This is a genomic window from Danxiaibacter flavus, from assembly GCF_041060425.1.
In the GTDB taxonomy this organism is placed as follows: domain Bacteria; phylum Bacteroidota; class Bacteroidia; order Chitinophagales; family Chitinophagaceae; genus Danxiaibacter; species Danxiaibacter flavus.
Map to the genome: position 1 here is coordinate 115,344 of NZ_JAULBC010000003.1, position 57,671 is coordinate 173,014.

At 41.0% G+C, this 57,671-nt stretch carries 50 protein-coding genes and 1 other RNA gene (2 of these 51 cut by a window edge); 18 read left to right on the plus strand and 33 right to left on the minus strand.

The genetic code is table 11. The annotated features are described in order from the left end of the window. Positions 1-752, minus strand: partial view of a class II fructose-bisphosphate aldolase gene (gene fbaA, locus QTN47_RS11055; RefSeq protein ID WP_369329430.1) — the 5' portion only. Its footprint begins 319 nt before the window's first position; only the first 752 of its 1,071 coding nucleotides appear in the window; it begins with the start codon at positions 750-752; its stop codon lies off the left edge, out of view. Between the two features lie 224 nt (positions 753-976). Here fbaA and QTN47_RS11060 point away from each other — a divergent pair, with 224 nt between their 5' ends. The 5 genes from QTN47_RS11060 to QTN47_RS11080 all read left to right on the plus strand — a co-directional run bounded on the left by QTN47_RS11060 (position 977) and on the right by QTN47_RS11080 (position 6,231). Further along, entirely contained in the window at positions 977-1,216 is a 240-nt protein-coding gene (locus QTN47_RS11060; RefSeq protein WP_369329431.1) for a hypothetical protein, read from the plus strand. 401 nt (positions 1,217-1,617) lie between these two features. Beyond that, a complete protein-coding gene (locus QTN47_RS11065) occupies positions 1,618-4,230 on the plus strand; it encodes a valine--tRNA ligase (protein ID WP_369329432.1) in 2,613 nt (870 codons plus the stop codon). 213 nt (positions 4,231-4,443) lie between these two features. Further along, positions 4,444-5,040, plus strand: coding sequence for a phosphatase PAP2 family protein (locus QTN47_RS11070; RefSeq protein ID WP_369329433.1), 597 nt, complete (start codon positions 4,444-4,446; stop codon positions 5,038-5,040). A gap of 8 nt (positions 5,041-5,048) precedes the next feature. Continuing rightward, entirely contained in the window at positions 5,049-5,543 is a 495-nt protein-coding gene (locus QTN47_RS11075) for a GNAT family N-acetyltransferase (protein ID WP_369329434.1), read from the plus strand. Between the two features lie 28 nt (positions 5,544-5,571). After that, positions 5,572-6,231 carry a SanA/YdcF family protein gene (locus QTN47_RS11080; protein WP_369329435.1) on the plus strand — a complete coding sequence of 220 codons (660 nt, stop codon included), beginning with the start codon at positions 5,572-5,574 and terminating at the stop codon, positions 6,229-6,231. Between the two features lie 9 nt (positions 6,232-6,240). On the opposite strand, the gene QTN47_RS11085 is transcribed toward QTN47_RS11080, so the two are convergent. Further along, the gene (locus QTN47_RS11085) at positions 6,241-6,762 is read right to left on the minus strand and encodes a DinB family protein (RefSeq protein WP_369329436.1); all 522 of its coding nucleotides are present in this window, start codon (positions 6,760-6,762) and stop codon (positions 6,241-6,243) included. Positions 6,763-7,004: 242 nt separating this feature from the next. Here QTN47_RS11085 and QTN47_RS11090 point away from each other — a divergent pair, with 242 nt between their 5' ends. Both QTN47_RS11090 and QTN47_RS11095 read left to right on the plus strand, forming a co-directional pair. Continuing rightward, complete coding sequence (locus tag QTN47_RS11090) at positions 7,005-7,496, plus strand: Crp/Fnr family transcriptional regulator (protein WP_369329437.1); 492 nt, start codon at positions 7,005-7,007, stop codon at positions 7,494-7,496. 656 nt (positions 7,497-8,152) lie between these two features. Further along, positions 8,153-8,479: a DMT family transporter gene (locus QTN47_RS11095; RefSeq protein ID WP_369329438.1), complete on the plus strand. Its 327-nt coding sequence runs from the start codon at positions 8,153-8,155 to the stop codon at positions 8,477-8,479. A gap of 141 nt (positions 8,480-8,620) precedes the next feature. Here QTN47_RS11095 and QTN47_RS11100 read toward each other — a convergent pair whose 3' ends face one another. The 3 genes from QTN47_RS11100 to QTN47_RS11110 form a co-directional block, all read right to left on the minus strand. Beyond that, positions 8,621-9,691, minus strand: coding sequence for a fatty acid desaturase family protein (locus tag QTN47_RS11100; protein WP_369329439.1), 1,071 nt, complete (start codon positions 9,689-9,691; stop codon positions 8,621-8,623). Positions 9,692-9,728: 37 nt separating this feature from the next. Next, positions 9,729-10,457 (minus strand): bacillithiol biosynthesis deacetylase BshB1, encoded by a 729-nt coding sequence (bshB1, locus tag QTN47_RS11105; RefSeq protein WP_369329440.1) that lies wholly within the window; start codon positions 10,455-10,457, stop codon positions 9,729-9,731. 526 nt (positions 10,458-10,983) lie between these two features. Further along, complete coding sequence (locus QTN47_RS11110; RefSeq protein ID WP_369329441.1) at positions 10,984-11,622, minus strand: DUF4294 domain-containing protein; 639 nt, start codon at positions 11,620-11,622, stop codon at positions 10,984-10,986. A 275-nt stretch (positions 11,623-11,897) separates the two neighbouring features. Here QTN47_RS11110 and QTN47_RS11115 point away from each other — a divergent pair, with 275 nt between their 5' ends. Next, positions 11,898-12,140, plus strand: a complete 243-nt coding sequence (locus QTN47_RS11115; RefSeq protein ID WP_369329442.1) for a hypothetical protein — start codon at positions 11,898-11,900, stop codon at positions 12,138-12,140. Between the two features lies 1 nt (position 12,141). Here QTN47_RS11115 and QTN47_RS11120 read toward each other — a convergent pair whose 3' ends face one another. The 7 genes from QTN47_RS11120 to hisG form a co-directional block, all read right to left on the minus strand. Further along, positions 12,142-16,299, minus strand: a complete 4,158-nt coding sequence (locus QTN47_RS11120) for a hybrid sensor histidine kinase/response regulator transcription factor (protein WP_369329443.1) — start codon at positions 16,297-16,299, stop codon at positions 12,142-12,144. 202 nt (positions 16,300-16,501) lie between these two features. Then, on the minus strand, positions 16,502-17,674 hold the full coding sequence (hisB, locus tag QTN47_RS11125) for a bifunctional histidinol-phosphatase/imidazoleglycerol-phosphate dehydratase HisB (RefSeq protein WP_369329444.1): 1,173 nt from the start codon (positions 17,672-17,674) through the stop codon (positions 16,502-16,504). Between the two features lie 33 nt (positions 17,675-17,707). Beyond that, the gene (locus QTN47_RS11130; protein ID WP_369329445.1) at positions 17,708-18,118 is read right to left on the minus strand and encodes a c-type cytochrome; all 411 of its coding nucleotides are present in this window, start codon (positions 18,116-18,118) and stop codon (positions 17,708-17,710) included. Positions 18,119-18,309: 191 nt separating this feature from the next. Continuing rightward, positions 18,310-19,602, minus strand: a complete 1,293-nt coding sequence (locus QTN47_RS11135) for a PQQ-dependent sugar dehydrogenase (protein ID WP_369329446.1) — start codon at positions 19,600-19,602, stop codon at positions 18,310-18,312. Positions 19,603-20,043: 441 nt separating this feature from the next. After that, on the minus strand, positions 20,044-21,120 hold the full coding sequence (gene hisC / locus QTN47_RS11140; RefSeq protein ID WP_369329447.1) for a histidinol-phosphate transaminase: 1,077 nt from the start codon (positions 21,118-21,120) through the stop codon (positions 20,044-20,046). A 105-nt stretch (positions 21,121-21,225) separates the two neighbouring features. Beyond that, positions 21,226-22,500 (minus strand): histidinol dehydrogenase, encoded by a 1,275-nt coding sequence (gene hisD, locus QTN47_RS11145; protein ID WP_369329448.1) that lies wholly within the window; start codon positions 22,498-22,500, stop codon positions 21,226-21,228. Between the two features lie 21 nt (positions 22,501-22,521). Beyond that, positions 22,522-23,415 carry an ATP phosphoribosyltransferase gene (gene hisG / locus QTN47_RS11150; protein WP_369329449.1) on the minus strand — a complete coding sequence of 298 codons (894 nt, stop codon included), beginning with the start codon at positions 23,413-23,415 and terminating at the stop codon, positions 22,522-22,524. Positions 23,416-23,682: 267 nt separating this feature from the next. Between hisG and QTN47_RS11155 the strand changes: the two genes are divergently transcribed. Then, a complete protein-coding gene (locus QTN47_RS11155) occupies positions 23,683-24,429 on the plus strand; it encodes a hypothetical protein (RefSeq protein ID WP_369329450.1) in 747 nt (248 codons plus the stop codon). An 81-nt stretch (positions 24,430-24,510) separates the two neighbouring features. Here QTN47_RS11155 and QTN47_RS11160 read toward each other — a convergent pair whose 3' ends face one another. From QTN47_RS11160 to pta, 10 genes are all read right to left on the minus strand, one after another. Then, entirely contained in the window at positions 24,511-25,440 is a 930-nt protein-coding gene (locus QTN47_RS11160; protein WP_369329451.1) for a HipA domain-containing protein, read from the minus strand. A gap of 2 nt (positions 25,441-25,442) precedes the next feature. Further along, entirely contained in the window at positions 25,443-25,766 is a 324-nt protein-coding gene (locus tag QTN47_RS11165; RefSeq protein WP_369329452.1) for a HipA N-terminal domain-containing protein, read from the minus strand. Between the two features lie 8 nt (positions 25,767-25,774). Beyond that, positions 25,775-25,993 carry a helix-turn-helix transcriptional regulator gene (locus tag QTN47_RS11170; protein WP_369329453.1) on the minus strand — a complete coding sequence of 73 codons (219 nt, stop codon included), beginning with the start codon at positions 25,991-25,993 and terminating at the stop codon, positions 25,775-25,777. A gap of 148 nt (positions 25,994-26,141) precedes the next feature. Further along, positions 26,142-26,485: RNase P RNA component class A (gene rnpB, locus QTN47_RS11175), an RNA gene on the minus strand. A gap of 156 nt (positions 26,486-26,641) precedes the next feature. After that, entirely contained in the window at positions 26,642-27,256 is a 615-nt protein-coding gene (locus QTN47_RS11180) for a PH domain-containing protein (RefSeq protein WP_369329454.1), read from the minus strand. Between the two features lie 81 nt (positions 27,257-27,337). Further along, positions 27,338-28,969 carry an L-glutamate gamma-semialdehyde dehydrogenase gene (pruA, locus tag QTN47_RS11185; RefSeq protein ID WP_369329455.1) on the minus strand — a complete coding sequence of 544 codons (1,632 nt, stop codon included), beginning with the start codon at positions 28,967-28,969 and terminating at the stop codon, positions 27,338-27,340. A gap of 455 nt (positions 28,970-29,424) precedes the next feature. Next, positions 29,425-30,726 (minus strand): hypothetical protein, encoded by a 1,302-nt coding sequence (locus tag QTN47_RS11190; protein ID WP_369329456.1) that lies wholly within the window; start codon positions 30,724-30,726, stop codon positions 29,425-29,427. Between the two features lie 15 nt (positions 30,727-30,741). Continuing rightward, on the minus strand, positions 30,742-33,357 hold the full coding sequence (gyrA, locus tag QTN47_RS11195) for a DNA gyrase subunit A (RefSeq protein ID WP_369329457.1): 2,616 nt from the start codon (positions 33,355-33,357) through the stop codon (positions 30,742-30,744). A gap of 253 nt (positions 33,358-33,610) precedes the next feature. Beyond that, on the minus strand, positions 33,611-34,819 hold the full coding sequence (locus QTN47_RS11200) for an acetate/propionate family kinase (RefSeq protein ID WP_369329458.1): 1,209 nt from the start codon (positions 34,817-34,819) through the stop codon (positions 33,611-33,613). A gap of 58 nt (positions 34,820-34,877) precedes the next feature. Then, a complete protein-coding gene (gene pta, locus QTN47_RS11205) occupies positions 34,878-36,965 on the minus strand; it encodes a phosphate acetyltransferase (protein WP_369329459.1) in 2,088 nt (695 codons plus the stop codon). A 322-nt stretch (positions 36,966-37,287) separates the two neighbouring features. Between pta and QTN47_RS11210 the strand changes: the two genes are divergently transcribed. From QTN47_RS11210 to QTN47_RS11230, 5 genes are all read left to right on the plus strand, one after another. Then, positions 37,288-37,824, plus strand: a complete 537-nt coding sequence (locus QTN47_RS11210; RefSeq protein ID WP_369329460.1) for a DUF2911 domain-containing protein — start codon at positions 37,288-37,290, stop codon at positions 37,822-37,824. A 192-nt stretch (positions 37,825-38,016) separates the two neighbouring features. Then, complete coding sequence (gene queD, locus QTN47_RS11215) at positions 38,017-38,370, plus strand: 6-carboxytetrahydropterin synthase QueD (protein WP_369329461.1); 354 nt, start codon at positions 38,017-38,019, stop codon at positions 38,368-38,370. Positions 38,371-38,494: 124 nt separating this feature from the next. Then, positions 38,495-38,803, plus strand: coding sequence for a hypothetical protein (locus QTN47_RS11220; protein ID WP_369329462.1), 309 nt, complete (start codon positions 38,495-38,497; stop codon positions 38,801-38,803). 147 nt (positions 38,804-38,950) lie between these two features. Next, entirely contained in the window at positions 38,951-39,655 is a 705-nt protein-coding gene (locus QTN47_RS11225) for a class I SAM-dependent methyltransferase (RefSeq protein ID WP_369329463.1), read from the plus strand. Positions 39,656-39,870: 215 nt separating this feature from the next. Beyond that, positions 39,871-40,821 (plus strand): MBL fold metallo-hydrolase, encoded by a 951-nt coding sequence (locus QTN47_RS11230; protein ID WP_369329464.1) that lies wholly within the window; start codon positions 39,871-39,873, stop codon positions 40,819-40,821. Positions 40,822-40,969: 148 nt separating this feature from the next. Here the strand turns inward: QTN47_RS11230 and QTN47_RS11235 are convergent, their stop codons facing one another. Beyond that, positions 40,970-41,593: a C40 family peptidase gene (locus QTN47_RS11235; protein WP_369329465.1), complete on the minus strand. Its 624-nt coding sequence runs from the start codon at positions 41,591-41,593 to the stop codon at positions 40,970-40,972. 395 nt (positions 41,594-41,988) lie between these two features. Here QTN47_RS11235 and QTN47_RS11240 point away from each other — a divergent pair, with 395 nt between their 5' ends. Both QTN47_RS11240 and QTN47_RS11245 read left to right on the plus strand, forming a co-directional pair. After that, a complete protein-coding gene (locus QTN47_RS11240) occupies positions 41,989-42,315 on the plus strand; it encodes a hypothetical protein (RefSeq protein WP_369329466.1) in 327 nt (108 codons plus the stop codon). 49 nt (positions 42,316-42,364) lie between these two features. After that, positions 42,365-42,550 (plus strand): hypothetical protein, encoded by a 186-nt coding sequence (locus QTN47_RS11245; RefSeq protein WP_369329467.1) that lies wholly within the window; start codon positions 42,365-42,367, stop codon positions 42,548-42,550. Here QTN47_RS11245 and QTN47_RS11250 read toward each other — a convergent pair. From QTN47_RS11250 to QTN47_RS11285, 8 genes are all read right to left on the minus strand, one after another. Then, a complete protein-coding gene (locus QTN47_RS11250) occupies positions 42,547-45,345 on the minus strand; it encodes a CHAT domain-containing protein (RefSeq protein WP_369329468.1) in 2,799 nt (932 codons plus the stop codon). The two genes, QTN47_RS11245 and QTN47_RS11250, sit on opposite strands and share 4 nt — an antisense overlap. A 122-nt stretch (positions 45,346-45,467) precedes the next feature. After that, positions 45,468-45,617 carry a hypothetical protein gene (locus tag QTN47_RS11255; RefSeq protein ID WP_369329469.1) on the minus strand — a complete coding sequence of 50 codons (150 nt, stop codon included), beginning with the start codon at positions 45,615-45,617 and terminating at the stop codon, positions 45,468-45,470. Between the two features lie 171 nt (positions 45,618-45,788). Next, on the minus strand, positions 45,789-46,574 hold the full coding sequence (locus tag QTN47_RS11260) for a tetratricopeptide repeat protein (protein WP_369329470.1): 786 nt from the start codon (positions 46,572-46,574) through the stop codon (positions 45,789-45,791). Positions 46,575-46,577: 3 nt separating this feature from the next. Continuing rightward, a complete protein-coding gene (locus QTN47_RS11265; RefSeq protein ID WP_369329471.1) occupies positions 46,578-47,150 on the minus strand; it encodes an RNA polymerase sigma factor in 573 nt (190 codons plus the stop codon). 91 nt (positions 47,151-47,241) lie between these two features. Next, positions 47,242-48,570, minus strand: coding sequence for a DEAD/DEAH box helicase (locus QTN47_RS11270; RefSeq protein ID WP_369329472.1), 1,329 nt, complete (start codon positions 48,568-48,570; stop codon positions 47,242-47,244). 224 nt (positions 48,571-48,794) lie between these two features. After that, a complete protein-coding gene (gene dprA / locus QTN47_RS11275) occupies positions 48,795-49,889 on the minus strand; it encodes a DNA-processing protein DprA (protein ID WP_369329473.1) in 1,095 nt (364 codons plus the stop codon). 169 nt (positions 49,890-50,058) lie between these two features. After that, positions 50,059-50,718: a hexitol phosphatase HxpB gene (hxpB, locus tag QTN47_RS11280; RefSeq protein ID WP_369329474.1), complete on the minus strand. Its 660-nt coding sequence runs from the start codon at positions 50,716-50,718 to the stop codon at positions 50,059-50,061. A 170-nt stretch (positions 50,719-50,888) separates the two neighbouring features. Continuing rightward, on the minus strand, positions 50,889-51,692 hold the full coding sequence (locus tag QTN47_RS11285; protein ID WP_369329475.1) for a lysophospholipid acyltransferase family protein: 804 nt from the start codon (positions 51,690-51,692) through the stop codon (positions 50,889-50,891). Positions 51,693-51,822: 130 nt separating this feature from the next. Here QTN47_RS11285 and QTN47_RS11290 point away from each other — a divergent pair, with 130 nt between their 5' ends. Beyond that, positions 51,823-52,542, plus strand: a complete 720-nt coding sequence (locus tag QTN47_RS11290) for an SIMPL domain-containing protein (RefSeq protein ID WP_369329476.1) — start codon at positions 51,823-51,825, stop codon at positions 52,540-52,542. 168 nt (positions 52,543-52,710) lie between these two features. On the opposite strand, the gene QTN47_RS11295 is transcribed toward QTN47_RS11290, so the two are convergent. Continuing rightward, on the minus strand, positions 52,711-53,865 hold the full coding sequence (locus QTN47_RS11295) for an acyl-CoA dehydrogenase (protein ID WP_369329477.1): 1,155 nt from the start codon (positions 53,863-53,865) through the stop codon (positions 52,711-52,713). A gap of 534 nt (positions 53,866-54,399) precedes the next feature. Then, positions 54,400-55,263 (minus strand): glycoside hydrolase family 16 protein, encoded by an 864-nt coding sequence (locus QTN47_RS11300; protein ID WP_369329478.1) that lies wholly within the window; start codon positions 55,261-55,263, stop codon positions 54,400-54,402. A gap of 1,055 nt (positions 55,264-56,318) precedes the next feature. On the opposite strand from QTN47_RS11300, the gene QTN47_RS11305 reads away from it, so the two are divergent. Next, positions 56,319-57,671, plus strand: partial view of a SusC/RagA family TonB-linked outer membrane protein gene (locus QTN47_RS11305; RefSeq protein ID WP_369329479.1) — the 5' portion only. It continues 2,019 nt past the right edge of the window; 1,353 of the gene's 3,372 nt are visible here — the first part of the coding sequence; its start codon is at positions 56,319-56,321; its stop codon lies beyond the right edge, outside the window.

The window sequence follows — 57,671 nt, forward strand, 5'->3', positions numbered from 1 at the left end:
GCTAATCCCAATTTCTCAGCAAGATAGATCTGGCTGTTTTTCAAAATTTCTGGTCTTAGCTGAACATTACCCGGGCTGTATACACCGTGTACGTTACCGAAAGAGGCCGCGATGGTGAAACGTGAACCGATTGCAGATAAAGCATCGTACGCTTCAGCTACATCCTGTGGCTGAGTATATAATTTAGAATTTTCTACGTCTGAGTTGTCAACACCATCTTCTTCACCACCTGTAACACCCAGTTCGATTTCAATGCTCATGCCTAAAGCGTTGATGCGTTTGAAATAGTTAGCTGAGATCTCGATGTTTTCATGCAGAGGTTCTTCACTAAGATCAAGCATGTGAGAACTGAATAAAGGCTGTCCGTTTTTCGCCTTAAATTCTTCACCTGCAGTCAACAGACCATCGATCCATGGCAACCATTTTTTTGCCGCGTGATCCGTATGAAGAACAACGGGAACACCATAATATTTTGCAACATTATGAACGTGCTGAGCGCCGCTTACCGCACCAATGATATTTGCCTGAAGATTGTCGTTCGGCATGCCCTTTCCTGCAAAGAATTGTGCACCACCGTTACTAAACTGAATAATTACCGGTGAGTTAACCTTTGCTGCTGTTTCTAAAACCGCGTTAACAGAGTCAGTACCTGTTACGTTTACCGCGGGCATTGCGAATTTGTTCTCTTTTGCATCGTTGTACAGTGCTTCCAGCTCGTCGCCAAATAGGACACCGGCTTTATATTTTGCCATTTTCTACTGTTTTTAGGAAGGTTATAAATTTTTGGGTCGCTAAGATAAGCTATCTGTATGAATAGGCAAATTGAGAACATCCGTTAGTTAAAATATAAATATGAATTGAATGCCAAAAAAATATACAGCACCGCCATAATTCTGGGTGTTTCAACTATAATTTTTATTTAACAATCACATTTTCGGATTAACACTACCTTTACACCTTCCAATTTTTCTGCTGTATGACCAAACTATTACCTTTAATCGCATTAATTTTCCTTTTTGCAAGTTGCACAAGAGGATATGGCTTGCTTAGTAAAGCACGCGAGAAAGTGAAGAAGTCGGTTTGCATTTTTTCCGAAAAAAGCGCTGAAGAAATGAAATGTCAAAAAAGCATGGATGAGGATAACGGACAACCAGCTTCTGCTGCCGGTAAACTGTCTGGCATAAGCAACTGGGATGCAAGGATGCTTCTTCAATAGAATTAAACCAGGGTTATAATATTTAATGCCTTTCCTTTGGAAAGGTTTTTTTTGTGCCTTGATTTCTCGCGGCGACCGCAACGGGGCAACGGCGCCGTGTGAAATTCCCGTTGCGTCGCTGCTTCTTTGCGCCCGCTGCGTGAAATAAGATTTTTTTCTCGCGGCGACCGCTACGGAGCAACGGCGCTGCGTAAGTTCCGCTGCTTCGCCGCTTCTCTGCGTCCGCTGCGAGAAATAAGATTTTTTTCTCGCGGCGATCGCTACGGAGCAACGGCGCTGCTTCTTTGCGCCCGCCGCGTGAAATATATCCCGCCTGAAATGCTTACGCGAAAATCTCCATACGTGCGCCGGAATTCGTACCTTTGCAGCCCTAATAAAAAGGCTTTTTTAGAAATTACTATATGGAACTGAGTAAAAATTTTGAACCTGCGTTAATTGAACAAAAGTGGACGCGCCATTGGTCGGATAAAAAATACTTCAACAGCAAACCGGACGGCCGTAAAGCCTTCACGGTCGTTATCCCTCCGCCTAACGTCACCGGCGTTTTGCACCTTGGTCACACTTTGAACGAAACAGTGCAGGATATTCTTGTTAGAAAGGCACGCATGAGTGGCTTTAACGCTTGCTGGGTTCCCGGTAGTGACCACGCTTCTATTGCAACAGAGGCGAAAGTGGTGCATATGCTGGAAAAGGAAAAAGGAATTAAGAAAGCTGACCTTACACGCGAAGAATTTCTTGGATACGCATTTGAATGGAAAGAAAAATATGGCAATATCATCTACAACCAGATCGAACGCCTTGGCTGTAGTGTGGATTGGGACAGAGTAAGCTTTACAATGGATGATCATTACTATAAAGCTGTAATGAAAGTCTTTACTGAACTATATAATAAAGGTTTGATCTATCGCGGTGCGAGAATGATCAACTGGGATCCTGCTGCCAAAACAGCTTTAAGTGATGAAGAAGTTGAGTATAAAGAATTGCAGGGGAAATTATATCATGTAAAATACCGGGTAGAAGGTTCAGACGAATTTATTGTTATTGCAACGCAGCGCCCTGAAACAATTATGGGTGATACAGCGATTTGCGTTAACCCGACAGACGAAAGATATGCTCACCTCGCTGGTAAAAGAGTGATCGTTCCTTTAGTGAACAGATCTGTGCCTGTTATTTTTGATGAGTATGTAGATAAAGAATTCGGTACAGGTGCTTTGAAAGTTACGCCTGCACACGACATAAATGACTACAATCTTGGTCTTAAGCACAACCTTGAAGTAATTGATACATTGAATGAGGATGGTACACTAAGTGAAGCTGCGCAAGTTTTTGTTGGACTTGACAGATTTGTTGCGCGTAAAAAAGCCATCGCTCAGCTGAAAGAAGAAGGTCTTTTAGTTAAAGAAGAAGAATACAGTACACGTTTAGGGTACAGCCAGCGCAATCCGGATACCGTAGTAGAACCCCGCATTTCTACACAATGGTTTTTGAAAATGAAAGAGCTTGCTGAGCCCGCGCTTAGAGCTGTGGTAGATGGAGATATCAGAATTCACCCGGGCGATAAGTTTTTGGCTACTTATAAATACTGGCTGGAAAATGTAAAAGACTGGTGTATCAGCCGTCAGCTGTGGTGGGGACAGCGTATTCCCGCGTGGTATGATGAACAAGGTAATTGTTATGTTGCCGAAACTGCAGAAGAAGCGCAGAAATTAAATAAAAACGGCGGAACACTCAGGCAGGACGAAGACGTATTGGATACCTGGTTTTCCTCCTGGTTGTGGCCAATGGAAGTTTTCAACGGAATTACAGAGCCGGATAATGAAGACTTCAACTACTACTACCCTACTTCTGTATTGGTAACAGGACAGGATATTATTTTCTTCTGGGTCGCACGCATGATTATGGCGGGCTTTGAATTCAAGAAAGAAAAGCCTTTTAGTGATGTGTACTTCACCGGAATGGTGCGTGATAAACTGGGCAGAAAAATGAGTAAGCAGCTGGGTAACTCTCCCGACCTGCTTATGCTGATTGATAAATATGGTGCAGATGCTGTTCGTTTCGGCATTATGATCTCTTCCCCTGCCGGAAATGATCTGTTGTTTGATGAAGCTTCTCTGGAACAGGGACGCAATTTCAATAACAAGCTGTGGAATGCATTGAAGCTGGTTAAAATGTGGGGGGCAAGAGTTGCAGACGGTTCACAAGAGGTAGCATCAACTTCCAACTTTGCGATCAATTGGTTCGACAATCGCCTTCAGGAGGCGCGCGCGCAGGTTGACAGCCTGATGAGCCAGTTCCGCTTGAGTGAGGCATTGAAAACAATTTACTCACTGATCTGGGATGATTTCTGCAGTTGGTACCTTGAGTGGGTTAAGCCTGGTTTTGAGCAACCGGTTGAAGCTGCAGTTTTTCAGAAAACGATTTACTTCTTTGAACAATTGATGCAATTGCTCCACCCTTATATGCCGTTTATTACAGAAGAGATCTATCACCTGTTGCAGGAAAGAGCAGACGACATCTGTATAAAACAATTTGATACAATCGGATCTTCTGACAAAACTGTACTAACGGAGGGGGAATTACTGAAGAATGTAATTTCTGCCATTCGTGATGCAAGAAACAAAAATCAGATCAAACCTAAAGAAAGTATCGAGCTGCATATTCAGTCTGAAGCAACAGATATGTATAAGGCCATTAGCGATATCCTGGCTAAACAGGTAAATGCAGATAATATCTCTTATACACAGGAAGCAGTTGCGAATACAATCGTGGTTACGCTTGAAAAAGATAAATTCTTTATCAAGACTGAAAAAGAAGTTGATACAGTTGCATTAAAAGAGGAGTTGACGAAAGAACTGGAATATCAACAGAAATTCCTTGACAGTGTACTGAAAAAATTAAGCAACGACAGATTTGTTCAGAACGCTAAACCTGAAATTGTTGAGCTGGAGAAAAAGAAACAAGCGGATGCTCAGGCGAGGATCAGGACGATAGAAGAAAGCCTTAGTACATTGTAGAGAAGTAATAAGTTGTAAGTTATACGTGATACGTTTATTGAAGCGAGGGAGGAGTTGTAAGTTATACGTGTTACGTTATACGTTTTTCTTTATTAAAGGAAATGGTATTTTCTCCGAATAGTAAAACACTACAACACAATCTACAATTCGATCAACGTATAACGTATAACTTATAACTTATAACGTCAACGTAAAACTTATAACGTATAACTAATGATAGGAACAACCTTGAAAAGCATCCTTCTAACGGGATGCTTTTTGTTTAGCTTCGGATTTTTACGCGCGCAGAACTGGGATGTAGACTTGTTGAAAAGTATCAATCCTCAAAACCCAAATTCATTTGTATGGAAGGGCGCATCAGCCTCGGCATATCCTGTAAGTGTGGGCGTTCCTGTGGGTTTGTGGATAGCGGGTACGATAAAAAAGGACAAAGAAACGCAGTTTAAGGCATATGAAATGGTTGGCAGCCTGGCGATAGCTGCCGTGGTGACAGAAGGATTAAAGGTTGCAATTAACAGGCCCCGCCCCTATCAGAAGTATCCGGACATCTACCCGTATCAATATGAGGATGGAAAGTCCTTTCCTTCAGGACACACTACAATGGCTTTTGCAACAGCTACCAGTTTATCACTTCAATATAAAAAATGGTACATAGTAGTGCCTGCTTATGTGTGGGCAGCAGGTGTAGGATATTCCCGTTTATATCTCGGTGCACATTACCCGACAGATGTTTTAGGTGGAGCAGCCATAGGAGCAGGAAGTGCATTTTTAAGTCATTGGCTTACAAAAAAAATACTACATCATAAATAGCAAGTAATATGAAGATCAGAAAAGCAACAACAGATGATATACCGGCTATTCAACAGATAGCAAAAGATACATGGCCGGATACTTATAGCGGAATTATTTCGCAGGAGCAGATCGATTATATGCTGAATTTGATGTATAACACACAAACGTTGACTGAGCAAATGTCTGGCGACCATCACTTTTTTATTGCGGAACAAGAGGACAAACCGATTGGATTTGCCGGATGCAGCCCTTATTCATCATTGTCGCCTCAACGCTGGAAGCTGCATAAATTATATGTTTTGCCAACTATTCAACGTTCCGGCGCGGGAAAAGCATTGTCCGAAGCTGTTGTAGATGTGGCTAAAACAAACGGCGCAACTGAGCTTGTATTAAATGTAAATAAGAACAATCCCGCGTACACCTATTACCTGAAGCATGGATTTACGGTGTTGGAAAATATGATCCTGGATATTGGTAACGGTTATGTTATGGATGATTATGTCTTAATCAAGCAAATCTGATCGCTATAACATCCTTAAAAACTTACTTATGAAAGTCTTCCAACCCCTATTAACTTTTAAAGCTGGATGGAAAATTATTTTGTCTCTTGCGATCATGATTTTCACTGCAATCTTCATCTGCGATAGAAAAATCAAACGCAACGCTGAAGGAAAAATATATACAGATGTCAACAAGATCCCTTTTCACAAAACAGGAATATTACTGGGGACTGCCAAGTTTCTTTCTAACGGAAACCTGAATCCATATTACATTTACCGCATAAATGCAGCGGTCGATTTACTTAGACATCAAAAAATAAAGTACATTATTGTTAGTGGTGATAACGGCCGCAATGATTATAATGAGCCGGACTTAATGCGAACGGATCTGATCCAGGCGGGAATTGATTCTACGTTGATATACGAAGACTTTGCTGGATTTAGAACATTTGATTCAATAGTCAGGTTGAGGGAGATTTTTGGCCAACATGATGTAACGATTATTTCCCAGCCATTTCACAACGAACGCGCTTTGTATATTGCCTCAAAAGAAAACATCAATGCTATTGCATTTAATGCGAAAGATGTTGCGGGAACATGGGGACTAAAAACACAAATACGCGAAAAACTAGCACGAGTTAAGGTATTCTCAGATTACATATTCGGAAAATCGCCAAAATACCTTGGTAAACCGGTAACGATAGAATAGCTGGTGAACTCACTGGTGATTAATAATCTTCGCAAGCTCAGTCATACGTGAAAGATGGTGATCATCGTGTTCAGCCACAAACAGGAACAGATCCATAGTTCTCATTGGTGTCTTTAGCCGCGGATGAAGTGCAGATTTGAAAATGGCTTTTTCATCGAGATTATTGAGGAGCTGAATTGTTTTCATCCTGGCATTTCTGAAATTACTGAGCAGAACTTCAATTGCAACCGCATCGTGATTGGCTTCTGATGTTGCCGTATTTTGGAGATCGGTTGGTCTCAACTCAGTCTCTCCATTCAAAATGTCTTCAAGTCTTCCCTGCCAGAGCGGTTCAAGATCTGTAAGATGCCCTATATTTTCTTTAATAGTCCAGGTGCCATCTATCCTTACAGATAAAATATCTGCAGGGGTTGATTTCAATTTTTCTTCCAGCCTGGCTGGTGTTCCGGCTAAACGTTCAATAATTGAAGGGAAAATATTCTGTGTAGTCGTAAAATCAAAAGTCCTGCTAAACCATTTTGTTTGTTGCATAACAGCATTTTAATCATTCCTGGAAATTCATGTTAAGCTAAAGGTAGAACATCTGGCATTAATAAGCGTCTAAAGGCAATTCGCGAATTGACGTCCTGAAAGCACTCAATTCTTTGACATTATTTACTTTATCTATTTCATTTTTTATTTTTGATAATAAATCAAGCCCGTTGGATATCGTTTTAAAGAAAATATCAAGCCTGCATCATCTGCCTGTCAAGTCCTTGTCGAAGTTGACACATATGCTTGAACGTGTTCAAATGGAAAAGGGGCGCATTCTTTTTAAAGAGGGAAAGATAGAAACAGACATTTACTTTATCGAGCAAGGCGCGGCACGGGCTTACTGCAACACCGAAGAATCTGAACTGACTTTCTGGTTTGGGTTTGAAGGTGATATCGTACTTTCTTACAACGGATACGTTTATAATAAACCCGGTTACGAAAGCGTCGAATTGCTTGAAAATGCTATTTTGTATAAGCTGAAAGGAGAAGACTTGCAGGAACTTTTTAATCACGATATCGCCCTCGCAAACTGGGGCCGTAAACTAGCCGAACAGGAATTGATCAAAACCGAAGAACGGTTTATAACGCGCCAGTCAAAATCAGCTACAGAGCGTTACCAGGAATTGTTGGATACAACTCCGCATCTTATTCAGCGCGTGCAACTTGGCTATGTGGCATCCTATCTCGGAATAACACAGGTTTCGCTGAGTAGGATCAGGCAGCAGAAATAGCTGTTAGCTGTGAGCTATTAGCTATCAGCTCAAGCATGATATTCCTTAATAAAGTAGTTAATTCAAACGTCATAAAATATCGCATCCAAATAGATATCCGGGAGATTTCTCCTATAGAGCCAATCGCAGATTTTATAAAAGTTGCAATTTTTCCGGTAGGGAATTAAGTTCAATAGAAATGATCGAATCGAGAACCTAATAGCCCGTTAGGGCTTTAACCAAATAAATCGGTTTATGTCCTACGGACAATAAGGACCTTGCATGTTAGGACTTCTATTGAACTTTAAGCCCTACGGGCTACCGAAAAAAAGCGTACTGCCCCTCTTTATGATTGTACTTAACCAAATTACCCGTCGAGGTAACGATGCCGCAAAAACTCGGTGCAACTCCTTGTCTCCTCCTGTATTTCTCCGTGTAATAGTAACTGCTATTAAGTACTATCAACAATTAGTTACTCAGAGCTACCAATGACGGATTTGTTAAACGCCATCCAAGTATCAATACCAGACTAGCAACTTCCGCCTGCCTGCTATTACGAATCTATCCCCACACAGGCTAATTGCTGATAGCTAATAGCTGACAGCCAACCGCTTTTTTATCCTATGTAAAAAAATAAGTGCTTGCTATATACCAACTTTGCAAGCTCAATTTAAGATATGAACTGGATCATTTTAATTATTGCAGGTTTATTTGAAGTAGGATTTACTACATGTCTCGGCAAAGCAAAAGAAACTAACGGAACCGCATCTATGTTATGGATCATTGGCTTTTTTGTAAGCCTTTCTGTAAGTATGCTTCTTCTTTATAAAGCAACACAAACGTTACCCATGGGTACAGCTTATGCAGTATGGACAGGTATCGGCGCCGTCGGAACCGTTATCATAGGCATTATTTTCTTTAAAGAGCCGGTCGACTTCTGGCGCATATTCTTTATTGCAGCGTTGATAGGATCTATTGTCGGATTAAAGTTTGTTTCACATTAATGTTGTAGATACTTTTTAGAATGAGTCCTACACTTTTAAAGTGTAGGACTCATTCTAAAAAAAAACCGGCTGACCTTTTAATCAACCGGCTTTTCTTTTATGCCATTTGCATATCTGCACATCAATTCATTCGCACATTCCCTACGCTTTTCCCATTTCTTTCAGGAATGCAATATGAGACGCAACTGCAGTGGTCATGTATTTGTATTCGATATAAGTCACATTGTATTCCTCACAAGCTTTCTTGATGATCTTGCTGATTGCAGGATAATGTATGTGAGAAATTTTTGGGAACAGGTGGTGCTCAACCTGGAAGTTCAAACCGCCAACATACCAGGAGATCGCTTTATTTTTTGTTGCGAAGTTCGCCGTTGTTTTTAACTGGTGAACAGCCCACTCGTCTTCCAGCTTTCCGGTAACAACATCCGGCATTGGGAAAGAGGTGTGTTCAACAGTGTGTGCCAGCTGAAACACGATGCTCAGGATAAAACCACCGGCAAGTGTTGCCGTCATGAAGCCAACAATTGCAGGCACTACACCAACAGTAATTGAAGGAACAACCAGGAACATACAATAGCTAAGCACTTTGTGGAACCAGAAGTAAAAATGATCTTTAAAGCTCATTTTCTTCAAAGGAATATCACCGATTTTCTTGGTAAAGTATTTTTTGTAATCAGAAAAGAAGATCCAGAAGGCATGCAGCCAGCAATAGAAGAACCAGAAATACAGGTGCTGGTATTTATGCATTTTATATCTCTTCTGAGTTGAAGCCATTCTTAGAAAAGGCTTTGCATCAATATCGTCGTCAACGCCATCTACGTTAGTGTATGCGTGGTGAATTACGTTATGCTTCATGTTCCACATAAAATGGCTACCACCTAAAACTCCAAGTGTTACCGCTGCAGCCTTATTAAGTACCGGGCTATTACTAAAGCTTCCGTGCGCGCCATCGTGCATAATGTTAAAACCGATACCTGCAATCAGGCAACCCAGGATGATACACTCACCCCATGCCAGCCACATTGATGCCGGCGTGAAGAAAGTAACGTGAACATACAATGCGATAAATCCAACAACGAGAATGAGCCCTTTTGTCCAAAGTTTATAGTTGCCCGCAGGAGAAATACCTTTTTCTGTAAAGTAATCGTTGATCCTCTTTTTCAACTCAGCGTGAAACGAAGGTGTGTGTGTTGTGAACTTTGGCGTTTGCATTAAAAATCTAATTTGAAAAGTGAAAATTTAAAGGGTGTCAGGTGGTGTGTTGAATAAATGCGTCGAAAGACGTAACACCGATCATTTTAGTAGTGATGTATCCTTCGGCATATTTAACGCCAATACGTTTGCCAAACATAAGCGCCCTTGATTTTATTACGTCAACAAAATCGGGATTCGATATATAAGTTGCCGGTTCGCTTGCATCTGTCGTGTTAAACTGTGTGGTATAACTCAAAATGGCTTCCATCTTCTTCTCCATCCAGTTTGAAATGTCATACACAAAATCAGGTTTCAAATAGCGATCCTGGATATAGTGAAACACAAACTTCGGACGCCATGCTTCCTGGCTTGTGCCATCAAGCTCCGTTTCAATTTTTCTTAATCCGGCAAGAAACGATGCATCAGAAACCAGTTTAGAACTTCTTCCGTGATCAGGATGTCTGTCATCAGGAGCGTTGCATAAAACGATCTCCGGTTGATATTTTCTTATAACAGCAATGATCTTGCGGACATTTGCCTCATTGTGCTCAAAAAATCCATCGGCCATTCCAAGGTTTTCGCGTGCATCAACCCCCATCACTTCAGCAGCCTTTGCCGCTTCAGTTTTACGGGTTTCTGCCGTTCCTCTTGTACCCAGCTCCCCTCTTGTCAAATCCACAACCGCAACCTTTTTTCCTTCGTTTACTGCAGCGATCAATGTACCAGAACAACCAAGCTCCACATCATCCGGATGAACCCCAAAAGCCAGTATATCTACTTTCATTAAGAATTAATTTAAAACCACTCAATTAGGTATATCGACAATTTTTCATCCGGGCAAAGAAAATGAACTTAAGACCCAGCTATTTAAATTGGCTGCAAAGGTAAATTAAGATGAAGGAAGGAACAAATAAAAGACCGTAAGACAGTAAGATCGTAAGACGCGTAAGAGGTAAGATAGTAAGACATGTAAGACGTGTAAGACATGTAAGACCGTAAGATAGTAAGAGGTTGGGGGCGACGGCAATGGTGCGCATATAAAACTATCACACGTAAGCTGAAGATATTATTTAACTTTTGGTTAGATGTTTTGAAGGTTGCAAAATCCCGACCGAAAGCATGTTAATGAGACAGCGTAAACCGCCTGAGGAAAAATTGCTTCAACAACCACTTTATTGTTTTTCCTGGCATGCGTGAAGCCGGCCCCAAAAATAAAATCACTGTACCACCCGCAACAACCCCTCTTACGATCTTACGTGTCTTACGGTCTTACGGTCTTACAGTCTTACGGTCTTACGGTCTTACGCGTCTTACCTCGAGGTGTATCCGTACATTCGCTCCACATCCTTTACAATCATTTCCATGGCCTTATCGGCATTTTGGGGATCGTAGTTCTGGCGGAGGTTGGAGCCGAAGACAAGTGCGACGGTCTGCCAGAAAGCGGCATTGAAACTGCCTTTGTATTCATCAATTATTTCGTAGCAATTATTACCTGTTTCGCGGTAGATGAGTTTCATGAGGACTTTTCCCTGGTAAACCGACAATTGGGTTAGCTTGTCGGCAAATTGTTTTTTCAGGTCTTTCTCCCGTGAACGGATGATTTCCTTTCGCTTCTTTTTGTCCGTTACATTCACCAGTTGCCGGTTGATTTCATTCATCACCCTTGATGCCGCTTTGGCATAGGGATAAGTAACATAAACTGCATTTCTCAACCTCGTCCATTCTGCTGCCTGGCGCTTGTATTTACCGTACAACCGGGCATAAACATATACCGGATCAAGCCATGAACAGGGGATTGTATCGCCGTTAGATTCAATGCAGGCATTTACACGGATAGTATCGTAAGGGCCGGTTCCATTTTGTGCCTGGACATTATTTGAAAAAAATAGTGTACAAAAAAGAAGGATAACTACAACAGGGATGATATTTTTGAAAGCCTTTAGCGGCATTGTTTAAATTTACGTTCTAACACATTATACGGTTGTGAAAATAAATGTAACCCCAATAATTGTTATCATTTTGGTAAAGATTTTTTTTATCACAGCCTGTAATTCAACCAATAATACTGAGGATCAATTGATTTCATACAGGCAACGAATGGACTCTATTGGTAGTTCGAGAATAGATTCTGCCTTTAAAATTATTCAAAAACAGTGTGATTCGTTAAAGCGATACCGGGTACCGTTAGTGGTTGATTCTTTACTCAAATATGATTCTGCTTTTCATGAATAAATATGCCGTATTAATTTTTAGTGTTGCACTTTTTTCTTCCTGTGATGGACGCAATGCAGCAGACGATGATCTGCTCCCGCAAAAACGGTTTGATTCCAGCCAAATGGAACAAAAAGTAAGTAAAGTGATCCAGGAATTGAAAGATGATTGCGATTCAACCATTCTGGAACTTGCTAAAGCGAAAGTGGATTCTATTCACAAAGCGAAAAAACTCCGGAAGATCCACAAGAAATAGCCTACTCCGGTTGTGATTTTACGTTCGATCCAGCCTGTTTTCTTTTTTCTGCAACATAAACCGATGGCACCTGCCCAAAAAAGGCCTTGAAATATTTGGTAAAATATTTGGGATTGTTGAAACCCACTTCATAAGCCACTTCCGCAATATTCATTTCTGTTTTTTCCAGTAATTGTGCCGCACGCTGTAATCGAACCGAACGGATGAACTCAATAGGTGCTTTACCCGTCAGCGAAAAGATCTTCTTATAGACCGCTACCCTGCTCATGCATAACCCGCGACTTAGCTCTTCCACAGAAAATGATGCATTGGATAAATTCTGTTCTACAATTTGCAGTGCCTGTTGTATGAATCTTTCATCCGGCGAGCCGACTTTGATTTCGCTGGTCTTTGCCTCTACCTGTTTTGAATAGGTACGTTTCAGGGCTTCCTGCTCATGTAGGATATTCCTGATCCTGGAAACAAGGATTTCAAAACTGAAGGGCTTAGTGATATAATCCGTCGCGCCAGTCTGCAGCCCTTTCAATTGCTGCTCCTCGCCTATCAACGCCGTAAGCAGCATCACTGGAATATGTCTTGTTCTGGCGTCTTGCTTTATTTTCTTGCACAGTTCGATCCCGTCCATTTCAGGCATACTTACATCACTTACTACAATTGCAGGATGCGCAGATAAAGTTCTTTGCCAGCCAATGCGGCCGTTTTCAGCTTCTACAATGTGATAGAACTCTTTCAGGTTATCTTTCAGATAAAACCTGAAATCTTCATTGTCTTCTACCAAAAGGATAACCGGTTTATTGTGACTGGCGGCTGCGACAGGTTGATTCACAGCCGTTTCATTCACTGTAACTGTTGGCTCAGGTTGTGGCAAAACAGCTGGCTGATATGGTAAAAGATTTTCAACAGTATGTTCAACACCAAACGGAAGAAAAACAGTGAAGCGACTTCCCTTATCCGGCTCGCTTTGCACACTGATGTAGCCGTTGTGGAGCCGCACAAATTCTTTTGTGATGGACAAACCAATTCCGCTTCCCTGGTTGACCATGGTGCCCGGAATTTCATTCTGAAAGAATCGTTCGAAGATCTTTTCTTGCTTCTCAGGCGCAATGCCAATTCCCGTATCACTTATTTTAATCTCAGCCAAAGCTTCTTTCCCAGTATGATTCACATTTACCTCAACCTGTACTTTTCCTCTTTCAGGAGTAAACTTGAAAGCATTGGAAAGCAGGTTAAACAATATCCGTTCGATCTTATCATGATCGAAAGATGTATTTAAGTGATTGCAGTTAGATGTATAGCTGAACTGGATATTTTTATTTTCGGCGAGATCTGTAAAAGAATATGATACCTCTCGGATGAATTTCGCAAGATCACCTTTTGTGGCATGAAGCTTCAATTCGTGAACCTCCATCTTTCTAAAATCAAGCAGTTGATTTACCAGGTTCAACACCCTTCGCGCATTTCTATGAATGAGCTGAAATTGTTTCCGCTGATCATCACTGCTTGACTGATTGATGATTTTTTCCAGCGGCGTTAAGATCAGTGAAAGCGGTGTTCTGAACTCATGACTCACATTTGTGAAGAATTTTATCTTCATCATATCCAGTTCATGCAAACGTTGCGCTTCTTTTTTCTGTTGCTGAAGCTCAAAACGCATTTTGGCGCGTTGCATATCGAGTCTGCGCGCGAACCAGAAAATGGTCACTGCTATAATAAAGTAAAGCAGGTATGCCAGCGGTGTTTTCCAGAAAGGCGGCAATATTTTTATCTTGAGTTTTAAGCCCTGGTCGTTCCAGACGCCGTCATCATTTGCAGCTTTTACCTGGAATGTATATTCACCGGGATCAAGATTGGTATACGTCGCCCTTCTTGTTTTTCCATCAGTCGTCAGCCACTCGCTGTTAAAACCATCCAGTTTATATGCGTAAGTATTTTTATCTGCATTGACATAACTCAATGCGGCAAAGTCGATAGAGAATACATTTTCATTGTACTTCAATTCTATTTCATTTGTCTCAGCTATTGCGTTGGATAGTATGATGTGCTTATTGAATTTTTCTCCAACACGTACGCTCTCATTAAACAACTGAAACCCGGTGAGTACGATGGAAGGCTTATTTGTATTACGCGAAATACTTGCCGGCTGAATAATGTTAAAACCATTAGGGCCACCAAACATCAGTTCCTCTTCCCTTGTTTTAAAAGCTGCATTATTATTGAAGATGCGTGATTGCAGACCGTCTTTTTCATCGTAATTCTTACAGACAAGTGTAAATAAGCCGTTCTTTTCAGTTGCGGCTATTTTAGAGATACCGGTTGGTGTGCTGACCCAAAAATTATGCGTGCTGTCCTGCAAAAGTGTAAGTACATTGTTATCCGGTAAACCATCTTTAGTTGTGAAAGATTGAAAGGTTTGTTTTGAAGGGTTAAACACATTCAACCCATCTCTGGTACCAACCCACATATTCCCTTTGAGATCCTTTCTAACGAAAGTAACATTGTCGTTACTCAGTTTGTTAGCAGCACTGGAATAATGGGCAATTTTTCCTGTTTTTTTATCGAGCACATCAACACCATATGCTGTGCCCACCCAAATATTTCCGGCACCATCTTCCGTAATTGACGACACAAAATTGGAACCAGCCAAAACCGCTTTATGGTGATAAAAAACTTTTTTTGATTCGTCGAATTTGTCAAACCCATTCCCCAACGTGCCGATCCAAAGTGTATTTGAGCTATCTTCAAAAATGTCCCATATCCTATCGTCTGCAATAGTCGTTGAATCCTTTTCGTTATGCTTGTAGTGAATGAACTTATTGCCATCAAAGCAATCGAGTCCGCCGTAGTAAGATCCGATCCACACTCGTTGTTTATGGTCAATCCAAAGGCTTACGATTATATCATTGCCAATAGAATTCTTGTTATTGGGCTGATGCCTGTATCTTGTATAGGTATTGTTTTTACGGTTAAAGTATATTAAGCCACCACCGTTAGTGCCAATCCAAAGATTCCCATTGCTATCTTCAGCAAACCTGTTGACATCATCAAAAGGCAAACTGGCAGCATCATACGGATTATGCTTATACAGCGCAAACTTTGCTTTGTTTTCTGTATAATAGCTGATGCCTTTTTTGTAGGTGCCCACCCATATAATACCAAGATCATCTTTGTATAATGAATAAATGCTGTTTTCCGCAAGCGTTTTATTGTTCTCTTCTTTTGAAGTAAGAACCGTTAGCTGAAAATTGTTTTTGTTGATGATGTTAACCCCGCCATGATCCGTACCTATCCAGATTTTTCCATTATTGTCCTGTATAACTGAGCTGATGATATTATTGTTGAGCAGGCCGTTTTCTTTTGTAAGCTGCCTGGCTTCCGCTGCAAAAACAGGATAATAAAAAACACCCAGCGCACTGGTTGGTATGTACAACCACGCATCATCTTTATTGTCGACAAATAGATTGTATGTGTAGGTTTTTGTACCGACAAATTTGCTGAGGGCAGTTGTCCGAAAACTTATGCGAAGTGAATGATTATCCAGCTTTTCCAATAAGCCATTGGTATGAATGAGCACAATATTTCCGTGGCTGTCTTTTTGCGCATCCGTTATTGGGCTTGCATCTGGTGAAAACGCATCGCTGTCGATGTGTGTAACTTTTGATATTTTGCCGGCGCTGTAACGAAACACGCCATCATTCGCGTAGACAAACCAAAAATCCCCATTGGTTTTAATTATTGTCGTCAGGTTGTATGCAGGAAGTCCCAGCGACTGCAAAAAAGAACTTCCATTCAGAAATTGTTCTTTGGCAGGATCGTAAATACTGTAACCGTTGCGCGTGAGAATAAACATCCGGTTTGCCGGCGCTTCGGTAATCCTGAGAATATAATCGTCGATAAGTGATAACGAATCCTGTGAGTTATGACGAAAAATTTTGAAGGTATAGCCATCATAGCGACTTAAGCCTGACAACGTTCCAAACCAAAGAAATCCCCTGGGATCCTTATAAGTACAATTAACCTGGTTTTGAGATAAACCATCAAAGACACTGAGTTGTGAGAATGGATAATCGTTTTGCTGACCGTGTGAAACAAATGCTGCACAGATGCATAAAATAAGCAGAAGCGCGCGGTGCAGTTTTTTCCTGATCAGTTTTGGCGTCATACGGAAGCAGTACAATAGTTTAATAGCTAAGCAACTGCTCCAAAAATAGGGATTAAGCACGATTTACGAAGCTTAAAACATCGTAAATCGTACCTAATTCCCTGTTACTTTAATCTGGTAAGTCTGGAATGCCGCGGTCTCTAAAACATCGTACCCGCCCGAACGTGCCGTCGGTACGGGCGGGCATCTAACATCGTACATTCTAAAGCACTCCTTTCGTGCTTGGCAAATAATTGCTCAGCGGGTCTCTTTTCACCGCCATTTTTATCGCTTTTGCAAATGCCTTGAAAATGGCTTCAATCTTATGATGCTCATTTTCACCGTGGCATTCGATATTGAGGTTGCACTTAGCCGCATCACTGAAGGATTTGAAAAAGTGATGGAACATTTCTGTTGGCATTTCACCGATCTTTTCACGTTTGAACTCCGTTTTCCAAACCAGCCAGTTTCTTCCTCCAAAATCAATCAACACTTTTGCATCGGCTTCATCCATTGGCAGCGCAAAGCCATAGCGTTCCATGCCTCTTTTATCTGCGAGCCCCCTGGCAAATGCTTCACCCAGTGCAAGGCCTGTATCTTCGATCGTATGATGCTCGTCAATGTGAAGGTCACCTTTTGTGGTAATAGCCAGGTCCATTTTGCCGTGGCGGGCAATCTGCTCCAGCATGTGGTCAAAAAAGCCAAGCCCTGTATGAATATCAGCTTTGCCGCTTCCATCAAGGTTAAGCGAGATCTGGATCTGTGTTTCGTTTGTGTTGCGTTCGTGGGTGACTTTGCGCATGCCGAGTTTCAAAAACTCATAAATATCTTTCCAGTTTTTTGTTTCCAGCGCGATTACGGGAGACAAAATTTCCGCGTTATTCTTTATTTCTTCGGCGCCGAGCGATTCATCTACCTTTAGCCAGATAGCCTTACAGCCAAGGTTTTTAGCCAGTTGTACGTCTGTTATCCTGTCACCAATTACAAAAGAATGCTCCAAATCATACATGGCGTTGCTCATGTAGCCGGTAAGCATGCCGGTATTTGGTTTGCGGGTTGGCGCATTGTCCTTCGCAAATGTTCTGTCAAAATAAGATGCGGTAAAATGCACTCCTTCATTCTCAAAACTTTTAGCGATGAAGTTTTGAATTGGCCAAAACGTATTTTCGGGAAAACTGTCAGTGCCTAAGCCATCCTGGTTGCTTACCATCACCAGTTCATAATCCAGTTCTGCCGCAATTTTTGACATGTAAATAAATACTTCCGGATAAAATTCCAGTTTTTCCCAGCTATCAATCTGGTAAGTTGGAGGGGCCTCTTTAATAAGCGTTCCATCTCTGTCTATAAATAATATCCTTTTTCCTTTTACTTGTTCAGTTGACGCTGTAATCGACATGGCCTTGGTTTATCCTTGGTTTATGAGTGAAAATTACTTTACTGTTGCCCGCACGGCCTTAACATCAGCCGCTGAAATTGCGGAAGCTTTGTTGCCAAAATTACTGCGAATGTAAGTTAATACGCTTGCCAGTTGTTCATCAGTTAAAAAATTCTGAGGAGGCATGTTGTTGGAGTAAGTCTGCCCGTCTATCTCCACCTTTTCAGTTGTTCCCTTCAAAACCCATGTTATTAATTTCGTCTTATCTCCTAAAACGTATGAAGTATTGATCAGCGGTGGATTTAAATTGGGAACGCCATCTCCGTCAGGCTGGTGACAGCTAAGACAATACTGTGTATATATTTCTTTACCCTTAGGCGCAGCCTTTTTTGCGGTTGTTTTCTGAGCAAATAAACCGGCTACGGTGAACATACCGGCAGCTGCTAATAACAATTTCTTATTCATGTGTTGTGAGCTATGAGCTGTCAGCTATCAGCCTTCAGCTATTGTTAATTTGTAAAAGCTATGCGTTGTCAGCTATGAGCCTTCAGCGCTTTCAATTGTTTAATTTCAAAACTGATGTTGGATCGATTCAATGAAAAGGACCGCTTTAAAGCAGATCAGCGATCCTTAAATCCTACATCAGCGATCGTCTTCTATTTTCCTTTATAGACAATCCTGTAAATAGAACCGCCTTTATCATCACTGATGTAAAGTGAACCATCAGGGCCCTGAGCTAGTCCGCAAGGACGATGTTTTGCTTTTGCAGGAGAAATAAATTCCGGACCGCCGGCAAAATCGTCTGCAAAAATTTCCCATTTGCCACTTGGCTTGCCATCTTTAAACGGAACAAACGCTACCAAATATCCTTTCTGAGGTTCCGGTGCGCGGTTCCATGAACCATGGAACGCGATGAACGCACCGTTCTTATATTTTGCAGGGAACATATTGCCTGTATAAAACAGCAGTCCATTAGGTGCTAAGTGGCCAGGAAATGCAACAACCGGATCAATAGCATCTTCACCGCCTGTTTTTTTTCCGTCCCCGCCGTATTCTGGTGCCAGTATTTTTTTCTGTTGGATCTGATCGTAATAGATATAGGGCCAACCAGCATTGTCACCCTTTTTTACCTGGTACATACATTCAGCCGGAAGCTCGGCACTTTGTTTAGCATCAAAATATTGACCAAACAAATCATGCAAGCCATCGCGGCCATGTTGCATAACAAATAAGCTATTGGTTGTTGTGTTCCAGTCAAGACCAACCACGTTACGTAATCCTGTTGCGTACCGAGCACCGTCTCCATATGTCTGATTAGGCTTGTCGGCTTTAAACTGCCAGATACCCGCTGCAGAATCAAGTATCGGACAAGGCTTCATGCCCATTGAACCATTTGTCCTGTCTTTTTCCTGGCAAGAGTTGGAATAAGCTCCGATGTTTACATAAATGTTACCATCGTTATCCAGTGCTATAGATTTTGATTCATGCTGGTGACGATCCAATAAACCGGTAATTATTTTTTCAGGATTTTCTGGATCAGCAACTTTTCCGTCAGCATCAAGTTTATATCGAAACACTTCGGTATTAGAAGAAGCATATAGGTAGCCATTTTTAATAGCAATGCCTGTACCGCCGTAATTGCCAAAGCCTTCTTTGCTTTGAAGCTTGCCATTATCGCCAACATGCAAAACAAAAATGCCACCACCATTTTTTGTGCCGGAGGTTTTTACATAGATGTCTCCTTTTTCTGTAACAACAATATGTCTTGCTCCATTAACGCTGTCGGCAACTTTCAATGCACCGAAACCGGCAGGAAGTTTTAATCCCGCGTTGTTTGCATCGGCTTTAACTTCTGCAGCGGGAGCTGAAGTAGCGGTAGAATCTTTACCGGCGCGTGCATAAGTGGTCGTTATAGCTAGCAGGGCAATAAAAAGCCAATTTGATTTCATCTTGATATTTTTCATCATAAATGGTTTTAGCATGGCTTAAAATTAAATCAAAATGTATCGGCCGCAAAAAAAGCTCGCCAGCTATCAGCTATTAGCAATCAGTTTTCAGCTGTTGTCTCATACTAATTTATTCCTGAGTAATAAGAAAACTATTCGGCATGGTCATTTATCAACTCAATGTCGTTTGGTTAAGCAGGCATCTTCAATTTTGGGAGATGTCTCCTATCGTCGACATGACGATCCTGGCTTATCAGAAAAAGTAATCGTCAGCAGCAATAATAACGAGTATATAATAATTTGAAAGTCTGCACCCACATCGTCACCTCGACGACAGAAGGTCTCCCGAATATTGAACTGATCGTAATACTTTATAAGCGCTTGATATTATCAACTCTCAGCTAAACGACATTGTCAATTATCCCTTTTCAATTGTCAATTAGTCTACCTTTTCATTTCCACGCTTGCTGCCAGTTCAAACCATTCTGCCAGTGCATCGACCAATACCGTGTTTTCCTGCTCGGTACCTACAGTGATACGCAAACAATCTTCACACAGTTTTACATTGCTGCGATCTCTAACCACAATGCCTTTTGTCAACAGAAATTCATACACTTTTCTTGCGTCCTTGATTTTGACGAGCATGAAATTGGCATCTGAAGGATACACGGTTTCAACTGTTGGCATTCTTCCGAATACTTCGCGTAAGGCTTCACGCATGGCTACAAGCTCATTGATCATGTCATTCACCTGCCCTACTTCTTCCAAAGCTTTCAATGCCAGTTCCTGCGTTACCTGGTTGATATTGTAAGGAGGTTTAACCTTGTTCAATATGTCAATAATTTCTTTTGATGCAAAAGCCATACCCAATCTGAGTGCTGCGAGTCCCCATGCTTTGCTGAATGTTTGCATTACAACAAGATTCGGATAATCTGCCAGATCCTGAATAAATGAACGCTGGCGTGCGAAGTTGATATAGGCTTCATCAATAACCACCAGTCCGTTAAAATTATTCAGGACGGTTAAAATATCTTCCCTGTTCAATGAGTTACCCGTAGGGTTATTGGGTGAACAGATCCAGATGATCTTAGTGTTTTCATCTGCAAGATTTTCAAGATGAATCAGATCCAGTTGAAAAGTATCCAGCAAGGGAGCTTTCTTTATCTGGACGTCATTAATGTTCGCACTCACTTCATACATGCCGTATGTTGGCGGACAAATAATCACATTATCTTTTCCGGGATTACAAAAACTGCGGAACAACAGGTCAATGCATTCATCGCTTCCATTACCAAGGAAGATATGTTCAGTAGCAATTCCTTTTACTTTGCTAAGCGCCTCTTTAACTTTCTGCTGGTGTGGATCAGGATAGCGGTTGTACCATTTAGGTAATGGCGAGCCAAGGCTGTTTTCATTGGCATCCAAAAATACACTTGCTTCCCCGCTGAATTCATCCCTTGCGGAAGAGTAGGGAGTTAGTTTTTTGATGTTATCTCTTGTGAGTTTATTTATGTCGAACATGATATTGCTTTTAATGTGAATAGTCAATAGTGAATAGTGAAAGGTGCGACATCCCTATATATTCTTTCAGCTTATGCCTCATACCTGAAACCTAATACCTCAGAGCTACTTCATCCTTATCGTCACCGCATTCTTGTGTGCTTCCAGTCCTTCGGCTTCTGCCATTAGTTCAACAGCTTTACCTATTTGATGCAGACCTTCTTTGGTTAACTTCTGGTAAGTAACTTTTTTCACAAAGCTATCTACGCTAACACCACTGTACATTCTCGCGTAACCATTTGTTGGCAATGTGTGATTGGTACCGCTGGCATAATCACCGACACTTTCCGGTGAGTAATTTCCAAGAAAGATAGAACCAGCATTCATTATAAGCTCAGCGATTGCTTCGTCATTTTCACAGCTTAGAATTAAGTGCTCTGCAGCGTACGTATTTACCAGTTCAACAGCTTCCTGCATATCTTTTGCAATAATGGCTTTGCTGTTTTGCAATGCTTTTTCGGCAAGCTCTTTTCTGGGTAGAACAGCTAACTGTTTTTTTAGTTCCTGCTGCACATTTTTTACAACTTCTTCAGATGGGCTTACCAGTAACACCTGGCTATCCGGGCCATGTTCGGCTTGTGACAACAGATCTGCAGCCACAAATGCGGGAACACAACTGTCATCCGCAATTACACATACTTCACTCGGGCCTGCGGGCATGTCAATCGCAACACCATATTGCTGAACCAGTTGTTTTGCGCAGGTTACATACTGGTTACCAGGACCGAAAATTTTATATGTCTTAGGAATTGAAGCCGTACCGAAAGCCATGGCAGCTATCGCCTGTACGCCGCCTGTTTTGAACACTTTTGTAATGCCTGTTAGTTGTGCTGCATACAAAATGGCAGGGTGAAGCTTGCCATCTTTTCCGGGAGGAGAACATAAAATGATTTCTTTGCAACCGGCCAGTTTAGCTGGAATGGCAAGCATTAAAATAGTAGAAAACAACGGAGCGGAGCCTCCGGGAATATACAGTCCTACTTTTTCAATGCCGATGCTTTTGCGCCAGCATAAAACCCCCGGCATAGTTTCAATTACTTCCGGAACTGAAAGTTGTTTTTTGTGGAAAGCAGTAATGTTATTGGCAGCTAATTGAATGGCATTTTTTAAATCATCAGGAAGTGTTGATATTGCTTCATTAATTTCCTGCTGAGATGCTTGTAACCTATTTATAGCAATCCCGTCAAATTGTTGTGTATAATGGAAAATCGCTTCATCACCCTTTTCTTTCACATCCTGCAGGATCTTTTTAACTGATGCTTCCAGTTTTGTATTATCCAGTTCCGGTCTTTGTAACAGGCCGGTCCATTGGTCACGTTGTGGACGTACTTGAACGTTCATGGTATGTAAAGCTTTTTACTTTTATACAATCATTTTTTCGATGGGCACAACCAAGATACCCTGTGCGCCGGCCGCCTTCAGTTTTTCAATAATATCCCAGAAAGTGCTTTCACTGATCACGCTGTGCACACTGCTCCAGCCCTTTTCTGCAAGTGGTAATACAGTAGGACTTTTCATACCGGGGAGTAGAGAGATAATTTGTTCAAGCTGATCGTTTGGTGCGTTTAATAGAACATATTTATTGTTCTTGGCTTTTTTAACAGCTTGTATGCGGAATAATAATTTATTAAGGATGGCTTGCTGTTCCGCTGATAGTTGTGTGTTTTTGATAAGTATCGCCTGGGACTGTAAAATGGTTTCAACCTCGGTCAGTCCATTCATAAATAATGTAGAACCGCTGCTCACCAGGTCACAGATCGCTTGTGCTAATCCAATGCCTGGTGCTATTTCAACACTTCCACTAATTTCATGGATCTCAGCATTAATGCCTTTTTCATTGAGGAAATCTTTCACGATTACCGGATAGCTTGTTGCTATTCGTTTTCCTTCCAAAAAAGAAACATCATTATAAACATCACCTTTCTGTACTGCGATTGAAAGTCTGCATTTGCCAAAGCCCAGCTTTTCAACCACATCCACTTTTTTCTTTTTTTCATACACCACATTTTCGCCAACAATGCCAATATCAGCCACTGCATCTTCTACATACTGCGGAATATCGTCGTCTCTAAGAAAAAATACTTCCAATGGAAAATTACTTGCTTCACTCTTCAGCTTGTTAACGCCATTGCTTACGTCAATGCCGCATTCTTTAAGCAGCTTCATGGAGTCATCATGTAACCTTCCTGATTTTTGAATGGCAATCTTTAAAATACCGTTGTTGGCTGATTGGTTGTTTGCGTTAGTTGTGCTCATTTTGTATGATTGATAGTGCTATTGCTTTTTATAAGATCAAATGCTCAGTAACGGACATAAAAAAAGGCCTACCACGAGGTAAGCCTATTTTTAAAGTATATGTTACTTGCACATAACAACACCGGCTTACCTACGGTAAGAAATGATGGTGATGATGTATGTGCAACTGATTGATCATTTTTTAAATTGTGAGTGCAAAAATAATGCTTACACAATACTGACCAAATTTTTTATTAAGAGAATTGCTGACGGACTTATCTTTAAAATATGAGGAACTTCCTGATTTTGATAGGCATATGCATAAGTATCAGGCTAAGCGCACAGGATACTTTGCGGTATAAAATCGGAGATTCCACTGTCTGCATTATTACAGAACTGCATAAAGGCGCCCGGCGTGGGGTTGTATTTTTGAATCTTCACGAAGATGAATCAACCAGCGTGCAGGCATGCAGAACCTTTCTTTCCAACAACAACGGAACCTTAATAAGACTCCATCAGCATGGCGAACGACTGATCGTTTTTACCAGGAAGGGAAAGCTTTACCGGTTTGATCCAAACCGCATCTTCACGCCCAAAGGCCGAAAAGCGACGTTGAAATATTTTGACAATTATGACCGGGTTGCAGCAAAAAAGCTGAAGGGTTTCGCAAATGCAATTATTAAAAAGCTCAGAAAGGCCAGGCTGGTGGTTGCACTGCACAACAACACAGAGGGGGCGCCATTAAGTATACTCAATTATGTAGATAAAAAGGGTTATAGGGTGAATGTAAACAGCTCAATTAACATTGATGATTTTTTCCTGACGACAAGAAAGAAAATCTATAAATACCTGAAGTCGAAAAAGATGAATGTAGCCTGGGAGTTGTTTCACAAAACTAATGATGACGGATCTCTGTCAATTTATAGCAACAAAAATCAACTGCCTTATGTCAACATCGAAGCGCTGCATGGTCATGAGACAGAACAGTTGCAAATGTTGGAGGTATTGAAAGGTGTGATGAAAAAGTATAGGTGAGGATAACAAATCCTGATCCAACACGCCGATTTGTTGTTGGTAAGCTTAGCATATGGCTGCGCCTCATACCAACAACGGCAGTCAACCTAATATAGTTTGCTTTGACAGCCAGATCTCCCAATATCTTGTTTTCATTTCATCTGGCAAAAACGAAGACATTATAAGATCATGCACCTGCGGATTTTTTGATTTGAACTTTTTTACTGTGTTTTGAAAAACTTTTTCTCCAATACCGAGCGCAATTCGGAGTTGTTCGAAATCCGACAACTTTATCTTTCTTTTTTTACCATTCAAAGTGAGTCCTAAGTCATCCTCATCTTTCGGATTGACAAGGTTTACATTCAACAGATCATAAGCGGGACTCAAGGCAATACTATCTTCCAAATGCACGATTGAAAAGTTTTTCAAATGCATATCATTATTGCCGGATAAGTAACTAAAAAGAACGAGCTCAAAATAGGTAAGTGCAGCCAAACCCGCATCGGTACAGTATTGTAAAATAACCTTGCCTGTTTTTTCGTAGGAGCCTTTGTATTTGTTTTCGGTGAGAAATCCTGAAAGCTGGCAGAGATCTTCTACATGTATTTTTTGTTTTTTTGTCCGGTCAAAACGCTTAGCTATATATACTAAATGATTATCGGTGGTTCTCAACAAAGCATGTTCACAAACCGGTATTTTAAATAACTCAGCTATATGCATAGTAAGGTCCTCCGTTTCCGGCATTATTGGATAATTATCGTGTTGTGGTTTTAAAATATACTCACCCCATAAACCGACAATTGTAAGCCTGTTCTGCTCTTTGTTCTTTTGAAGACTGACCGAAAGCTTTGGTTGAACTCCTGTTATGGCAATTCTTTGATTGATTGTTTTTTCAGCCAGTTTTTTTAACAGTCCTGATGTTAATTCTAATTCCGGCGCTTGCACTGTCCCAAAAAACTTCTTGGAACACCTCTCGTGATATTCCTTGTCTCCGGCATCTTTATAGCAAAACCAGCAATTGGACATGTTCATAATTATTCATTTTCGGGAAATACAGTTACTGCACCTATAGTATCTCTGCACGCCAGCAATAACAATTCAAATCGATCGTCAGGCCTTACTTTCCAATGTTCAACAGCAAGATCCAGTAGCCAACCTTCAGGAATCAGCCCATCGAAAAAGGCGAAAAGCACCTTCGATTTATAGGGGCTGTTTCTGAGCGGAAGCGTTAAGCTAACAGGTTTTGCATGATCCGTCTTCAGATAAGCATCGTCATAATAAAACTCATAGCCTTCATCGGTTTCAGCGATCAGCCCCGCGAACACATCTCCATAAAAGACTTTGCCTGTTTTTGCCATAACGCGAATTAATCGTTATTAAGATCAGGTTTCTTTAATTTCAGTTCAACGCCAAGTTCCGCCCCAAAAAGAGAAAGTACCTGGTTGACTTTATCCATGCGCAATGAGCTTTTCCCTTGCTCCATCTCACGGATAAATCTTAACCCCACCCCGGCTTTAAGCGCCAGATCTTCCTGGGTTAGCTTGTATTGCTTTCTTTTATTTTTAAGAAAGGTTGACAGCGTCATATTATACCTTTTCGGGTATAAATGTAAGTAATTTCCATTAATTTATACCCAATCGGGTATAAATAATCAAATACTCAAAAAATATACCCTTTCGGGTATAAATTAATGTAAGTCATTGTCAATTTTCAACTCTCCATTTTCAATTAAAATAGCTACAAGCCTCGTAAGCCGGATTCTGTTTCTAAACTATCATTTATCTGGGATAAGCATTACTGCTTACCTCCTGCTGCCTACCCTGGCCCTTGAACGAGCAGTTCTCAGCGGACCTATACATGGCATTACAGCACTCAAGGTTTACCCATAAGGCAAGTTGCCCTGCCCTATCGTGAGCTCTTACCTCACATTTTCACCCTTATCCCGAAACCGGGACGGTTATTTTCTGTGGCACTTTCTGTAGGCGCTTACACGCCTCCCGGCTCTTCACCGGTGAGTTGCTCTGTGCTGTCCAGACTTTCCTTTCCGCTTGCGCGAAACGATAGTTCGGGCCTGTAGCAACAGCGAAATTAATTGATAATTGACAGGGGACAATTGAAAATGCGGAAATAGTTATAACTAAGTACGAAGTACGTTGACTTTGGTTAGGTTGGCTGAATGCAACAGTTTCACTGATGCAAATTTCACTATTGACTATTCACCGTTCATTACCAACTACATCCTCGCCAACACCTCGGCCTTCTTGGCATCATATTCTTCCTGGAGGATCAGGCCGTTGTCTAATAATGTTTTCAATTTCTGCAGTGTCTCTACAGGATCGGCATGTTTTTGCTTGTCGTCTGATGTTTCGGTTGATTGATTGGTGGAAGACGCTGATACAACAAGTCTGTTAGCGGAAGCTCTTTTATCTTCCAGATCCAGCTGGCGACGCACTTCTTTTTGCACTTCCTCCTGTTCCTGCACCACAGCAAGCAATTTGCGAGCCTGCGCTTTGGGAAGAAAATCAATCATGTGCTCTGTTCCTTTAACAGTCTGCACTTTGAATTCGGCACCCCAGATGTTTTCTTTAAGATGGGAATCTAAAACGTCTTTCCAGATGATGTCTTCATATTCTGTTGAAAGACCCATATTTTTTGAGCGGAAGAAGATGATCCGTTTGTTGGTAAGGGCTATACATTCCGGAGCAATAGTTATTGCGGGCTTTTTCTGAACAGCGATATAAGTAACCGTTTCGTCAGTCATCATCATACTGTTCAACTTATCAGCTACTTTTTCTACGGCTTTAGGATCTTGTTCTTCGTTCAGAAAATTCTTAAGGTTGTTAATCATATTTTGAGCTTTCGGCTATCAGCTTTGAGCCATCAGCAAACAAACGAAATTATCTGCTGATGACTTTCTGCTGTTTCAATTTTATGCTTCGTTTAAGAAAGTATAACGGTAATCTGTTGGAGGATTGAATGTCTCCTTAACAGTTCTTGCACTCAACCAACGATACAGGTTGATCATGCTACCGGCCTTGTCATTTGTTCCGCTTGCTCTTGCGCCGCCAAATGGCTGCTGACCAACAACAGCGCCGGTTGGCTTGTCATTGATGTAAAAATTACCAGCGGCGTTGCGAAGATGATTAGTAGCCAGCACAACTGCATCTCTGTCCTGCGCAATGATAGAGCCGGTCAATGCATATGGAGACGTTGTATTTACCAGTTCCAAAGTTTCTTCAAACTTATCTGCATCATATACATAAATAGTCAATACAGGTCCGAAAATCTCTTCGCACATGGTTACATACTTAGCATCTTTTGCTTCAATTACAGTAGGCTCAATAAAGTAGCCTTCTGATTTATTGTAATTGCCACCAACAAGGATGCTTGCTTTTTTATCTTTTTTAGCAGTTTCAATATATCCGGAGATCTTTTTGAAACTTCTCTCATCAATAACCGCATTGATGAAGTTGCTAAAGTCTTCTACCGTACCCATTTTCATGGATTTTACAGCAGCAACCAATTTGGTTTTGATTTCCTCAGCAATATTTGAAGGAAGGTAAGCTCTTGAAGCTGCAGAACATTTTTGTCCCTGGAACTCAAATGCACCGCGCGCCAATGCTGTAACTGTTGCCTCAACATCTGCACTTCTGTGAACCATCACAAAATCTTTACCACCGGTTTCACCCACAATGCGCGGATATGTTTTGTACTTAGGAATGTTTTCACCAATTGTCTTCCACATTTGGTTGAAAACACCCGTAGAACCTGTAAAGTGTACGCCCGCAAAATCAGGATGTGTGAAGCATACTTTTCCTAAAACCGGACCGTCTACATAGATCAGGTTGATTACACCGTCTGGCAGACCGGCTTCTTTCAAAATGCGCATGAACATCTGCGCACTGTACACCTGAGTTTCAGCTGGCTTCCACACTACTACGTTGCCGCACATTGCTGCACTTGTAGGAAGGTTGCCTCCGATCGCCGTGAAGTTAAACGGAGTGACAGCCAGCACAAATCCTTCTAAAGGTCTCCATTCAGTACGGTTATGAATGCCTGGAGAAGAGATCGGCTGTTGCTTATATATTTCAGTTAAGAAGTGTACATTAAAACGAAGGAAGTCGATGAGCTCGCAAGCGCTGTCGATTTCTGCCTGGTAAGCATTTTTGCTTTGGCCCAACATGGTGGTGCCGTTCATAAAGCTGCGGTATTTCGTAGCGATCAGATCTGCAGCTTTCAGGAAGATGTGTGCACGCTCTTCCCAGGGCATATTTGCCCATGCTTCTTTTGCTTTCAGCGCTGAATCGATGGCCTGCTTCACATGTTTTTCATCACCTTTATGAAAATACCCCAGTGTGTGTGAAGTTTCGTGAGGTGGATGGATGGCAACTTTATTGCCGGTTTTCACCGCCTTACCACCAATATACATTGGGATATCGATCGCTTTTTTCTTCAATTCTGCCAGTGTCTTTTTCAGCACGATCTTTTCCTGGGAGCCGGGACCATATTGCAGAACGGGCTCATTTGCGGGTAAGGGATAGTGAAAATATCCAAAATTCATATGTAGTATTTTAAAAAATGAAATAGGCCGCAAGTTAAACATTCACCGTGATATGGAAATCCCAATTCTGACTAAGATTTTACGATTCTTGACCAGGATTAGATGGATTAGGGGATTAACAGGATTGTTAATTTAAAGAAGACTATGATGGATTGGGGTTGAATATTTATTTCGAGGCAGGGTGTTAACACCAGCCAGTATGGAGATTTTGTCGGGACCGGGATTTGAACGATTAATGGATTTGCTGGAATTTTTAGAGTTGTATTATGCTCTTTAAAACGATCCGCGAATTCAGACAGTGCCCTCATCACTGAAACCTTATGCTTTATGCCTCAAACCTGATACCTGATACCTGACACCCAACCGCTAATGGCTGATAGCTAATAGCTGACAGCTCAAAGCCAAAACGGCTGCCTCTTGCGAAACAGCCGTCTTTAAAGTTATTTGAGCTTTAATTATTGTTTGTATTTGTCGTGCTCGGCGTCGAATTTAGTGAACTTAGCATCATATTGATCGTAAGCTTTTACATCGCGACCTCTTGCTCTGTCTCTTTTCCAGCCATAAAGGTTTGCAAGATTGTCAACTGATCTGTTCAAACAGGTTGCTTCAGTTTTAGATCTTTCAGTTTTTGCTTTTAAGATCTCGTAAGATTTTTCCAGCCACTCAATTGACTTGTCAGCCAAAGGAACTTGCTGAGCCAGAATTGCATCTCTTTTTGCTTTCAGATCAGCGCCTTCACCTTTATAATCATAGAATTTCTCGTCAAGCGTGTTAAACTGGCTATAGTACATTACACCTGCGTTGTAGGCATACACACCATTCGCATCTTTTTCAAAGGCTTTAGAGAATGCATCTGCTGCAAGTTGTTTAATTTCAATCTGTTGTGCGGAATCTAGCGATTTTAATTGTTCTTTATCTGTTGTCGCCAACATATCCGCATAACCTAAATATTGATCCGCAGTGGTCAATTTGCCTTCACCACTTTCTTTTTTGTATTTGTCCATGATCTGGGTGAGTGAGGATGAGCTACTCATATTACCCATTTCTACCTGGTTCCATACAGCGGCCTGGTCAGGATACAATTCTTTTGCCTGAGCAAGGGTAGCAGTGAATTTATCAGTCTGTTTGTTATTAGAATAATAATCAAGCATGTAACGATACATATCCATAAAATCCTTGCCACCAATTTTCAGCGCTGCAAGTTTTTCATAGTAACCAACTGCATCACCCATTTTACCGGCGTTCTGTGCAGCATAACCGGTATAAAGAACGGTGAAAGTATCGATCGCTGATTTGTTTGCGCTGAATCCATTTTTATTGATAAAATCGCCCATTTCTTCAGCAACTTTAAAATATTTGAATGCTGAATCCCATTTGCTTCCCTGGAAAAACGTTTTACCGTTGTCGAATGATTTTGCATATAATGACGCAACCGGAGAAGCGCCGTATTGCTTCATTATTTTCAAATCAGGTTCCAGCTCTTTGTATTTCGCATACGCTTTATATGATACATCCAATGCTTCAGGATATTTGGAGCTTAAAGCATTGTCTGCATATAACGAACCGTAAACTGTTGATATCCAATAAAAAGTTTCCGCTTTGTCCGCAGATTTTTTGTTGGTGGCCAATGCATCTACCTCTTTTTTGGCATCTTCATATTTTTTGGTTTGGTTCAGCAGGGCCACTTTGGAATAATCCTGGCTAAAAGCTAGTAGACCAAAACCTGCAAAAACAACCGATAAAAAGATTTTTTTCATACAAATTTTATTTAATTATTGATTTTCAGGGGCTTCAGAAGGATTGTCAGAGTTTACATCTTCCTGGCCATTATCGTTATTTGTTTCTTCCTGCGTATTTACCTGTTCATCTGTTAGCTGTATTTCTACTACTTCAGTCTCTGTTTCCGTTTCCTGTTCATCAACCTTAGAAATTGCTGCAATCTCATCACCATCATCAAGTCTTATCAACTTCACACCCTGGGTGGCTCTTCCCGCCTCTTTAATGCTGCTTACGGCAGTTCTGAGCGTAATTCCGGATTTACATGTAATGATAAGATCTTCTTTTTCAGTTACATCTAAAATTCCTACGAGCTTGCCTGTTTTTTCGGTAACATTTATGGTCTTTACACCTTTACCACCTCTGTTGGTGATTCTGTATTCATCGACCGGGGTACGTTTTCCGAAGCCTTTTTCGCTGACAACAAGAACGGTTTTAGAGGTATCGTCCTTATCTACACATATCATACCAATTACCTCATCAGTTTCATCATCAACTTCTATACCACCTACGCCAATTGCCCCACGACCCGTTGCGCGAACTTTAAATTCTTCAAAGCGGATAGCCCTGCCGCTCTTTAAAGCAAGCATGATCTGTTCGTTTCCATTGGTCATTCTCGCTTCCAGCAGTTCATCCCCGTCAACGATTGTAATTGCATTAACACCGTTTGCCCTCGGACGGCTAAAGTCCTCAAGCGATGTTTTCTTGATAATACCTTTTTTGGTGCAAAGAACGATAAAGTGGTTTTCTACAAATTCCTTATCGCTTAATTTTTTAACTTCAATAATCGCTCTAACCTTGTCATCCTGAGGTATTTGTATTAAGTTCTGAATTGCACGACCCTTGGCTTGCTTTTCACCTTCAGGAATTTCGTATACTCTCAACCAATAACATCTACCCTTTTCAGTAAAGAATAACATGGTATCATGGGTTGATGCAACAAATAAATGTTCCACAAAGTCCTCTTCGCGGGTTTTGCTGCCTATCGCACCACGGCCACCTCTTCTTTGCTGGCGATATTCGGAAGCAGATGTTCTTTTGATATAACCTAAATGAGAAATAGTAATGATAACATCTTCATTTTCAATTAAATCTTCAATTCGCATTTCATCCCCTACGTACTGGATCTGGGTTCTGCGCTCGTCACCAAACTTCTCTTTTATTTCAATCAGCTCTTTCTTGATCAGATCGTATCTTAACTCTTCACTTCCCAATAGGGCTTCCAGGCCTTCGATAACTTTCATCAGGTTGTCAAATTCTTCTTTGATCTTTTCGCGCTCCATGCCTGTCAGACGCTGTAAACGCAATTCGAGAATTGCTTTGGCCTGGATCTCATCGATTCCCCAGCCGGCGTTGATCAAATTGTCTTTTGCCTGGTCAGGAGTAGCAGATTCGCGGATCAATCTGATCACTTCATCCAGGTGATCCAGTGCAATCAGGTAACCCTGTAAAATATGGGCTCTTTCTCTCGCCTTTCTTAATTCGAATTTTGCCCTTCTGATCACGATCTCCATACGGAAATCAATAAACTCAGCGATCAGGTCTTTCAGATTCAGAATTTTTGGACGGCCTTTACTTAAAGCAACGTTGTTTATACCAAAACTGGTTTGCAGCTCGGTATACTTATATAGTTGATTTATAATAACATTAGCAACACCATCTCGTTTTAAATCTAAAACAATTCTGGTGCCATCGCGCATCGTACTTTCGTTGTTTACGTGAGCGATACCTTCAATTACCTTATCATTTACAAGCTGGCCAATTCTGTCTGTAAGTGAATCCCTGTTTACCTGGTAAGGTACTTCAGTAATGATGATCTGCTCGCGACCGCTCGGTTTTGTATCTACGTGACATTTACCACGCAGTACAACTCTGCCCCGGCCGGTCATCATTGCCTGACGCACACCGTCCATACCATAGATAATACCTCCTGTTGGAAAATCAGGGGCCTTAATATGTTTCATCAGGTCATCAATGGTAGATTCCTTGTTTTCGATATACGCCACGCAGCCGTCCATTACTTCGGAAAGATTGTGAGGCATCATATTGGTAGCCATACCAACGGCAATACCGCTTGAACCGTTCAACAGCAAGTGAGGTACACGGGCAGGCAATACAGTTGGTTCTTCCAGTGAGTCGTCAAAGTTCAGCTGGAAATCAACTGTTTCTTTATCAATATCAAGAAGGGAAGTTTCGGCAAGTCTCTGTAATCTGGCCTCCGTATAACGCATGGCAGCCGGCATATCACCATCCTGGTTTCCGAAGTTACCCTGGCCATCAACCAACATGTAACGCATGCTCCATTCCTGTGCCATACGAACTAACGCATCATATACTGACGAGTCGCCATGCGGGTGGTATTTACCCAGCACTTCCCCTACTATACGGGCACATTTCTTATGTGCTTTGTTATAAGCCAGGCCAATCTCATTCATGGCATACAAGATGCGGCGGTGAACGGGTTTTAAACCGTCGCGTACATCTGGCAGGGCACGACCCACAATTACCGACATCGAATAGTCGATGTAAGCGGTTTTCATCTGTTCCTCGATATTCACCTGGATAATCCTGTCATTATCACTCGTCTCCTGAGGCAGTAAATTTTCTTCCATCTGTAATAATTCTTATAATTAAATGAACCCTTTTAAGGTCTGCAAATCTAATTGTTTGCCATCTAATTAGGATAGAAAATGTGTGAAAAATGGGGCATATCCGGCGATTTTTCGCAAATAAATTCCCTGGCAGGGTTTTCAGATCATTTTTTTGAAAAAGGGCGGTTAAAAAACAGAATTTGGCTTTTTGTTGCAGATGGGCCTACATGAAAAAGCAGGATGAAAAATCATCCTGCCTCTACCACATTTAAGGTTATTTGTTGGTTTCCATCAATTGATAACATTGTCGCGCAATTTCCATTTCCTCGTTAGTCGGAATAACAAGTATTTTTACTTTGGACGATGTGTGGCTGATGTCTTTTACACCTTTTATACCTGTGGCCCGGTTTTTCTCTTTATCCATAACAATTCCCAGGGCATCTAAGTTACTGCAGATACGTTCGCGGGTATTAACATCGTTCTCTCCGACTCCGGCAGTAAACACAACTGCATCAACACCGTTTAAGGCGGCGATATATGAGCCAATGTATTTTTGTGCCCTGTAAGCGTATATATCCATTGCAAGAACTGCATCGTGACCATTTTCTTCAACTGCTTTGTTGATATCGCGCATATCATTTGCGCCGGTTAACCCGAGCATTCCGCTTTCCTTATTTAATATATTATTGACCTGCTCAACACTGATCCCCATTTCACGGACCATGTGAAAGATAATGGACTGATCTATATCTCCGGCACGCGTACCCATTACCAAACCATTCATCGGTCCCAACCCCATCGATGTATCAATACATTTTCCATCTTTTACAGCAGCAACGCTGCAACCATTTCCCAGGTGGAGTGTAATAACTTTTATGTCTTTCTTTTGAAGATACTCCTCTGCTTTTGCCGATACATACTTATGGCTGGTTCCATGAAAACCGTAAGCTCTAATACCATTTTCCTTATAAAACTTGTTGGGAATGGCATAACGGAATGCTTTTTCGGGCATGGTCTGGTGAAAGGAAGTATCAAAGACTGCTATTTGTTTTGCAGCTGGAAATACTTTTTCAGCTACTTCTATTCCCCGGTAGTTCGCCGGGTTGTGCAATGGTGCAAGAGGGAAAAGCTTTTTTATTTCCTCTTTCACACTTTCGGTAACGACAGAAATGTTAGAGAATTTTTCTCCGCCATGTACAACCCTATGCCCTACTGCACTAATTTCCGATGTGTCTTTTATTACGCCAATCTTACTGTCGGTTAATAGATCTACTACTGCCTGCAATCCTTCAACATGGTTTCGGATATGCGATTGGGCCTCGTGCTTCTGCTTTTCGTTGTCCTTATAAGTATTGTGTGTAATAGTGGCATCACCGGAACCAATCCTTTCAACAATGCCGCTGCAGGCTAATGCTTCTTCCGGCATTTTAATCATCTGGTATTTAATGGAAGAACTTCCGGAATTAATAACAAAAATATTCATGTAAAAAATTGCATTTTATCTGGTGTTTCAAAAAGTTCTGGTCTTTGCTGCTTATTATTTATTGTGCCTGGATGGCTGTAATTACCACAGTATTAAATATATCGTCCACAGTGCAGCCGCGGCTTAGGTCATTAACCGGTTTGTTCAAACCCTGTAACATCGGGCCAATAGCTACGGCACCGGTTTCACGCTGAACGGCCTTATAAGTATTGTTACCGGTATTCAGATCCGGGAAGATCAAAACACTTGCTTGCCCGGCCACTTCAGAATCCGGGAGTTTTTGACGTCCCACCTGTTCGTCTACTGCCGCATCATATTGAATAGGACCTTCGATCTTCAGATCCGGACGGCGTTGTTTGACGAGCTCTGTCGCACGTCTTACTTTCTCAACATCCTCACCTTGTCCGGACGCACCAGAAGAGTAAGATAACATGGCGATCTTTGGGTCAATGCCAAAATTGATACTGCTTTCAGCAGAAGAAATGGCTATTTCTGCAAGTTCTTCCGCAGTAGGATTAGGAACAACCGCACAATCGCCAAATACGCAAACGCGATCCGGCAGGCACATAAAGAAAACAGAGGACACTGTTGACACTCCCGGTTTTGTTTTTACAAACTGCAATGCGGGGCGTATTGTATGCTGGGTAGTGTGGACAGCGCCGGAAACCATGCCATCTGCATGCCCCTTGTAAACCATCATCGTTCCGAAGTAGGAAACATCAGTCATCATGTCTCTTGCCATATCTTCGGTTATGTTCTTACTTTTTCTAAGTTCATAGAGTGTATTCACGTAATCCGGATAGTATTCAGCGTCTACAGGATTAATGATACGGATCTGTGACTGATCAAAATTCAGATTAAGGCGTTTTATAGATGCTTCAACTTCCCTTGGGTCGCCAAGAATTGTAAGTGTAACAACCTCGTTGATGATAAGTTTTGATGCAGCAATCAGTATTCTGTCATCATTTCCTTCAGGCAACACAATATGTTTCTTTTGTGCTTTCGCGCGGTGTACCAGTTTATATTGGAACATACGCGGCGTAATACCCGAAGGCTGGAAGTTCATCATTTTTTCTTCGAGCGCTTCTACATTAATGTATTTTTCAAATGTTGAAAGAACCAGCTCAATTTTCTGCACATTGCCCGGGTATATCCTGGACTTAATAGACCCGATGACATTTGTTGCTTCAAATGTTCCTTTTTCGACGGCGACAATTGGGAGAACAGATGGAGAACCTTCTATAAGACTGGCAATGGGAGGCTCCGGTTCCAGGCCACCTGTAAGCACAATACCTGCAACAAGAGGGTAGTTTTGTGAAATATTCGCCAGTAACGCTCCGATCATTATATCACCTCTGTCGCCCGGAGTAACGATAAGCGTATTTTCTTTTAATCTGGTCAGGCAATTCTCCAACTGCATCGCGCCCACTATAAAATTAGAAACAGGATTGGTTAACTGGCCTTCTCCAAACAACACTTTCCCTTTTAGATTTTCAGCTATCTCCTGCATGGTGGGCGCACTCAGTTTGGCATCCTCGGGCATCACTGATAAAACAACGTCGCCCGGCAACTGCTGCGAAAGTAATGCTTCCACGTCGCTGACCTGGTCCGGACTTACCTTGTTCACTACGATCATTAACACCTTTACATCTCTTTCGGCAAACGCATTGTAAGCGCTGGTAACGTTATTGATAATGCCGGCCGTGGATCTGTTTCGCCCGGATTCGACAACTATTGCCGGAATACCCAGGTTTTTAGCAATATGTACATTAATGTTGAATTCAAAAGCCGCACCTTCACCCAGATAATCACTGCCTTCAACAACCGTAAAGTCACACCGCTCCTCCAGTTTTTTGTATTTGGCGATAATTGTGTCGATAATCTCACTTCTTTTATTCTCATCTGCATATTTTAACACGTCATTTCGTGTAAACGCATAAGCATCCTCATAGGTAAATGGCAGATTAAAATATTGTATAATGGTATCAATATGCACGTCCCTGGCAATCTGGGGATCTGATTCAATAACAGGTTTAAAGTAACCAATCTTTTGCGCTTTGCTCAGCAACAGATTCATAAGACCAAGACTTACGACAGATTTACCGCTATAGGCTTCGGTAGTGGCAATGTAGATGGCATTTGACATATATGACGAACTGGTTTTATAAAAGCAAAATAGCGTTAAACTGAAGGAAAAAAATCTGACAAATATCAGTGGTAAATTGCAATCGGAAACGTAAAGCAATCTCCAGGTCTAATTATTTCCTTATATATAACCGGATTTTACATCCTGGAAAGCATCACTTCAAAAACCGGAATACACAATAAACACCCGGGATACATTAATGGTTGTTCCGTTATATATGTAAGGTATGATTTTTCATTATTTTTTTGATAACCGGTAGCAACTCAGCATGAAAATTGCTTTATCTTCAAAAAGAAATTTTCACTTTAAAACACACACTTTTATGAAAAAACTTTTTGCCCTTCTGGCAATATCAGCGGTTGCTTTGTCCTCTGTAAAAGCTATAGCCCAGGATGATAAATCAAAAAGGCCCAGCCCTCCTGCAAAAGTTTCTCAAAAGATCAACAGCGGTGCAACTATCACGATCGATTACAGCCAGCCCGCGGTAAAAGGAAGAACAATTGGTAAAGATCTTGAGCCTATGACTGGAAAAGTTTGGCGCACAGGTGCCAATGAAGCCACTGTTTTTGAAACTGATAAAGCTGTAACTGTTGAAGGAAAGTCGTTACCGGCAGGAAAATATGCATTTTTTACAAAAATGAATGCTGATAATACGTGGACTTTGATCTTTAATAAAGTTTGGAAAACCTGGGGCGCTTTCGATTATGAGTCAAAAAACAAGGATCAGGATGCACTACAGGTGAATGTTAAGTCTGCTAAAGCCTCTCCTTTTGCTGAGCGCCTGACTTTCAATGTAGACAAAAGCGGAAAGGTTTCTTTTGTGTGGGGAGATTATCTTGTGGCGTTTAATGTAAAATAGCTGAATAGCTGGTTCTGCAGATAGTTATTGAAGAGGTGGTAGCGATACCGCCTCTTTTTTTGTGCGTTTATTTTGACTGACTTACCCAATTATACTGTAATGCAGAATATTTAAAAGATTCAACCGGACAAAAACAAATTCAGTTAATCATACAGCTTTACCTAGTTTTGCAGGCTGTAAATGAGATGAAATATGTTGATATTCCGAGAAATTACCTTTGATTCAGCGCACTTTCTTACCAATGTTCCTGAAGACCATAAATGCAGGCAAATGCACGGCCACACTTATCACCTTAAGGTTTTTATTGAAGGCAAACTTCAAAAGGAAGGCTGGGTGCTTGATTTTAAGGTATTAAAAGATGTGATGCTTCCTGTAATAGATCAATTGGATCATAAAGTACTGAATGATGTGAAAGGGTTGGAAAATCCAACATGTGAAAACGTGATCGTGTGGATATGGAACTCCCTGAAACCGCAACTACCGGGATTGAAGCGGCTGGAATTGAGCGAAACACCTACTTCGGGTGCTATTTACGAAGGGGATTAATGCCGAGACAGATACTTCATATTAAATAAATAATAAGTGTGCCTGAATATTTCCAGTGCACACTTTTTTTATGTACTTTTCGCCTGTAATTCATCCAAACATAAACCACGTACCTCCAATTATTATGAAACAAGTCCTAAACTCGACAAGTTTAGCATTTTTGTTATTTGCAGTCTCATGCAAAGCAACACATTCTTCCTATGCACGGGCAGTCTACGATAGTCAGCTGGTAAGCACAGGTAACGCTCATAGCGGCCATGCCGTTTTAATCAACCATTACACACAACGGAAAGCAAGATGCTACGTGCTGAAAAAAGTTACAACTGAAGACGGCACTTTCATTTTTGTTGACTCAAAGTCTGCGAAACAACTGGGTATTAATTATACCAACTCAGCGCCGGTAGAAGTATTGAGCATGACCGTGGAGCAGTAGACATTCTGTGAATTAGGGAGTTCCTTACCGATCAGCTTTTATCTTATCCAATTCCAATATCCGATTTTTTAAGTCCCGGATTTATAGCCTTCCACCCGGAAGTTTTGCCGGCCAACAATGCCTATTATTGCAAAATAAATGAACGACATGGCAGATGTGTTAGGCGAAGCTATATCTGATTATTATCATGACCAGATGTCAGGAAAGTTATGGATTCACAATAAGTACGGACCCAAAGAAGAAATGCCCGTAGATACTTACTTCAGATCAGGCGATAATTTTTCGGATCTGGAAGTTTTAGCCATGCATTTGTGTAAGGGAAGAATACTGGATATCGGCGCCGGAGCCGGAAGCCATTCTCTTGAGTTACAGAAAAAGCATGAGGATGTTACAGCCCTCGAAATATCTCCGCTCGCCGCAAATGTGATTAATCAGCGGGGTGTCCGGCAAGTGGTTAATGACGATATATTTTCATTTAACGGAAAGGGATTTGATACACTGTTACTTTTAATGAATGGTATTGGTTTGACCGCAAGTATTTCCGGTTTGAAAAAGTTTCTGAGTTATGCAAAATTAATGTTGAACAAAGACGGACAGCTTATTTTCGATTCTTCTGATATAGCATATTTGTACGACGGTGAGCGGCCCGAGCGTACTCCGGCCTCGGCCGGTTATTATGGTGAGATCTTGTATCGTTACGAGTACAAAAAGCAGAAAACCGACTGGTTTACCTGGCTATATATCGATCAGCACACAATGGCACGCGTGGCGGCAGAAGCTGGATGGAACTGTGAAATTTTGCTTGAAGATGAATACGATCAATATCTCGCACGGCTGACGGTGCGTTCTTAGTGATCTTAAGACGGATGTTAAGTCAAAAGTAAAAAGGCAAAAGTAAAAATCCTCAATTGTGTTATTTACGGGCTTTTAAAACAGCAGACGATAATGCTAAATAATATGGCAGTAACCTGATTGTTTTTTTGTGGAATTGCCGTTAAGATTTGTCTTTGTGGACTATGATATAACTTCGTCCATCGAATAAATTCTCCACCCGATATTAATAAATTATGCAGTGGATGTTCAGATCGGCCTTATTTTTCCTGCTTCTTTTTTCCTGTTTTTTTGCCGGGGCTCAATCATTCAAGATAGTTCCATTGGGTGTAAAAGGCGGTGCTGATGAAAGTAATCTTTCCAGCTACATGATAGCTTCTGATTCATCTGATAGCTATGTTTGTCTTGATGCCGGCACTTTGCATTATGGGATAGAAAAGGCTATTGACGAGGGTGTGCTCGCCGGCAATGCAGGGGACATCATGAAGCGGAACATCAAAGGTTACCTGATTTCCCATCCGCATCTGGATCATCTTTCCGGTTTAATTATCAATTCACCGGACGATACTGTGAAGGCTATTTACGGATTACAGTTTTGTCTGGATGTGCTTAAGGATAAATATTTCACCTGGAAAAGCTGGGCCAATTTTGCCAACGAGGGTGATAAACCGGCGTTGAATAAATACCATTACGTCACTTTAACTGAAGACAATGAAGTGCCCCTGGAGCATACATCCATGACAGTGAAGCCTTTTGAGCTTAGCCACTCCTCTCCTTTTTTAAGTACAGCTTTTCTTGTAAAAAGCGCAGACGCATACGTGCTATATCTCGGAGATACTGGTTCAGACGAGGTTGAAAAATCAGACAGGTTATCCCGGCTCTGGAACCAGGTTGCTCCGTTGGTTAAAAGCAAACAATTGAAAGCGATCTTTATAGAAGTCTCTTTTCCGGATGAGCAGCCCGAAAAGCAGCTTTTTGGTCATCTTACACCGCGATTATTGATGAAAGAGATGCATGTCCTGCAATCTTTAGCCGGAGAAAAATCGTTGCAAAATTTTCCAATTGTCATTACCCATATCAAGCCGGCAGGCAATAACGAAGCATTAATAAGACAGGAACTTCAGCAAACGAATCCATTGCAGTTAAAGCTGGTGTTTCCTGAACAGGGGAAGATGCTTAGGTTTTGATTGTACTTATCTTTTATTTTTTACGCCAAAGAAAGCATTATACATAAATACAATTGTTGGCACGAACAGCAGGATAATCACAACGCCCGCTAACCAGCCAAGAGTGGTGAAAGCAAATAATCCTAAAGAAGTTACGACTTTTCACTTGTCATTTTCTTGCAATTGCCACGTTAATTCTGCCGCAGGCAACATATTTTGTTTTCCAGTAAGGCGTTTGCAGACTGGCTATACTCACGCCTTTTGAAGACGATGAATTCACAAACATTCCATTTTGCAGATAGATGCCCACATGTGATACGACTTTATCCTGCATGGTCCGGAAGAAAATGATGTCTCCTTCCGCGAGGTATTTTGGAGAGGCATACACTTCTACATATTTAGCCAGCAATTGCTCAAAAGATGTTCTCGGAATTTTGATATCATAAACATCATTAAACAGTCTTTGGATAAAAGCAGAACAATCAATTCCTTTTTCATCCATGCCACCCCATTTGTAAGGGGTATTCAGCCACCTGTCGATAAAGCTGTACAACTTTATGTTGCGGATGGAGTCCGGTTTCGTACTTAAACAGGATGCGTACTTTGTTTTTAAGGCGAGTATGATCGTGTCTACCTGTTCCCTTACGGGCCTGGGTTGTTGAACAGGAACAGGCGCAGGCTGCGGAGCCACGACGGGCGCTGGTTCAACATTTTCTTTTGTAGCTTTTTTTGAAGCACTGCATGCTGCGAATAACAGACAGATCAGTATGAAGGCCGGGCATTTATTTTTCATAATTTCTGCATTACTGGTATATACCTGAGCGGAAGAAAATGTTACCAAAAAAAGGCGAACCGGGCGTAACATTTAAGACAGGTGGCAGATATAACATAAACGGCTGATGATGTTGTCTAATCAATCATCGACGATGAAAAAAAATAACCGCATACTTCTATAAAAAATATTCGTTTCTGTTTCGCACGCAACTCTAAACTCTTTTTCCCCCTAAACCTTTTTCATTAAATACATCCCGTTAACATACGCTTCGAGGTTTGTTTGATGTAGCCTGCGGCCATTAATGACTGCAGGTTTTTTGCATTAGTTAATATGCAAAACCCGGGGTAACAAATTGATTTCGCCGTTGATGTATTTGTAAAGAAACCACTTCACACACACATAAATTGACAGTCATGGAAACAAATTCTAATAACCAGGAAATATTGCTGATCACCGCATCACATTTTTCAAGGCTTCAGCTATGTGACAAAAATTTCTCTGTAAACAACGACATATTTTCCAACGCAGACAAGCTGGAGGAAGCTTGCTGGAATGGCTTACTGAACGACATGCTACCTGAGATCATTGAAAAATCTTCTGACGGGAAAAGACTTCCACTGGCTCAAATATGGCAGGGGGTATCTTTCTTACAAATTGAATTGAAGGAAACCTACGATCTGGTAGAAATGGAATCCTCTATTAATCCATATTTTTTTATGCATGTAATTAATTATAATTAACCGGTACTCAAGCACAATCACATCGGTTCCATTGTTAAATTGATAAAAAATGAAAAGAATAATCAGCAGGTTGCTTACTTGTTTTATTGTAACAAGAAACGCTACGGGAAAAAGGAAGGGAAATGGTGACCATTGGCCTGGTATTTTTATGCTTATTCCAATTCCGGTTGAGGTGAGTAAAGGCCATGTAACGCCCGGTGGATTTTTGATCAGAGGATTGATATTTCTATTTTAACCTGAAGACCTTACGGTTGCCGCCAGCATTGTTCTAACAATAAACAGGACTCCTGCAATCAAAACAACAAGTCCCGCCGCAATGTAAAGCCAGAACAAGTTGCTATGAGCGGAAAGCGCAACCGGTTCCACATTTCCAATCAGCACCATATTTGCCCAGTAGTATGGTAAAAGTTTATCGCCTTCATTTGTTTCAAGAAAGAACATCTTTGCTTTTTTCAGAGCGTCATCCTTGCTCATTCCTTGTGATAAATATTCGTTGAATTTTTGAGAAATAAGATAAATGCTTTCTTCATCTGCTTTCCATATGGTTGCAGCGACTGCAGGTATGCCGACAGAAGAAAATCCTCTTGCCAGGCTGTAGATACCTTCACCTGTGGCATTTTTGCCGGCATTAGTCTGGCAGGCACTCAATATGATCAATTGTGTCGCCGGATTTCTAAGCAATTGTAAATCTGCCAGGTGAATGACGGAATCATACATAAACAGCAATGGTTCAGGATTTAATGAGTCAGCTTTCGCATGTGAGAACACATTAACTACGCTATAATTTGACATTGTATTCATGAAGCGTTGCCTGGTGGCATTATTGTGAAGATATACTACAGGGGAAGTATAATTAGCTGCGGTTTCCTCCAGAAACATAGCTGATCTTTTAAGTTCCGGCATGTTCAGATATGCGCTGAAAGAAACCGGCGCAAATCCCGCAAAATTGCCTTCAGCGCGGGCACGCGAAAATGTCTTCAGCAAATAGGTGGCGGAATATGTATAGCTGAAGGTATAATCCTTTAGAAGGAAATCTTTTCCTTTCTCATCGCTACATAAAGCATCAAAGGGAATCAGAAAATTATCAGCACAAATAATTACTCGTCCGGGTGATAATTGTAACGGACTAAAAAGCGTCTTATATAATTGGAAAGAAAGCTGTGTAAATGATCCGTAATGGGTATTCAGCCGCTGCTTATCCTCGCAGAAAAGCGAAAAATCATTAATAAGGTTAAAGGAAAAATCCTTTTGTGAAAGCCTGATAAGGTTTGTTCTTTCGTTTTGGATCGCTAACATGTATCCTGACGTGTCAGCTAAAAAATAGTGGACGAGACTTTGCCGGTGCTTACCCAGGTATGATTGTAAATCTTTCAGGGGTGCAATTACATCAGCATATTTATACTGAAAATATGCGGGATATTTTTTTTCGAGTGAACGAATAAATGCATCTTGTTTGTCTTCCATTTCAGCTAATGTAAATTCTGCATTTGAGTAAGCTGGTGAAGGTTTTTGCAGATTTCTTAAAATGCCTTGCTGATTGACAATATCGGTTCTGAGCACCTGTTCTGTGATGGACTCGGATTCTGGTAATGTTGCTGTTGCTCCCAGTTCATTTAATCGGTCAGCCAACAAAACCGCCCTGCTTCTCTCCATAAAGTAATATGCCAGTGTATTGTTGTTTGTCAGAAAGCATAGTTCAAGTGCCGTTGCATAAAAGCTGCGTGTTTCGTTGCGCCAGAAAAGCCTGCTTTGTTCGCCAAACTGCTGATGCCTTATTTGTGTGATGACCGTATCTGCGGTCATACTCGCTTTCAATGCTACGTCAGCATATCTTTTGTCAGCACTTTGCTTGAATAGCTGTAGTAGCATCCTGGTTTTATCTGTCAACACGCCAAACGACAGATCTTTATTTTCAACAAGATTAAGTTGTGTTGCGGACGGGCGATAAAAAATACCGGTATCTGCATCTCTGATTTTAAGACAGCTCCATGCTTTATAAAAATAGTAAGAAGCTTTGCCAATATCATGTTGTTCCGTAAAACTATTTGCAATATGATGATAGGCCCTTGCCATACGGGCTGAATCATTGCCTTTTGCTGCATATTCTATCGCGGTAAAAAAATGTTGATTTGCCCTGGAATATTGACGAACGTAATTAAGATAAAAACCTCCGAGATCAATATAATCGGCTGCTATTTGCGCATATTGTTGTGTAGTAAGTCTTTCAGAAACAGACTGCAGAAGCGCTTTTTCTGCAGCGGCAAACCGGTTTTCCTGTTGAAAGATAAAACCCTTTATCTTCAATGCGCTCGCAATATCATAATGCAGTTGCAATGGTGTAGCTGTTTCGAGGATTTCATTTATTGTAGTGAGGGCTTGCTGCAAATCGTTTTGAAAAAATAAAGCCTGTGCTTTTTGATTCAGAAAACCAATGTAATAATCTATATCAGCTGTTTTATCGCAATCCTTCATGCCGATAATGGATTCTCTAACAGCCTGCTGATAATCTGTTTGCCTGAAATATATAAAGGCTTTGTTTAGCCTGCAGTCAAATTTTATTTTATTCGAAGGTGCGTATGTTTTTACCAATTGAATTGTGCTGTCGTAGCACAATAAAGCTCTGTCAAAAATGTTCAGCTTGTCATAATAATAACCGAGTGCATAATAGTTTGTGATAGCAGCTAAAACAGAAGTATTTTTTCTCATCGAGACATTTATACTTGCAGCCCGTCTCATATATTCGATAGCCTTTCTTGCATCCTGGTTTTCCCGGAATTCAAGCGCGCCGAGTTTATGGAGTATAAGGGCAAACACCGAATCGCTTGTTTGCCGTTCTGTTTCTGCTTTATTTTTTAATGCGAGTAGTTGTTTTATTTTGACTGATTGCGGCTGATTACTGCTGTCTGTGATTTGCCGGACGTTTTGTGTGGTTATCTGCGCACTCGTTTGTATGACGCAAAACATTATAAGGACGAGAAAATGCATCTTCCATCCTACTGGTTGAAAAGATATCTGCGATGCTATAATCATTCAATGTTTATAGCCATTCATCTCCGGCTGTCAGCGACATTTTGAACGTCAATTTAACCTTTTAAGGATACTGGGTATATGGTCATTATTACACAAAACAACATCTTAAAAAATAATTCCTGTTATTGAGGAACTTTGGTTTGTGGTGCACTACTGTCAGAAGCATGTGTTGTAGTAGAGCTGGAAGATGTTTTTTTGGATGATGAACAAGCGTTGGTAATTACAATCACCAGCATTGCCAGTGAAAACAGTAAAATGAACGTTTTTTTCATATGCTTTGATTTAGCTTTGAGCTGTTAGCTATAAGGTATCAGGTATCAGGTATCAGGTATCCGGATGGAGCAATAAAGATCATCATTCACACCTGACATCTCACATCTTACACCTTACACCTCACATCGTACACCGTACACCGTACATCTAAAATCGTACATCGTACATCGCTAGTCTTTCCATTTCTTCAGCCATTCTTCTGCATCGCGATAGCCTTCCTGCTTATCATGAACAACTCTTTCGAGTAATTGTTTGGCGTTGGAACGATCACTTTGTCCGCCGCGTTGCAGCAAAGTAACTGCCTGCAGAAACATTCCCGGGTTACTGTATAATCCTTTAATTGCAGCCAGTTCACTGAAACTATTTAGTGCATGCGTGTAATCTTCCATCATCAGGTATGTAAGACCTGTATATTTTTTTGCATAAATATTATCCGGATGCGCCGTATAAACACCTGAGAACATCGCGATCGCTTTATTATAGTCTTTATTATTGTATGCAGCTATGCCCAATTGCAGGCTGTCGCGCGATCCGTCCATGGTCTGGCTTAACTGTGTAAGGTTGCTGGCAATATATTTTTTTGCAAGTTGTTCAGGAGTGGACTGATTAAAATAATAATAGCCTGCAATAAAAAGCAGCAAGGCAGCTGCCACTGCATAATTTAGCCAGCGTCGTGATCCCATCCTTCTAACGGGAGCAGGGCCTATGTCTGCGCTTTCTTTTTTTTCCCCGGTAAAATAAACAGCGTTTAGCTTTTGCAATGATTCTTTCAACGCCTCTTCCTTCTGTTTATCGGTTTCGGTATAAACCATTTCAGTATCTACTGTTTTGTAAACTGATAGTAAAGAAGCCAGCTCTTCATTCGCTGCAACTTCTTTTTCGAAGGCTTCCAACTCGTCTGTAGTCATCTCTTTGTGTAAATAACGTTCAATATTTTCAAACCAGTTTTCTTTCATACTTTACCATTTCAGGGAGTTAAATTGCGATGATCCTTTTACAAGCGTTACCAGTTTTCCCATACATTCCGACTTTTTTTTCCTGGCATATCCATAACTTACTTTCAAAATTTCGGCCACTTCTTCCATGCCTTTTCCACTCCAGCTTAACTGTAAAATTTCCCGGCAGCCCTCTCCCAATTCTGCGAACTTCTGCATTAACAGTTCCTTTCTTTCCTCCAGGAGTAACACATCTTCGCTTAGCTTAAAACTATCTTCTCCTATGTCATTATATCCGTCGTTATCACTAAGTGTTACCTTGTGGTTCTTCCGTTTGTTTAACTCATTCAGCCATTTGTTTTTACAGATAAGATACAAAAACGCGTCCAAAGGGCAGGTTAATACAAAATCCTGGGTGCGGGCTTTATGGTAAATAGATATTAATGCCTCCTGGAATATATCAGCCGCATCAGTCTCCGTACCGTTATTCTGCAACACCATCCATTTTATTTTGCCGGAGTATTTTTTATACAGCTCATCAAGCAGGGACGTATCATTATGTAATAAAGCAGTTATATATTTTTGATCGGGATGCATAACGATTTATGCTTTAAAATAATGCATAAAAATCTATCTTGCAACAAAATCACCATAAAGTTTTGGCTAAATGAAGGCTGTAACAGGATACTTATTTGGCAACTTCAATCTTCACTTTTTTGTTTTTGATCTTTTCATTTCTTACCAGGTGCAATGCGGTACTTGCCTTCGTTTTGCGAATAGCCACGAACGAAAAGAAATCTTTCACTTCAATTAGGCCAATATCCTCCTTTTTAAGCTGCCCTTTATTTGATAAAAATCCAACGATATCCACTTTGTTTACCTTATCTTTTTTTCCGGCGGCGATGAAAAGTGTCGTCCATTTAGGTTTCTCGGGAAGAACAGTTTTTTCAGGTAGATCAATCTGCACTATAGATCCATCTACATAGCCCGGAAGCTTTTCTTCAGGTGATAGTATTAGAATAGCTGTTCCACTTGCATCCATGCGCGCCGTTCTGCCATTCCTGTGCGTAAAAATGTCTTCTGTTGCCGGCATATGATAGTGAATAATATACCGGATGTTAGGAATATCGAGTCCCCGCGCCGCCAGATCGGTAGTTACCAGCACATTTACTGTACCGTTTCTGAATTTGCAGAGCGCGCTGTCACGCTCACGCTGCTCCATAGAACCGTGATAAAATTCATTTACAATTCCCTTTTCAGAAAGAATATTACTGGTTCGTTCAACAGCATCGCGGTGATTACAGAAGACAATTGATGATCGTCCACCAAGGTGGCAAAGCAATTTAAACAGGGTTTCAGCCTTGTCTTTAGTATCTGACAGGACCCATTCTAAAGCAAGTCCGGCGGACTCTTCATTTTGCATAGAGAGAAAATCCAGCGTCTTGGGTTTCTGCAATCCAACAAATTCAGGTATTTCTACCGAGGTTGTGGCAGAGGTGAGGATCCTGTTGTTTATGTTTTTCAGGGAGCTAATGATGAACGACATTTCTTCCTGGAAGCCCAATTCCAGCGATTTGTCGAATTCGTCCAAAACCAATGTTTCAATCGCATCAACAGTAATGTTTCCCCGCCTGATATGGTCCGCCAATCTCCCGGGGGTACCAACAAGTACTGCCGGAGGTTGGATTAAATTATTTTCTTCAATTTCACGTTTATGCCCCCCGTAGCAACAGGTTATTTTCAGGCCTGTCCCCATTAATTTAAATACTTTCTCTATCTGAAGTGCCAGTTCCCGTGACGGAACGATGATGATGGCCTGGGTTAATTTGTTGCTCCAATCTATTTCTTCAAGCAAGGGCAATAAAAACGCGAGTGTTTTACCTGATCCTGTAGCCGACAGAAGAATGATATCCTTATGGGCCTCGCTGGCTTCCAGTGAAGCTTTTTGCATCTCATTCAATTCTTCAATATTCAGGTTGGATAGTATCTGGCTGATGGAGTGTTTTTTCTGTTGCATTGCGGCAAAAGTACAAAAAGGTGGCGAGGCGTGAGGCATCAGGTATCAGGTTTCAGGTTTCAGGTGTTGAGCTTTCAGCTTTTAGCTAAAGCAGCTATCTAACAACAAACATACCTGAAGCATGGATATAAGCTATAAGCGACTTTCCGCGGGCCTTTGCCTTACACCCCATGCCTTATACCTCACTCCTAATCGCTAAAACCTGATACCTGATACCTGAAACCTCAGATGAGCCTGTACCTCTTTCCCGGCAATGTTGCGAGCATGCCTTTTAATTCCATGGCTAAAATAGCGGCGGCAACAGAACTGCTGCTTAAACCGGTTTCCTGGTATAACGTGTCAATATGTACTTCTTCTTTTTCCTGTAGAATTTGAATGAGCATCCTTTCTTCATCAGTCACATCCACAAATAACTGCCGTTGCACAGTTTTCTTTTTCCGCTGCTCCCAGCCCATCATTTCGATAACCTCTGAGGCACTTTGAATAAGCATGGCCTTGTTGCTTCTTATTAGATGATTGCAACCTGTACTCTTTAGATCCGTTGTCTTTCCCGGAAAAGCAAAGACGTCGCGGTTGTAATTATTGGCCAGTTCCGCTGTTATCATGCTGCCACCTTTTAAAGCCGTTTCAATTACAATGGTTGCATCGGCCATGCCCGCCACAATACGGTTGCGTTTAGGAAAATTGTGCTTATCCGGTTTGCATGCACGTCTGTGCTCGGTGAGTATGCCGCCATGTAAAATCATTTCTTTGGCAAGACTTGTATGCTGCGCAGGATAAATAATATCTAGTCCATGAGCCAGTACGCCGATTGTGGAAAGGTTGTTGCTTAACGAGGATTTGTGTGCAATGCCATCGATACCAAAAGCGAGGCCACTGACAACAAGCACATGGTGATCCTGCAAATCACTGATAAATTTTTCTGTCAATTGTTTTCCGTAATCCGTGTGATGGCGTGTTCCTATAACACTAATAATCTTCGACGCGTTTAAGTCCGTATTGCCTTTGTAGTACAGCAACGTAGGACAATCATAACAATGTAGCAGTCGTTGGGGATATTCCTTATCAGTAATGAACAACGGCTCTATTTTATATTTTTCAATAAATTCTATTTCATTTTCGGCTACATTGAAATCGTCAAATGATTTGATGCTTTTTGCGCGTATTTCTCCAATTTTTTCAATGCTGCTTAATTCTTTAAATGACGCACGGAAAACTTCAGTAACATCACCAAAATGTTCCATTAGAATCTTGGCCTGAACACAACCAATATTAGGGACAAGTGTAAGTGCAATCTGGTATAGTAAATTACCGGTCAATGGGAAAGGGTTGTAAGGGTTTCGAAAAATTGTGAAGCCAACCCCTTGTGGATTGGCTCCTGTTTTACGGTGCAATGATACTTAAAATTGCGAATATTGTGGCGATGAACATTGCAATAAATCAACCATATAATATTTATCACAATACTTTATATCCTTAGTCACTTCATTAACCCAATAACGACAAATGCAGCGCGCCAAAATTTTGAAGTGATGATAATTTAAGATCTGAAGCGCCCCATCTTTCTTCTTTATACTGCGCGTGATGTGGAACAACCACGCATTTCATGCGGGCGGATTTGGCCGCGATCATACCATTGAAAGAATCCTCAAAACAAACGCATTCAGTCGGGTTTGATTGAATAGCCGCAGCACAGTCGAGATATACCTGCGGATGAGGTTTGCCATACGCTAAAAATTCCGCCGACGCTGTAGCTTGTATATATTTTCTTATACCGATCTGATCAATTACCATCTGGATAAGCGTATCCGGTGATGACGAGGCGATTCCAATTTTAAAATTCAATTTGCTGAAGAATTCAAAGATGTGATCAACACCTGGCATCACTTGTCCGCGTTGACCTATTTTATCAAGTACCAGGCTGAAGATATTTTTTTCAGCTTTTATTAACTCCTCTTCACCGATATTAAAATGTCTGAACCACCATTGAACAAATTCTTTAGTTCTGAGACCGGTGGTTGTTTTGTATTGTTCTTCAGTTAAATTAACGCCATAAATATTGAACACTTCACTTGCAGCTTCTTCCCACAATGGCTCGCTGTCTATAAGCAAGCCATCCATATCAAAAATAACCGTATTCAGATGCATAAATTCCTGTATTAAGGCCGCAAAGATATAGGTTGTAAGTTATACGTTGTACGTTTTACGTTCTACGTTATGAGTTGGCAAGGTGAATTCAGAGTATATCTCTTAAGTATGAGTTATAACAATACAAGGTGGACAACGTACAACGTAGAACTTATAACGTACAACTCATCTCATCCAAGCGTTTCACTATTGAGTAATTCCTGTTGCTTATTAATGTAATGGGCAAGATGATGTTTTCCTTTGAGCATGTGATCTTTACTTTGCTCGATTGCCTGCATTACATCTTCCAGTATTTCATCAACCGGAGCATCGTAGTCTATTACCATTGGTTCTTTAAAGCGCACTTTAAGAAGAGAGCCTCGTTTTTTTAATGTAAGTCCGCGTTTGGAAAATGCCCGCCAGAAGCCGCTTATAACTACAGGTATCACTATTGGTTTGCAGGTTTTAATGATATGAGCGGTGCCCTTTCTGCCAGGTGCAAATGGTTTTGTTGTACCCTGCGGAAATGTGATGACCCAGCTTTTTTGAAGTGCATCAGTTATTTTGCGTGTATCCGACGGATCAAGACCTCTTCTTACTTCTGTGCCTTCAGCGCGCCACGTGCGTTTTACTGTTAATGCGCCTGCCAGCTTAAAAAATCTGCTTACAAAAGTGCTGTTCATGGTTTCTTCTGCGGCGACAAAATATAAATTGGTAAACGGTCTTAATAAATAATATGGCAAACCCAGCTTGTTTTTCTTTCTCCATTTTGCTGCACAAAAAACATGGATGAAAGTAATTACATCTGTAAAATAGGTTTGATGATTGCTTACGAATAATACATTGTTTGATGGAAGGTCCTTTAAATGTTCCATACCTTCTATCTTTAGCCTGTTAAACCATACAAGGCCAGGATAAGTCACCGTTCCAACCAGGCTATATATAGCAGATCTGATGACCCGTATATGTTTCAAACGCTCTTTTATGTTCTTCATTCATTTTATTTGGGTAAGCAAGGGCGCAAAATACATTATTACAAAAGATTTGTTAATACGAAGTTCAAAAAAATTTGTATTATGTAATGAAAGCTTTTCTTGCATCCTTGAGTTATAAAAATGAAGATTTATGAAAAAGATTTTATTTACAGTTTTAACAGCAATCGTTTTAGTGAACAGCTACGGACAGGATAATACCTCAAAGCAAAGACTAATTAATGTAAACGGCACAGCGGAATTGGAAGTAGTGCCTGATGAAATTTATGTACAGGTTGAATTAAAAGAGTATGATAAAAAGGGTGCAGGTAAAATAGATATTGAGACCATAAAAAACAAATTCCTGGAAGCTTGCAAAAGTATTGGGCTGACAGAAAAGGAGATTAGCGTGCAGAGTTATTCCGGCTATGATAATAATTACTGGTGGGTGAAGAAGAACAAAAAACAAAACCCTGATATGAAGGCAAGCATTACTTATTCTATCAAGATCGCTACTGTGAAAAAGATGGACGAACTGGTTGATAAACTGGATGACGAAGCCACTCAGAACTTCTATATCTCTAAAGTTTCACACAGCAAACTGGATGAATACAAAAAACAATTGAAAATTCAAGCATTAAAAGCAGCCAAAGAAAAAGCAAATTATCTTGCTGAAGCAATAGGTGAACATGCAGGTGAAGCTATCGTGATCAATGATGCAAACGAAATGTCGCAAATCCCTCAACCACGCATGTATGCTGCAAACGTAATGTATAAATCTGCTGAATCAGATAAATCAGTTCCTGCACTAGATGTTGATTTCAAAAAGATAAAATTGCAATTCGAGGTATCTGCGTCTTTCGCCCTTAGATAAGACCGTAAGACCGTAAGACCGTAAGACCGTAAGACAAGAAAAAGACGTGTAAGATAGTAAGAAAGTAAGATAGTAAGATAGTAAGAGATTGCATTTTGGCAACCTGCTCCACTTACAACAGCCCTCTTACGATCTTACTGTCTTACGTGTCTTACATGTCTTCCGGTCTTATTTCAGGATGCTTCTGCCGATCACAATTCTTTGCACTTCGCTGGTGCCTTCGTATATCTGCGTGATCTTGGCATCGCGCATTAGGCGCTCTACATGATATTCTTTTACATAACCATATCCCCCGTGGATCTGTACGGCTTCAGTTGTGGCCCACATTGCGGTTTCCGATGCATATACTTTAGCCATGGAAGAGCTTAGTGTGTAGTCCTGGTGCTGATCTTTCTCCCAGGCAGCTTTGAGACACAATAAACGCGCAGCTTCAATCCGTGTTGCCATATCAGCCAGTTTAAACTGAATGGCCTGATGATGCATGATCTCCTTTCCAAAAGCTTTTCTTTCTTTGGCATAATTAACTGAGAGTTCATAGGCGCCGCTTGCAATGCCCAGCGCCTGCGATGCAATGCCAATTCGTCCGCCGGCAAGTACTTTCATAGCAAACGTAAACCCGAATCCGTCATCCCCTATCCTGTTTTCTTTTGGAACTTTTACATCATTGAAGTGTATAGAATGTGTATCGCTACCTCTAATGCCCATCTTGTTTTCTTTGGCTCCAACGGTTACTCCCGGCCATTTTTTTTCTACGATAAATGCATTAATCCCTTTAGGACCTTTTGCAACATCGGTTTGTGCCATCACCACATATACACTTGCACTGGAGCCGTTTGTTATCCAGTTTTTCACGCCGTTTAACAAGTAATGATCGCCTTTGTCTTCTGCCGTTGTATGTTGGCTCGTCGCATCACTACCGGCTTCCGGTTCGCTTAATAAGAATGCACCGATGTACAGGTCGCCGTCTTTTATTCCACGCGCCAATGGAGTAAGGTATTGTTGCTTTTGCTCTTCTGAGCCGTAAGTTTCAAGGCCCCAGCAAACGAGACTGTTGTTGACACTCATACACACGCTTACACTTGCATCAATTTTACTTATTTCTTCCATCGCAAGCACATAACTAATAGTATCCATTCCGGCACCACCGTAAGCAGGGTCTACCATCATTCCCATAAACCCAAGCTCAGCCAGTTGTTTTACCTGCTGCTTGGGAAATATCATCTTTTCATCACGCTCAATTACGCCCGGCAAGCACTCGGTACGTGCAAAATCGCGGGCCGCCTTCCGGATCATTAAATGTTCTTCAGAAAATACGAATTGCATAACTGTAGCTTTGTATAAAAGTAAAAATAACAATCATTAGTTGCGAACAGCAACTATTTTTAAAAATTTATTAATTTATTTTGCTTTGTTTGCAATTAAAACGTAATTTTATCGGCGATACTGAATTCCTCTTCAAAAAGCTTGTCCAATCTCCTCATTAACCATTGCTGAAATCTGATAAGCCTGAAATTTAACAATTACCTTATCCGTACGAACTATACTGGTTGAACTGTTTTCAATTTTGAACAAAGCAACTGTTTGGCGTAACGTAAAAATTATGCTGGGCAATGTATTATATAAAGATGTTTAATTGATCCTATCGATGAACCAAACTCCAAAAGCCACTGACATTTTTATGCAGTGGCGTTTTTTTTGAAACACGGCGACACGACGACCGATGTATCACCCAGACATTGCAATATCATGTACAGACGTTGCAATGTCATGTGGAGACGTTGCATTGTCATGTGGAGACGTTGCAATGTCATGTGGAGACGTTGCATTGCAACGTCTCTTCTAGCCATTCGTAATTCGTTATTTTTTTTTCTGATAGACCCTCACATAGTCCACCTCAAACTTATTGGGAAATGGCGTGTCATTAGTAATATCTCCACCATTATCTCCGGCCATCGCGAGATCCAGTAATATGTAATGAGGTTGTTTAAAAGGATTGATGCCAGATTGATCTTTGTTGTTGAGCTTGCTCAGCGCCACCTTATTCAATAGCACATCATCTACAAAAAGGCTTATACTATTTTCATCCCAGTCCATGCGCCAAATGTGAAAAACCGATGCCCACTGTTTGCCACCCATGGAATCTACTTTGTAGCGGTTGGAATACCATTCTGCTTTACCATTTGTATCAAGGCATGCAATATTAGCCAACAGCATGTTGCGATAATATTCCATGATATCAATTTCGCCGTTTGCCGGCCAGTTGCCCTTTGTACCAAGTGTCCACCATGCGGGCCACAACCCTTTACTTATGTCAATGCGCCCGCGCATTACAAAACGTCCGTATTGCCAGCTTTGCAAATGAGATGTGTTTATACTTGCAGAAGTATACTCAATAAACGCACTTTTTTTACGCCAGTCGCCACTACCGGCTTCATAACGAGGATTGCCTTTATGTTCTTTGCGTGCTTCAATGATCAGTATACCATTTTTGCAGTATGCGTTTTCTTCCTGGTACCACTGTGCCTCATGGTTTCTTACAAATCCTCTCTCATATCTCCAGTTAAGTGAATCAGGTCTGCCATCTTTATCAAACTCATCTGCCCATACCAATTTGTAGCCATTGTTATCAGCCGGGCTGGCAGCCATTTTCGTCTGCCCGTATGCACTACAGCCAATTAAACATGTCATGATTATCGCAAACGCAGATCTTTTTAGTTGCATCTTTTCTTAGTTGATTTTAAAAGAATGCGAAGGCAATTTCTTCTATGGCGCTAAGATATTGTGGCATTTATAATGCTATGCGGGAAAATAATAATAATCGTCGAAAATACATTTATTCAACTGATAGCAATAAGATTGCTCCACACATGTTCCTTGCTGAAAACCCTGATCACACCATTGTCGTGTCTCTGTTACATGACTTGAAATGCCTGTTCATAGCATTTTTAAAAGGCATTCGCAGCTAAGAATCCGCATTTCACAGAAAACAATTGACAAGTGGTCGTTATTTTTAAAAGCGAGTTTTTTAAAAACCTAAGTTTAGTTTATAAAATATTTGAAAACGCATTTCAAATATTTTAATTGTCAAGGCTTTTATATGAATTTATATAAGTGCGTAATCATTTTTATAAAAGTCTGTTATACCATAACCGAAATAAAATTGTGTCAGCTTATGAAAATAAATTAATCACCAACTAACTGGTCTCCGGTCTTTTTATCTTATTCTAGCATTACCTGCCCTCTGCTGAACCGGAAATCAACAATCGTTTTTCCCCTTGCTGCAAACAAAATTGGGCTGTGCAAATCTGGTTTTATTGATCAGTTTACCAGTCATCCCGACGTGAGAAATCTAAGGTCCAAAATCATTTATTGATTGTCTTTAGACAAGAACTGTAGTAGATGTCAGTTTACAATACGTACTCTTGAAACTACTATTGAACGGCGTCCTGGTGTATGGTGATTCCTTCTTAAAATCATTTTAAAACATCGCCCAAATGTTTTAATGACAACCGGTGGTATTGAACGGTTGCGCTATTGTTTTCCCAAAAGTCCCGCCAGTAATGTGTTGCCCGCCTTGTGCTTTATTTATTCGTATCTGAAAAAATAAACACGAAGGATAATATTGAATGATTTGCCGGTGAGAACAATTGAGCTGCCTGTAGTGATGTATAATGTCGCTAAAATATATTGCCTGTAATCATTGTAGTAACGATCTGCCCCTGTCTGTAGCACTAAATCTCTGTTTTTATTCACTAATTCTATCTAAACAAATTGCTATGAAGAAAAAAACAATCAATCTATTGCTTTGTTTGCTGTTTTGCTCATGGTGTTGCGTTGTCCACGGGCAGCAGACATCCGTGGTTTCCGGCACAGTAACTGATGAAACGGGAAAGCCAATTCCCGCAGTTAGTGTATCTGTAAAGAACAGTAAGACAGCCGTAATAACAAATGAAAGCGGCAAATTTACCATCAACAGATTTCCTGCGGGAGGCGTATTAGTGGTTTCATACATTGGGTTTGAAACTAAGGAAATTGCTACACCTGCAGATGGAGTAAACATTACTTTAAAAGCAACAACTTCCGCTCTCAATGATGTTGTTGTAACTACTGCATTAGGCATCAAGAGAAACACGAGAGCTTTAGGCTACTCGCAGGAACAGGTGAAGGGATCTGAAATAACAAGATCCAATGCACCCAATGTTATCAATGCATTAAGTGGTAAAATGGCAGGCGTTAACATCACAAGCCCCAACGGCGTTGATGGTGGTAGTACGAGAATTGTAATTGGAGGAAACAATACACTTACCGGAGATAACCAGCCGCTGATCATTGTTGACGGTATGCCGATGGATAATACCATTCCGCAAGCGGCACAGGACGTAACAGCACCCAAAGACTGGGGAAGTGCAATCAACCTGATCAACCCGCAGGACATTGAAGATATGACGGTATTGAAAGGTCCAGCCGCTGCCGCGCTATATGGCGGTCGCGGAGCAAATGGGGTAATATTGATCACTACCAAGAAAGGTTCTCGCAGAGAAGGTTTGGGTATAGATTATAATGTTGGATATAAGGTGGTAGACCCATACCGTTTTGTAAAAATGCAAAATGAATATGGTGCCGGAGGTATGGTATCACTGAACGCACCGCAATATGTTACAGACGCACAAGGTAATCCTGTTCTTACTGATGGCTGGGTTGGCATGTTTGCTGATCAGAAAAGCGGTACAGGCCCTTATGGGATTGATACGTGGAACCAGGTTAGCTGGCCTGGATCAGGTAGTTCATGGGGACATAAAATGGACGGCACTGTTATTAAATGGTGGGATGGTACAATGAAAGCCGATGTACCACAGCCAGACAATATTACTTCATATTACAGAAACGGTAGCCAGTTCACCAACAACGTAGCCGTTTCAGGCGGTAATGAATGGGGAACGTTAAGAGCATCATACACAAATTTGAGTAACACTGCAATTATTCCCAACTCGGATTACAAGCAAAATTCTTTTAACCTGGGAACTACTTTAAAGCTTACAAAAAGAGTAAACATTCTCGTTAACGCTTCTTATTATAGCAATGTATACCATAATGCACCAGCATTAGGCAATACCGAATCAGGCCTGCAA

Coding starts and splice junctions, on each gene's coding strand:
- QTN47_RS11060 (WP_369329431.1), top strand. CDS start 977: ATGACCAAACTATTACCTTTAATCGCATTAATTTTCCTTTTTGCAAGT.
- QTN47_RS11065 (WP_369329432.1), top strand. CDS start 1,618: ATGGAACTGAGTAAAAATTTTGAACCTGCGTTAATTGAACAAAAGTGG.
- QTN47_RS11070 (WP_369329433.1), top strand. CDS start 4,444: ATGATAGGAACAACCTTGAAAAGCATCCTTCTAACGGGATGCTTTTTG.
- QTN47_RS11075 (WP_369329434.1), top strand. CDS start 5,049: ATGAAGATCAGAAAAGCAACAACAGATGATATACCGGCTATTCAACAG.
- QTN47_RS11080 (WP_369329435.1), top strand. CDS start 5,572: ATGAAAGTCTTCCAACCCCTATTAACTTTTAAAGCTGGATGGAAAATT.
- QTN47_RS11085 (WP_369329436.1), bottom strand. CDS start 6,762: ATGCAACAAACAAAATGGTTTAGCAGGACTTTTGATTTTACGACTACA.
- QTN47_RS11090 (WP_369329437.1), top strand. CDS start 7,005: ATGCTTGAACGTGTTCAAATGGAAAAGGGGCGCATTCTTTTTAAAGAG.
- QTN47_RS11095 (WP_369329438.1), top strand. CDS start 8,153: ATGAACTGGATCATTTTAATTATTGCAGGTTTATTTGAAGTAGGATTT.
- QTN47_RS11100 (WP_369329439.1), bottom strand. CDS start 9,691: ATGCAAACGCCAAAGTTCACAACACACACACCTTCGTTTCACGCTGAG.
- bshB1 (WP_369329440.1), bottom strand. CDS start 10,457: ATGAAAGTAGATATACTGGCTTTTGGGGTTCATCCGGATGATGTGGAG.
- QTN47_RS11110 (WP_369329441.1), bottom strand. CDS start 11,622: ATGCCGCTAAAGGCTTTCAAAAATATCATCCCTGTTGTAGTTATCCTT.
- QTN47_RS11115 (WP_369329442.1), top strand. CDS start 11,898: ATGAATAAATATGCCGTATTAATTTTTAGTGTTGCACTTTTTTCTTCC.
- QTN47_RS11120 (WP_369329443.1), bottom strand. CDS start 16,299: ATGACGCCAAAACTGATCAGGAAAAAACTGCACCGCGCGCTTCTGCTT.
- hisB (WP_369329444.1), bottom strand. CDS start 17,674: ATGTCGATTACAGCGTCAACTGAACAAGTAAAAGGAAAAAGGATATTA.
- QTN47_RS11130 (WP_369329445.1), bottom strand. CDS start 18,118: ATGAATAAGAAATTGTTATTAGCAGCTGCCGGTATGTTCACCGTAGCC.
- QTN47_RS11135 (WP_369329446.1), bottom strand. CDS start 19,602: ATGAAATCAAATTGGCTTTTTATTGCCCTGCTAGCTATAACGACCACT.
- hisC (WP_369329447.1), bottom strand. CDS start 21,120: ATGTTCGACATAAATAAACTCACAAGAGATAACATCAAAAAACTAACT.
- hisD (WP_369329448.1), bottom strand. CDS start 22,500: ATGAACGTTCAAGTACGTCCACAACGTGACCAATGGACCGGCCTGTTA.
- hisG (WP_369329449.1), bottom strand. CDS start 23,415: ATGAGCACAACTAACGCAAACAACCAATCAGCCAACAACGGTATTTTA.
- QTN47_RS11155 (WP_369329450.1), top strand. CDS start 23,683: ATGAGGAACTTCCTGATTTTGATAGGCATATGCATAAGTATCAGGCTA.
- QTN47_RS11160 (WP_369329451.1), bottom strand. CDS start 25,440: ATGAACATGTCCAATTGCTGGTTTTGCTATAAAGATGCCGGAGACAAG.
- QTN47_RS11165 (WP_369329452.1), bottom strand. CDS start 25,766: ATGGCAAAAACAGGCAAAGTCTTTTATGGAGATGTGTTCGCGGGGCTG.
- QTN47_RS11170 (WP_369329453.1), bottom strand. CDS start 25,993: ATGACGCTGTCAACCTTTCTTAAAAATAAAAGAAAGCAATACAAGCTA.
- QTN47_RS11180 (WP_369329454.1), bottom strand. CDS start 27,256: ATGATTAACAACCTTAAGAATTTTCTGAACGAAGAACAAGATCCTAAA.
- pruA (WP_369329455.1), bottom strand. CDS start 28,969: ATGAATTTTGGATATTTTCACTATCCCTTACCCGCAAATGAGCCCGTT.
- QTN47_RS11190 (WP_369329456.1), bottom strand. CDS start 30,726: ATGAAAAAAATCTTTTTATCGGTTGTTTTTGCAGGTTTTGGTCTACTA.
- gyrA (WP_369329457.1), bottom strand. CDS start 33,357: ATGGAAGAAAATTTACTGCCTCAGGAGACGAGTGATAATGACAGGATT.
- QTN47_RS11200 (WP_369329458.1), bottom strand. CDS start 34,819: ATGAATATTTTTGTTATTAATTCCGGAAGTTCTTCCATTAAATACCAG.
- pta (WP_369329459.1), bottom strand. CDS start 36,965: ATGTCAAATGCCATCTACATTGCCACTACCGAAGCCTATAGCGGTAAA.
- QTN47_RS11210 (WP_369329460.1), top strand. CDS start 37,288: ATGAAAAAACTTTTTGCCCTTCTGGCAATATCAGCGGTTGCTTTGTCC.
- queD (WP_369329461.1), top strand. CDS start 38,017: ATGTTGATATTCCGAGAAATTACCTTTGATTCAGCGCACTTTCTTACC.
- QTN47_RS11220 (WP_369329462.1), top strand. CDS start 38,495: ATGAAACAAGTCCTAAACTCGACAAGTTTAGCATTTTTGTTATTTGCA.
- QTN47_RS11225 (WP_369329463.1), top strand. CDS start 38,951: ATGGCAGATGTGTTAGGCGAAGCTATATCTGATTATTATCATGACCAG.
- QTN47_RS11230 (WP_369329464.1), top strand. CDS start 39,871: ATGCAGTGGATGTTCAGATCGGCCTTATTTTTCCTGCTTCTTTTTTCC.
- QTN47_RS11235 (WP_369329465.1), bottom strand. CDS start 41,593: ATGAAAAATAAATGCCCGGCCTTCATACTGATCTGTCTGTTATTCGCA.
- QTN47_RS11240 (WP_369329466.1), top strand. CDS start 41,989: ATGGAAACAAATTCTAATAACCAGGAAATATTGCTGATCACCGCATCA.
- QTN47_RS11245 (WP_369329467.1), top strand. CDS start 42,365: ATGAAAAGAATAATCAGCAGGTTGCTTACTTGTTTTATTGTAACAAGA.
- QTN47_RS11250 (WP_369329468.1), bottom strand. CDS start 45,345: ATGATTATAGCATCGCAGATATCTTTTCAACCAGTAGGATGGAAGATG.
- QTN47_RS11255 (WP_369329469.1), bottom strand. CDS start 45,617: ATGAAAAAAACGTTCATTTTACTGTTTTCACTGGCAATGCTGGTGATT.
- QTN47_RS11260 (WP_369329470.1), bottom strand. CDS start 46,574: ATGAAAGAAAACTGGTTTGAAAATATTGAACGTTATTTACACAAAGAG.
- QTN47_RS11265 (WP_369329471.1), bottom strand. CDS start 47,150: ATGCATCCCGATCAAAAATATATAACTGCTTTATTACATAATGATACG.
- QTN47_RS11270 (WP_369329472.1), bottom strand. CDS start 48,570: ATGCAACAGAAAAAACACTCCATCAGCCAGATACTATCCAACCTGAAT.
- hxpB (WP_369329474.1), bottom strand. CDS start 50,718: ATGCATCTGAATACGGTTATTTTTGATATGGATGGCTTGCTTATAGAC.
- QTN47_RS11285 (WP_369329475.1), bottom strand. CDS start 51,692: ATGAAGAACATAAAAGAGCGTTTGAAACATATACGGGTCATCAGATCT.
- QTN47_RS11290 (WP_369329476.1), top strand. CDS start 51,823: ATGAAAAAGATTTTATTTACAGTTTTAACAGCAATCGTTTTAGTGAAC.
- QTN47_RS11295 (WP_369329477.1), bottom strand. CDS start 53,865: ATGCAATTCGTATTTTCTGAAGAACATTTAATGATCCGGAAGGCGGCC.
- QTN47_RS11300 (WP_369329478.1), bottom strand. CDS start 55,263: ATGCAACTAAAAAGATCTGCGTTTGCGATAATCATGACATGTTTAATT.